Annotated in this window: 46 protein-coding genes (1 of these 46 only partly in view); 19 read left to right on the top strand and 27 right to left on the bottom strand. The window is 64.8% G+C overall.

The window, feature by feature from the left end; translation table 11 throughout:
* Positions 1-211 precede the first annotated feature (211 nt).
* The 3 genes from OOJ09_RS08980 to OOJ09_RS08970 all read left to right on the top strand — a co-directional run bounded on the left by OOJ09_RS08980 (position 212) and on the right by OOJ09_RS08970 (position 1,519).
* Positions 212-409, top strand: coding sequence for a hypothetical protein (locus OOJ09_RS08980; RefSeq protein ID WP_269904840.1), 198 nt, complete (start codon positions 212-214; stop codon positions 407-409).
* A gap of 270 nt (positions 410-679) precedes the next feature.
* The gene (locus tag OOJ09_RS08975; RefSeq protein WP_269904839.1) at positions 680-1,021 is read left to right on the top strand and encodes a hypothetical protein; all 342 of its coding nucleotides are present in this window, start codon (positions 680-682) and stop codon (positions 1,019-1,021) included.
* Positions 1,022-1,039: 18 nt separating this feature from the next.
* Entirely contained in the window at positions 1,040-1,519 is a 480-nt protein-coding gene (locus tag OOJ09_RS08970) for a hypothetical protein (protein ID WP_269904838.1), read from the top strand.
* Between the two features lie 126 nt (positions 1,520-1,645).
* Here OOJ09_RS08970 and OOJ09_RS08965 read toward each other — a convergent pair whose 3' ends face one another.
* From OOJ09_RS08965 to recQ, 3 genes are all read right to left on the bottom strand, one after another.
* On the bottom strand, positions 1,646-2,293 hold the full coding sequence (locus OOJ09_RS08965; protein ID WP_269904837.1) for a response regulator: 648 nt from the start codon (positions 2,291-2,293) through the stop codon (positions 1,646-1,648).
* A complete protein-coding gene (locus OOJ09_RS08960; RefSeq protein WP_420107499.1) occupies positions 2,290-3,681 on the bottom strand; it encodes a sensor histidine kinase in 1,392 nt (463 codons plus the stop codon). The genes OOJ09_RS08965 and OOJ09_RS08960 overlap by 4 nt, the downstream gene beginning before the upstream one ends.
* Before the next feature lie 248 nt (positions 3,682-3,929).
* Entirely contained in the window at positions 3,930-5,780 is a 1,851-nt protein-coding gene (gene recQ / locus OOJ09_RS08955; protein ID WP_269904836.1) for a DNA helicase RecQ, read from the bottom strand.
* 277 nt (positions 5,781-6,057) lie between these two features.
* Between recQ and OOJ09_RS08950 the strand changes: the two genes are divergently transcribed.
* Positions 6,058-7,479: a coniferyl aldehyde dehydrogenase gene (locus tag OOJ09_RS08950; protein ID WP_269904835.1), complete on the top strand. Its 1,422-nt coding sequence runs from the start codon at positions 6,058-6,060 to the stop codon at positions 7,477-7,479.
* Between the two features lie 171 nt (positions 7,480-7,650).
* Complete coding sequence (locus OOJ09_RS08945; protein ID WP_269904834.1) at positions 7,651-8,667, top strand: glycosyltransferase family 9 protein; 1,017 nt, start codon at positions 7,651-7,653, stop codon at positions 8,665-8,667.
* A gap of 169 nt (positions 8,668-8,836) precedes the next feature.
* Here the strand turns inward: OOJ09_RS08945 and OOJ09_RS08940 are convergent, their stop codons facing one another.
* Positions 8,837-9,175: a cupin domain-containing protein gene (locus tag OOJ09_RS08940; protein ID WP_269904833.1), complete on the bottom strand. Its 339-nt coding sequence runs from the start codon at positions 9,173-9,175 to the stop codon at positions 8,837-8,839.
* A gap of 47 nt (positions 9,176-9,222) precedes the next feature.
* Positions 9,223-10,632 (bottom strand): glucuronate isomerase, encoded by a 1,410-nt coding sequence (gene uxaC / locus OOJ09_RS08935; RefSeq protein ID WP_269904832.1) that lies wholly within the window; start codon positions 10,630-10,632, stop codon positions 9,223-9,225.
* Positions 10,633-10,808: 176 nt separating this feature from the next.
* Here uxaC and OOJ09_RS08930 point away from each other — a divergent pair, with 176 nt between their 5' ends.
* A complete protein-coding gene (locus tag OOJ09_RS08930; RefSeq protein ID WP_269904831.1) occupies positions 10,809-12,350 on the top strand; it encodes a mannitol dehydrogenase family protein in 1,542 nt (513 codons plus the stop codon).
* Positions 12,351-12,399: 49 nt separating this feature from the next.
* On the opposite strand, the gene OOJ09_RS08925 is transcribed toward OOJ09_RS08930, so the two are convergent.
* From OOJ09_RS08925 to OOJ09_RS08890, 8 genes are all read right to left on the bottom strand, one after another.
* Positions 12,400-12,807 (bottom strand): F0F1 ATP synthase subunit epsilon, encoded by a 408-nt coding sequence (locus OOJ09_RS08925; RefSeq protein WP_010912151.1) that lies wholly within the window; start codon positions 12,805-12,807, stop codon positions 12,400-12,402.
* A 111-nt stretch (positions 12,808-12,918) separates the two neighbouring features.
* On the bottom strand, positions 12,919-14,484 hold the full coding sequence (gene atpD / locus OOJ09_RS08920) for a F0F1 ATP synthase subunit beta (RefSeq protein ID WP_269904830.1): 1,566 nt from the start codon (positions 14,482-14,484) through the stop codon (positions 12,919-12,921).
* A gap of 70 nt (positions 14,485-14,554) precedes the next feature.
* On the bottom strand, positions 14,555-15,439 hold the full coding sequence (locus OOJ09_RS08915) for a F0F1 ATP synthase subunit gamma (protein ID WP_269904829.1): 885 nt from the start codon (positions 15,437-15,439) through the stop codon (positions 14,555-14,557).
* A 32-nt stretch (positions 15,440-15,471) separates the two neighbouring features.
* A complete protein-coding gene (gene atpA, locus OOJ09_RS08910) occupies positions 15,472-17,001 on the bottom strand; it encodes a F0F1 ATP synthase subunit alpha (RefSeq protein ID WP_269904828.1) in 1,530 nt (509 codons plus the stop codon).
* The gene (locus OOJ09_RS08905; protein WP_269904827.1) at positions 17,001-17,561 is read right to left on the bottom strand and encodes a F0F1 ATP synthase subunit delta; all 561 of its coding nucleotides are present in this window, start codon (positions 17,559-17,561) and stop codon (positions 17,001-17,003) included. The genes atpA and OOJ09_RS08905 overlap by 1 nt, the downstream gene beginning before the upstream one ends.
* 246 nt (positions 17,562-17,807) lie before the next feature.
* The gene (locus OOJ09_RS08900; RefSeq protein ID WP_269904826.1) at positions 17,808-18,203 is read right to left on the bottom strand and encodes a DUF4345 family protein; all 396 of its coding nucleotides are present in this window, start codon (positions 18,201-18,203) and stop codon (positions 17,808-17,810) included.
* 98 nt (positions 18,204-18,301) lie between these two features.
* A complete protein-coding gene (locus OOJ09_RS08895) occupies positions 18,302-18,997 on the bottom strand; it encodes an aspartate/glutamate racemase family protein (protein ID WP_269904825.1) in 696 nt (231 codons plus the stop codon).
* A 51-nt stretch (positions 18,998-19,048) separates the two neighbouring features.
* Positions 19,049-21,232 (bottom strand): primosomal protein N', encoded by a 2,184-nt coding sequence (locus OOJ09_RS08890; RefSeq protein WP_269904824.1) that lies wholly within the window; start codon positions 21,230-21,232, stop codon positions 19,049-19,051.
* Between the two features lie 90 nt (positions 21,233-21,322).
* On the opposite strand from OOJ09_RS08890, the gene fsa reads away from it, so the two are divergent.
* Complete coding sequence (fsa, locus tag OOJ09_RS08885; protein ID WP_091576156.1) at positions 21,323-21,979, top strand: fructose-6-phosphate aldolase; 657 nt, start codon at positions 21,323-21,325, stop codon at positions 21,977-21,979.
* 90 nt (positions 21,980-22,069) lie between these two features.
* On the opposite strand, the gene OOJ09_RS08880 is transcribed toward fsa, so the two are convergent.
* From OOJ09_RS08880 to leuS, 3 genes are all read right to left on the bottom strand, one after another.
* Positions 22,070-24,796, bottom strand: a complete 2,727-nt coding sequence (locus tag OOJ09_RS08880; protein ID WP_269904823.1) for a DNA translocase FtsK — start codon at positions 24,794-24,796, stop codon at positions 22,070-22,072.
* 266 nt (positions 24,797-25,062) lie between these two features.
* Positions 25,063-25,644: an LPS assembly lipoprotein LptE gene (locus OOJ09_RS08875; protein WP_269904822.1), complete on the bottom strand. Its 582-nt coding sequence runs from the start codon at positions 25,642-25,644 to the stop codon at positions 25,063-25,065.
* Positions 25,631-28,255: a leucine--tRNA ligase gene (gene leuS / locus OOJ09_RS08870; protein ID WP_269904821.1), complete on the bottom strand. Its 2,625-nt coding sequence runs from the start codon at positions 28,253-28,255 to the stop codon at positions 25,631-25,633. Before leuS ends, OOJ09_RS08875 begins: the two co-directional genes overlap by 14 nt.
* A 154-nt stretch (positions 28,256-28,409) precedes the next feature.
* Between leuS and OOJ09_RS08865 the strand changes: the two genes are divergently transcribed.
* Positions 28,410-29,072: a YggS family pyridoxal phosphate-dependent enzyme gene (locus tag OOJ09_RS08865; protein WP_269904820.1), complete on the top strand. Its 663-nt coding sequence runs from the start codon at positions 28,410-28,412 to the stop codon at positions 29,070-29,072.
* A 111-nt stretch (positions 29,073-29,183) separates the two neighbouring features.
* Positions 29,184-30,233 (top strand): aldo/keto reductase, encoded by a 1,050-nt coding sequence (locus OOJ09_RS08860; protein WP_269904819.1) that lies wholly within the window; start codon positions 29,184-29,186, stop codon positions 30,231-30,233.
* A 48-nt stretch (positions 30,234-30,281) separates the two neighbouring features.
* Here OOJ09_RS08860 and OOJ09_RS08855 read toward each other — a convergent pair whose 3' ends face one another.
* On the bottom strand, positions 30,282-31,190 hold the full coding sequence (locus OOJ09_RS08855; RefSeq protein WP_269904818.1) for a LysR family transcriptional regulator: 909 nt from the start codon (positions 31,188-31,190) through the stop codon (positions 30,282-30,284).
* Between the two features lie 126 nt (positions 31,191-31,316).
* On the opposite strand from OOJ09_RS08855, the gene OOJ09_RS08850 reads away from it, so the two are divergent.
* The gene (locus OOJ09_RS08850; RefSeq protein WP_269904817.1) at positions 31,317-32,498 is read left to right on the top strand and encodes an MFS transporter; all 1,182 of its coding nucleotides are present in this window, start codon (positions 31,317-31,319) and stop codon (positions 32,496-32,498) included.
* Positions 32,499-32,562: 64 nt separating this feature from the next.
* Positions 32,563-33,597, top strand: coding sequence for an aldo/keto reductase (locus OOJ09_RS08845; RefSeq protein ID WP_269904816.1), 1,035 nt, complete (start codon positions 32,563-32,565; stop codon positions 33,595-33,597).
* 152 nt (positions 33,598-33,749) lie between these two features.
* Here the strand turns inward: OOJ09_RS08845 and OOJ09_RS08840 are convergent, their stop codons facing one another.
* Complete coding sequence (locus OOJ09_RS08840) at positions 33,750-34,022, bottom strand: usg protein (RefSeq protein WP_091576148.1); 273 nt, start codon at positions 34,020-34,022, stop codon at positions 33,750-33,752.
* A 305-nt stretch (positions 34,023-34,327) separates the two neighbouring features.
* Here OOJ09_RS08840 and acs point away from each other — a divergent pair, with 305 nt between their 5' ends.
* Positions 34,328-36,283 carry an acetate--CoA ligase gene (gene acs, locus OOJ09_RS08835; protein WP_269904815.1) on the top strand — a complete coding sequence of 652 codons (1,956 nt, stop codon included), beginning with the start codon at positions 34,328-34,330 and terminating at the stop codon, positions 36,281-36,283.
* Complete coding sequence (locus OOJ09_RS08830) at positions 36,283-37,032, top strand: MOSC domain-containing protein (protein WP_269904814.1); 750 nt, start codon at positions 36,283-36,285, stop codon at positions 37,030-37,032. Before acs ends, OOJ09_RS08830 begins: the two co-directional genes overlap by 1 nt.
* 1 nt (position 37,033) lies before the next feature.
* Here OOJ09_RS08830 and OOJ09_RS08825 read toward each other — a convergent pair whose 3' ends face one another.
* The 3 genes from OOJ09_RS08825 to OOJ09_RS08815 form a co-directional block, all read right to left on the bottom strand.
* On the bottom strand, positions 37,034-38,302 hold the full coding sequence (locus tag OOJ09_RS08825; protein WP_269904813.1) for an SAM-dependent methyltransferase: 1,269 nt from the start codon (positions 38,300-38,302) through the stop codon (positions 37,034-37,036).
* A gap of 350 nt (positions 38,303-38,652) precedes the next feature.
* Entirely contained in the window at positions 38,653-40,014 is a 1,362-nt protein-coding gene (locus tag OOJ09_RS08820; RefSeq protein WP_269904812.1) for a pilus assembly protein, read from the bottom strand.
* Positions 40,015-40,333: 319 nt separating this feature from the next.
* Entirely contained in the window at positions 40,334-41,203 is an 870-nt protein-coding gene (locus OOJ09_RS08815) for a transglutaminase-like domain-containing protein (RefSeq protein WP_269904811.1), read from the bottom strand.
* 166 nt (positions 41,204-41,369) lie between these two features.
* Here OOJ09_RS08815 and OOJ09_RS08810 point away from each other — a divergent pair, with 166 nt between their 5' ends.
* Positions 41,370-42,035 (top strand): HAD-IA family hydrolase, encoded by a 666-nt coding sequence (locus OOJ09_RS08810; RefSeq protein WP_269904810.1) that lies wholly within the window; start codon positions 41,370-41,372, stop codon positions 42,033-42,035.
* A gap of 8 nt (positions 42,036-42,043) precedes the next feature.
* On the opposite strand, the gene OOJ09_RS08805 is transcribed toward OOJ09_RS08810, so the two are convergent.
* On the bottom strand, positions 42,044-42,265 hold the full coding sequence (locus OOJ09_RS08805) for a DUF1674 domain-containing protein (RefSeq protein ID WP_269904809.1): 222 nt from the start codon (positions 42,263-42,265) through the stop codon (positions 42,044-42,046).
* 105 nt (positions 42,266-42,370) lie between these two features.
* On the opposite strand from OOJ09_RS08805, the gene htpX reads away from it, so the two are divergent.
* Together htpX and OOJ09_RS08795 are read left to right on the top strand one after the other, a co-directional pair.
* The gene (gene htpX, locus OOJ09_RS08800) at positions 42,371-43,393 is read left to right on the top strand and encodes a zinc metalloprotease HtpX (protein WP_269904808.1); all 1,023 of its coding nucleotides are present in this window, start codon (positions 42,371-42,373) and stop codon (positions 43,391-43,393) included.
* On the top strand, positions 43,390-44,778 hold the full coding sequence (locus OOJ09_RS08795; RefSeq protein WP_269904807.1) for an RsmB/NOP family class I SAM-dependent RNA methyltransferase: 1,389 nt from the start codon (positions 43,390-43,392) through the stop codon (positions 44,776-44,778). The genes htpX and OOJ09_RS08795 overlap by 4 nt, the downstream gene beginning before the upstream one ends.
* A 98-nt stretch (positions 44,779-44,876) precedes the next feature.
* Here OOJ09_RS08795 and OOJ09_RS08790 read toward each other — a convergent pair whose 3' ends face one another.
* Positions 44,877-45,809 carry a phytanoyl-CoA dioxygenase family protein gene (locus tag OOJ09_RS08790; RefSeq protein ID WP_269904806.1) on the bottom strand — a complete coding sequence of 311 codons (933 nt, stop codon included), beginning with the start codon at positions 45,807-45,809 and terminating at the stop codon, positions 44,877-44,879.
* 93 nt (positions 45,810-45,902) lie between these two features.
* Between OOJ09_RS08790 and OOJ09_RS08785 the strand changes: the two genes are divergently transcribed.
* Together OOJ09_RS08785 and OOJ09_RS08780 are read left to right on the top strand one after the other, a co-directional pair.
* The gene (locus tag OOJ09_RS08785; protein ID WP_269904805.1) at positions 45,903-46,727 is read left to right on the top strand and encodes a helix-turn-helix transcriptional regulator; all 825 of its coding nucleotides are present in this window, start codon (positions 45,903-45,905) and stop codon (positions 46,725-46,727) included.
* 162 nt (positions 46,728-46,889) lie between these two features.
* Positions 46,890-48,614 carry a heparinase II/III family protein gene (locus tag OOJ09_RS08780; RefSeq protein WP_269904804.1) on the top strand — a complete coding sequence of 575 codons (1,725 nt, stop codon included), beginning with the start codon at positions 46,890-46,892 and terminating at the stop codon, positions 48,612-48,614.
* A gap of 27 nt (positions 48,615-48,641) precedes the next feature.
* Here the strand turns inward: OOJ09_RS08780 and OOJ09_RS08775 are convergent, their stop codons facing one another.
* Positions 48,642-48,950 (bottom strand): putative quinol monooxygenase, encoded by a 309-nt coding sequence (locus tag OOJ09_RS08775; protein WP_269904803.1) that lies wholly within the window; start codon positions 48,948-48,950, stop codon positions 48,642-48,644.
* 150 nt (positions 48,951-49,100) lie between these two features.
* On the opposite strand from OOJ09_RS08775, the gene purH reads away from it, so the two are divergent.
* Positions 49,101-50,717 (top strand): bifunctional phosphoribosylaminoimidazolecarboxamide formyltransferase/IMP cyclohydrolase, encoded by a 1,617-nt coding sequence (gene purH / locus OOJ09_RS08770; RefSeq protein ID WP_269904802.1) that lies wholly within the window; start codon positions 49,101-49,103, stop codon positions 50,715-50,717.
* 247 nt (positions 50,718-50,964) lie between these two features.
* Here purH and OOJ09_RS08765 read toward each other — a convergent pair whose 3' ends face one another.
* The 3 genes from OOJ09_RS08765 to OOJ09_RS08755 form a co-directional block, all read right to left on the bottom strand.
* The gene (locus OOJ09_RS08765; protein WP_269904801.1) at positions 50,965-52,341 is read right to left on the bottom strand and encodes an MFS transporter; all 1,377 of its coding nucleotides are present in this window, start codon (positions 52,339-52,341) and stop codon (positions 50,965-50,967) included.
* 49 nt (positions 52,342-52,390) lie between these two features.
* Positions 52,391-53,128 carry a class I SAM-dependent methyltransferase gene (locus OOJ09_RS08760; RefSeq protein WP_269904800.1) on the bottom strand — a complete coding sequence of 246 codons (738 nt, stop codon included), beginning with the start codon at positions 53,126-53,128 and terminating at the stop codon, positions 52,391-52,393.
* 87 nt (positions 53,129-53,215) lie between these two features.
* Positions 53,216-57,671: the 3' portion of an NAD-glutamate dehydrogenase gene (locus OOJ09_RS08755; protein ID WP_269904799.1), read on the bottom strand. The gene runs 350 nt beyond the window's last position; the window shows 4,456 of its 4,806 coding nt (coding positions 351-4,806); its start codon lies beyond the right edge, outside the window; the stop codon is at positions 53,216-53,218.

The following is a 57,671-nucleotide window of genomic DNA, read 5'->3' as shown; positions in this document are numbered from 1 at the left end:
CGACACTACGTCAGCAGGCTGGATCTTCGCCCGTAAGCATGCAGGCGTGTCGCGAGGACTGCCCTGAATTGCCGAACCGCCAGTCATTCGTCACGCGACCGCTCGTTCTTCCGCGCACCGGGCCGCTGCCATCACAGGCACTTGATCCAAAGCAAAGTCCGGCGGGCAGAGCCCGATATGCTGGCGGTGTTCAACCATCGGATTCTTCATTGTGAGTTGGCTCATTCGCATTCTCCTGGCTGGCGCCGGTGTCGTGGCCGGTTGGTTCCTGCCGCGCGATCAGATCGGCTACACCATCATGCAGTTCGTGGTTTTCCTCCTGCTGGTCCTGACGGCCTCGGTTGTAGTCCTGTATCTTCCCAGGCTCCGCGGCATCTTTACTGGACCTTCAACCAAGAAGCCCGACTGATGCCAGCTGGCCGGGTCTCATTGATACCGACCTCATGCGCAAGGACGGCCTGAGCGCTGACGCGATTGAGCGGATCAGCGCGCGGAGCCGGTTGGGGACGGCGGACTTAAGTCGGATGCCGGCGGCGAAAAAGTCCTACCAGGCGAGGCATGAGTCTTGGGCCGCTATCGCCGGGCTCCGTTCCGGTGAATGCTCCTCTTGTCAACAACGCCGGTTCGGGTTCGTTTTTCCAAGCAGAACCTCCCAAAGACCGGCATAAGGAGGATCAAGATGCGCAAACTACCTTTAACCCGGATTTGCTGGCTCGCCCTGCGGGCTTCCGCGGCGCTCGCGCTGACCATCGCGCCCTATCATCTCACCTTTGACGGCGCCGGCGTCGCAAAGGTAGCCTCCGCCAGCGCCTACGCCGAGAGCGAAGGCGGCGGTGGCGGTGGCGAGGGTGGCGGCGGCGGTGGCGGCGGCGAGGGTGGCCACTCCGGCGAAGGCCATGATGGCGGCGACGACGGCGCAGGCCATGATGGCGGCGATGACGGCGCAGGCCATGACGCTGGCGACGACAATGGTACCGATGCCAGCGACGACGACACCCCACCGCCGGTGACCACGCCCTAGCATGGCTGGACTGTAGATATGAGAGCGCCGTCGTTGACCCGAATTTGCTGGTTCGTTCTGCGGGCCACGACGGCGCTCGTACTTACCGTGGCACCCTATCAGGTGACGTTTGACGGTACCGCCAAGGTCGTTCCTGCCGATGTCCGCGCCGAGGATGATGGCGGCGAGAGTGAAGGCGGCAGCGGCGGCAGCAACAGCGGCGGGAGCGGGAGCGGCGGCAGCAACAGCGGCAGCGGGGGTAGCGGTAGCAACAACAGCGGCAGCGGCAGCGGCAGCGGCGGCAACAGCGGCGGTGGTACAGGTCCCGGCAACAGCCACGTGAATCCCGAGACAGGCGACAAGGTTAGTATTCACGGCAGCACCATCCAGGTTGTCCACCCCGATGGCCTCCGGGAAAAGATCGAAAACGGCCGCTTCGTGATGAAGGATGCGCTTGGCCGCACAATCGTCGAGCGCGCGGCGACTGGCACCGATTTGGCCCGCCTGAAAAGGTTGTGAGGGCCAAGGGTTGTGAGAGCGGGGGAGTTTAGTAAGGCAACACTCGCTTCTCACCTCACCCTCGCCTTCGGGCGGGGGTGAGTTTCTGCGTCGGTACGGATTGCCGCCAGGGCTCGGCACCCGCCCTCAGCCGGTGCGGTCCTTCGCCTCGCGCATCAGCAGCGCGGCCTCGGTGCGGTTGCGCACATTGAGCTTCGACAGGACCCGCGTCATGTGATGCTTGACGGTCTTTTCTTGCAGCGCGAGCCGCCCGGCAACCTCCTTGTTGCTCAGGCCCTCCGCCACCAACCGCAGGATCTCGGCCTCGCGGTCGGTAAGCAGGCCCAAAGGATCGGCCCTGCGGTTGGCTGGCTGTAGCAGGTCCGACAGCAGTCTCGCCGACAGCGTTGGCGAGACATAGCTTTCGCCGGCAAACACGTCATGCAGGATTTCGGCCAGCATCTTGGAGCCGACGCCTTTCAGCACATAGCCGCGCACGCCGGCATTGAGCGCCTGGGTAACGTCAGCATTGGTCTCCGATACCGTCAGCATAACGATCTTCTGGCCGGAATGCCGGGCCAGGATGCTCGCCGCCGCGGCAAGTCCGCCGCCCGGCATGCTGATGTCCAGCAGCAGTATGTCGGGATGCTTGGCCGCGACCAGTCGCTCGGCGTCCTCGGCGTCCGCGCCTTCGCCAACCACTTCGAAGCCGCCGATCTCGGCAAGGCTGCGCGCAACCCCCTCGCGAAACAGTGGATGATCATCGACAATGGCAATCTGGATGATACCGGTCACGGCTGCTCCTCGACGGACAATGTGATCATCAGGCGCGTGCCTTTCGGGCCGGACGCGGTTTCGAAACGGCCGCCGATGCTCTCTATGCGCTCCCTTAGGCCGGCGAGCCCCAGGCCCTCGCTCCTTGCCGGATCGAACCCGGGGCCACCGTCCGACACTGTAACGAAAAGCTTGCCGGCTTTCGTCCCCGCCTTGACCGCCTGGTCCTTGCCTTGTCCATGGCGCCAGGCGTTGTTCAAACCTTCCTGGACGAAACGATAGATGCTGATCTTCTCGGAAGCGCCAAGTTCCGGCAACTGCGTGGGCAGCGCCAGCGATACCGAACTCGCCGTGCGCCTTTCGTGCTCGGCCACCGCCAGCCGCAGGATGTCGGCCACCGCGGCCGTTTCGATCTGCGGCAGCACCAGCCCGTTGCAGATGCCGCGGATCTCGCGCATCGCCTCACTGAGCGTCTTGTGGATGCCGGCCACCTCGGCTTGGCGCTGTTCGGCCGAGGCGTCGGGGTCCAGCAGCAGCGGGCTGTCCATCCGGAGCGCCGCCAGCGCCACCAACTGGGCCGGCCCGTCGTGGAGGTCAGCGCCGATGCGCCTGAGATATCGCTCGTTGATGGCGGTGGCGCGGCGCGAGGCACGCTGGACGCGCTGGCGCAGCGTCGAGTTCTGCGACAGCAGCGCCTGCAATTCCGCAACCTTTGCCTCTAGCGCGGTTCGCTGCGTCTCGATGGTGCGGCTGCCGCGAAAGACGATGCCCGAAAGAAGTGCGAGTGCCGCCGCCGTGGCGCCAGCCACCACCAGCCAGCTCGACCACAAGGCGGCGTTCAGCGTCAACTGGAAATCCTCGGCCACTTCGTAGAATTCGGAGACGGCGACGACATCGCCAGACCAGGGTTCGCGCACCGGATTGTAGATTTCCAGCAGCGGCACGCCGATGCCCTTTTCCCTTCTGCTTTCGGCGTCGTCGAGTTTGTTGAACTCGGCCACGACATTACCGTTGAAAGCGTGATCGAGGTTGGCGTTCGGCTCGAAAACCTTGCCGATCAAAGTCTTGTCCTTGGCGTAGAGAACCGTGCCGTCGCGCCGCCACAGCTTGAACGAGGCCAGCCGCTTGCCGAGCGCGCCCTGATCGAGCGTTTCGTCGAGCGCCTGCTTGACGCTGTCGCTGAGCTCGCGGCTCTTGCGCATGTCCGGCAGCAGCGGCGCGATCACGCTGTCGACATAGAGTGCCGTGGTGGCGGCGGAGTTGCGGATGACGCCTTGCCGTATCTGCGAAGTCACCCACAGTCCGACCACCAGCATCACCGCCAGCAGCCCGACGCCGCCGGCGACAAGGAACTGCAAGGCCAGCGAAAGCCTGTTCCAGCGCCGTATGAAGTCCTCAACCAATCGCACGATCCATCCTGACTGCCGCGATCATAGAGACTATGCAACGCTTGCGACATCGGGCTTCGGTCTTGCCTTGGGCAGGACTTTAGCCCGGCTATGGCGGTCGAGCGGTCGGGCCGGGAATTCGAGGCTTGTCATGGTGTGGAAGTGATTATGGGCGCTCCACGGTGGGACGTGAATAGAACTGCGACCTAGGCGACGTTTCGCCACAGCCAACCATGGCTCGGTCGACGCCGCTGCTGCGCGGTCGCCTTTCAGGCCGATCCAGCGGACTGGTGCCGGTGCGCCGCGATTGCGCTCAGAAAAACCTGCCCGAACTCCTTGAGCTTGGCGGCGCCGACGCCGTTCACTTCGGCGAAGGCGTCGAGGTCGCGCGGGCAGCGTTCGGCCATGTCGATCAGCGTGCGATCGGAGAACACCACATAGGCCGGCACCTGGCGCTCCTTGGCCAGACGCAGGCGCAGCGCCTTGAGCGTGGCCAGCAGCGAAGCATCCAGGCCTTCAGTGTCGGCAGCAGAACCCTGGGCGGAACGCATCTTGCCGCGCGAGGCCCGGCTGCGCATCTCGACGCGATAGTGGAACGGGACCTCGCCACGGCCGAGCGCATGGCCGTTTTCCGCGACGGCGAGGCCGCCATGACCGGCCGGATCCGGCATCAGAAACCCACCAGCGACGAGCTGCCGGATCAGCGACAGCCAGAAATCCCTCTTGTGTGCCACACCGGCCCCGAAGCTGGCCAGCCTGTGATGGCTCCTGGCCAGCACCTTCTCGGTTTCATGGCCGAGCAGGATGTCGATGACATGGCCCGCGCCGAAGCGTTCGCCGCTCTGCGCGATCGCGGCCAGGATGATCCGCGCCTCCGCGCCGCCATCGGCGCGCGGCGCCTGGTCGAGGCAGTTGTCGCAATTGCCGCAAGGCTGCGCTTCCTCGCCGAAATAGCCAAGCAGCACCTGGCGTCGGCATTGCGCCGTCTCGCAATAGCCGATCAGCGTGTCGAGCCGGCGATGCGAGCGCCTCTTGTGCTCAACCGACGCCTCCTCGTCGTCGATGAACAGCCGCCGCATGCGGATATCGCCAAGACCGAACAGCATATGTGCCTCGGCCTCCCGCCCGTCGCGGCCGGCGCGGCCGATTTCCTGATAGTAGGCTTCCAGGCTGCCCGGCATGTCGGTGTGGAAGACAAAGGCGACGTCAGGCTTGTCGATGCCCATGCCGAAGGCGATGGTCGCCACCATGACGACGCCGGACAAGGTCATGAAGCTGTTCTGGTTGGCGTCGCGCGCGTCCTTGCTCATGCCGGCATGATAGGCGAGCGCGGTGACGCCATTCTTCTCGAGGAACGCCGCCGTCTCCTCGGTCTTCTTGCGCGACAGGCAATAGACGATGCCGCTGCGACCGGCATGGCGCTCGATGAAGCGCAGCAGCTGCCGTTTGCCGTCCTGCTTGGCCTCGATGGCAAGCTTGATGTTCGGCCGGTCGAAGCCCAGCACCAGGGTTTCGACGCGCTCGGCGAACAGCCGTGCCTCGATGTCGGTGCGCGTGCTCTCGTCCGCTGTCGCCGTCAGCGCGATGATCGGCACATCAGGAAAAATGTCGCGCAGCCGCGACAGGTCTTCATATTCGCGCCGGAACGCCGGGCCCCATTGCGAGATGCAATGCGCCTCGTCGACGGCGATCAGGCGGACGTCGAGCCTGGCGAGCGCCTCGAGCATCCGTTCGGTCATCAGCCGCTCCGGCGCGAGATAGAGCAGGCGCGTCTGGCCCGAAGCCACGCGGCGCCAGGCGGCGACGTTGGCCTCGCGGTCGATCGAGGAATTGATCGTATCGGCGGCCACGCCGGCAAGGCGCAGCGCGGCGACCTGGTCCTGCATCAGCGCCACCAGGGGCGAGACGACGATGGTGAGCCCGCCCAGAACCAGCGCCGGAACCTGGTAGCAGAGCGATTTGCCCGCACCCGTCGGCATGACGGCCAGCACATGACGCCCGGCCAGCAGCGCCTCCATGACGTCGGCCTGGCCGGGACGGAAATCGTCGAAGCCGAACACGTCCTTCAGCACGCGCAGCTTGGGATCCTCGGCCGCAACGCTCATCGCGGATGCCTGCATCAGGCGGACACCGGGCTGGAACCGATTTTCGGCGGATTGGAGAGGACAAGGAAACCGATCAAGAGACTCTCCGCGTGGCGCCTTGCAGTAGCGCAGCCGTCATCGGACCACAACAGGAACAAGCCCGCACGGGGAGCGCCAGGCCACGGGAGCGCCGACGCTGACCGGTTGACTGGCCTGCTCGGCGAGCCTCGCCTTCCCCTGCGACACCTGCACCCCGCTGGATTCCTTCACGCGTCGCGATGTAAGCTTGGCTCGACAATGCAGGGAGAAGGCGATGCTGCAGACCAGACAGGATGCTCTCGGCGAGCGGTTCCAGTTGCAGCGCGCGGCCTTCGAGGCGCAGCCCTTTCCGGACCTTGGCGTCCGGAAAGACCGCCTGAAGCGCCTGCTGGCGCTCACCGAGCGGCATGAGGCTGACATCTGCGCGGCGATCGGCGCCGATTTTGGCGGCCGGTCGGTGCACGAGACGCGCCTGGCGGAACTGTTCGTCGTCCGCGCTGGCATCCGCCACGCGCTTTCCCATCTGAAAGGCTGGATGCGGGAGCGTCGTGTTGCCACCACCATGCCATTCCTGCCGGGCAGAAATCGCCTCGTCCCGCAGCCGCTCGGTGTCGTCGGGGTCGTATCGCCCTGGAACTATCCCTTCCAGCTCGCTGTCGCGCCGGTCACCGCGGCACTCGCCGCCGGCAATCGCGTGCTCGTCAAGCCGTCCGAACTGACGCCGGCTTTTTCCGCGCTGCTGGCGCGACTGGCCGGCGAGCATTTCGCGCCGGATGAGCTCTGCGTCATCACCGGCGACGCCGAGGTGGGAAGGGCCTTCGTGTCGATGCCGTTCGATCATTTGCTGTTCACCGGTTCGACCGCGGTCGGCCGGCAGGTCGCGATGGCAGCGGCCGCCAACCTGACCCCGGTCACGCTCGAACTCGGCGGCAAGTCGCCAGCAATCCTCGATCCGTCCTGCGATCTCGATGCGGCGGCATCCAGCATTGCCTATGGCAAGCTGTTGAATGCTGGGCAGACTTGCATCGCGCCGGACTATCTGCTGGTACCGCAAGGGCAGGCAGGCACAGTCGCCGCGAAGCTCGCAACCGCGATAGCGCGGCTCTACCCGACCTTGCGCGACAACCCGGACTATACCGCCATCGTCAGCGACCGGCACCACCAGCGTCTGCGCGAGATGATTGCCGAGGCGCGTGATGCCGGCGCCGATGTCATCGAGGTCAACCCGGCCCGTGAACAGTTCGGCTCCACCAGCCGGAAGTTGCCGCCGACCCTGGTCAAAAACCCCGGCTCGAACCTGCGGCTGATGCGCGAGGAGATTTTCGGACCGGTGCTGCCGATTGTCGAATACACCACCCTCGACGACGCGATAGACCATGTGAACCGGGCGGACCGGCCGCTGGCGCTCTACTGGTTCGGGCGCGACAGCGGCAACCGCCAGCGCATCCTGCGCGAGACCGTCGCCGGCGGCGTCACCATCAACGACTGCATGCTGCATCTGGTGCAGGAAAACCAGCCCTTCGGCGGTGTTGGCGCCAGCGGCATGGGTGCCTATCACGGCGAATGGGGTTTTCGCACCTTCAGCAAGGAGAAGCCGGTTTTCCTGCAGTCGCGCTTGAGCGCCGGAGGGCTTCTGCGCCCGCCTTACGGCAAGACGTTCGAGCGGATTTTCAGCCTGCTGCGGCAAATCACCTGACCGAAGCCTGTCTGTCGGAAAAACCTGGCCCGGGCGCGGGCGCGGCAGATCGTCTTTGACTTGCCGGGAGGGCTTCAATATCAGGCTTTGACGATCGGAACAGAACGCCTTCGATCGGGGCCATCCATGTTCAGGCCTTCGTCGAGCGACCCACGGATTCCGCACCTGGCCATGGATTCGACCGCCCCTCTGCTGATCTTCTACGCCCGCAATGACGCGCTTGGTGACGGATTGCTGCGGATACCGGCGTTGCGCGCGGCGAGAACAGCCTTCCCGCAAAGCCAGATCGTTTATGGCAGCATACGCAAATCCTCGCTCACGGGCGTGTTGCGCAGGCATGCCGCTCCCCTCGTCGATGACTTCAGGACGATTGTGCCGCTTTCCGCCATTCTGGCCGAGTTCGCGACGCCTGGCAGGCCAACGACGGTCGTCGACTTCCGCGCCGGCGTGCCCAGCCTGATCGCGACCAGACTGCGGCTTGTCGGCCGCGGCGTGCGCTACGAGCCCAATTTTGCCGGCCATCTTCTGTCGTTGCGTTTGGGCACCAGATGGACGCTGCGGCCCGAACACAATGCCTGGCGCTACCACCGGCTGATCGAGCGCCTGGCGGGCCGGCACCTGCCATTCGACCACAGGCTGGACGTTCCCCAGGCCGCCCGCGCCCTGGCGCGTCAGCTTCGCGGCGCGGACGACCGTCCGCTCATCCTTCTTGGCGGCAACGCCAAGAGCAACAAGTTCATGAGCGAGGCCCAGATATCGGCCATATCAGGCAATCTGATCGATGCCGGCTATCGGGTGCTCTATCTGGTGACTCCTGGCAACGGACCGAAATGGCAGGCCCTTGCCGCCAAGGAAAGTCGATTGTCCGTGGTCGGTCCGGACCTTGGGCTCGATGTCGAGGCGTTCGGCGATCTGCTGCTGGCGCTCGGCGAGATGGCGGCCGCCTATGTCGGCATGGAAGGCGGTCTTGGGCACCTGTTCGCCGCGGTCATGACCCCAACGGTGATCGTCAACAACGGCGCCAACATGGAGCGTTGGCGGCCGCTGTCGAACAGGGTCGAAGTGGTGACGGCGCCGAGGCGCGGCGGATCGGCTAATATCGCCGACACGCCGGTCGAGGCCATTCTCGAAGCCACCCATCGCTTGCTCGCCACCAGCCGTCGCGACCATCCGGCACCGGCGCGTTAAGTTTATATTCACCATGATCCGGCAGGTTTCCAATCCTGCGGTTATGTCTCGAGTACCGCGGCGCCACGGGCGCCCAGGCAACTGCCCGCGCCTCTCTGGAGGCGCGGGTTTGTCATCGCCTGCTCGGACGATGCCGTTACCGACCCCGTGGCACCATCGGCGGCGGCCGTCAGGCAAGGAAATCGGCCCGGTGCGGTGTGAAACTGTCGACCAGCCGCCCCGCCTCCAGTGCCTTGACGCCGTGCACCAGACCGGACGGCACGATGAAGCTGCCGCCGGCTTCCAAAATCTCGGTCCGGCCGTCGATGGTCACCTCAAACCGGCCTTCGGCGACATAGCTTGCCTGGACATGCGGGTGCGAATGCAGGGCGCCGACGCCACCCTTGTCGAAGCCGAACTCGACCATCATCAGTTCATCGGTGTGCAAGAGAACGCGCCGGCGATTGCCGTCCGGCGTCGCCGACCAGGCACCGTTGCCGGCATGCGCGAAAAACCTTGCTTGCGTCATCGTCCCCTCCTCATCGCGCCAGACAGCCGACCCCGCGGCAGCACATTTCAGAGCCGATAGGCTTTCTTGGCGAGCGTATACGCCAATTCCCGCGCCAGCTCATGCGCTTCGTCTTCGCGCAGCCGGTGCTCGGCGACGAGCCGCGCCAGGAAGGCGCAGTCGACGCGGCGCGCCACGTCGTGGCGGGCCGGAATCGACGGAAAGGCACGGGTATCGTCATTGAAGCCGACTGTGTTGTAGAAGCCGGCCGTCTCGGTGGTCATCTCGCGGAACCGCCGCATGCCTTCCGGGCTGTCGTGGAACCACCATGCCGGGCCGAGCCTCAGCGCCGGGTAGACGCCGGCCAGCGGCGCCAGTTCGCGCGCATAGCTGCTCTCGTCGAGCGTGAACAGGATGATCGTCAGCTCGCGCTCCAGCCCGACGCAGTCGAGCAGCGGCTTGAGCGCCGAGACATAGTCCGTCCTGGTCGGAATATCGAAACCCTTGTCCCGGCCGAATGTCTCGAAGATGGCGCGCGAGTGATTGCGCTGGGAACCGGGATGGATCTGCAGGACCAGCCCGTCATCCCGGCTCATCTTCGCCATCTCGGTCAGCATCTGGGCGCGAAACAGCCGCTTCTCGCGCTCGTCGCCCGAACCATGGCGAACCCGATTGAACAGCTCTTCGGCCGCCGCATCCGAAAGATTGGCGGTCTCGGCCGTCGGATGACCGTGGTCGGACGAGGTCGCGCCAAAGCTCTTGAAGAAGGCGCGCCGCTGGCGATGCGCGTCGAGATAGCCGGCCCAGCGGCCCGTGTCGCAGCCGGTGATCTCGCCGAGCCGGTCGAGATTGGCTGAAAACCCTTCGAAGTCAAGATCGACGACGGCATCCGGCCGGTAGGTGGTGACGACCCTGCCCTGCCAGCCGCTGTCGCGGATCATCTGGTGCCATTTGAGATCGTCGAGCGCGCCTTCCGTCGTCGCGATCACCTCGATGTTGAAGCGCTCGAACAAAGCGCGCGGGCGGAAATTCTCCCACTGCAGCAGCGTCGCGATGGCATCGTAATGGCGGTCGGCCGTCGCGGCGTTCAACGGCTCCTCGATGTTGAACAGATGCGCCAGCACATGGTCGAACCAAAGCCTGGTCGGCGTGCCGCGGAAGAGGAAATAGTTCTCGGCAAAGCGCCGCCAGATCGCCCGGCCGTCGGTCTCCACCGGTGCGCCGTCCAGCGTCGCCATGCCGAGATCCTCGAGGCGCACGCCCTGGCTGAACAGCATGCGGAAAATGTAGTGATCCGGCACGATGAGCAGTTGCGCCGGATCGGGAAACGGCTCGTTGAGCGCATACCAGCGCGGATCGGTGTGGCCGTGCGGGCTGACGATCGGCAGGTCCTTGACGCCGGCGTAGAGGTCGCGGGCAAGCGAGCGCGAATGCGCCTCGGATGGAAACAGCAGGTCCGGATCGGTCAGCGCGACCATGGGAAAAGCGGCTCCTTCCAGATCGGTTATCGGTACGTTCGGCCAGAGGCGATGTCAACGTAGCCTCCGAAACAGGCATCCTTGCGGCAGGCGGAAACAGGTGTTACGCCGCTTGCATCCGCCGCGCCGGGATGTCTCCATGCCACGCCGTCCAAAGCCCTCAGCCCTGTGATGTGATGACAAGCAGCCATCTGTCCGAAACCACCCTGCGCTCGTTGCCCAAGGGGATCGCAATCCCCGGATACGACCGTAGCAAGGTCATCCCCGGTATCGTGCATCTCGGCGTCGGCGCCTTCCACCGCGCCCATCAGGCCGCCTATGTCGACGACTGCCTGGCGGCGGGGGACATGGACTGGGGCATCGTCGGCGTTTCGCTGCGCAGCGCCGATACGCGCGACGCGCTCTCGCCACAGGATGGACTCTACACGCTGGCGGTCAGGAGCAGCGGCGAGGAAAAACTCCGCGTCATCGGCTCGATCGGCTCGATGCTGGTGGCGCCGGAAGACCCGGGCGCGGTGCTCGCCGCGCTGATCCATCCGCGCACCCGCATCGTGACGCTGACAATCACCGAAAAGGCCTATCTGAGGGCAGCGGGCGGCGGACTGGACACGGCTCATCCCGATATCGTCCATGATCTGGCGAATCCGCAAATGCCGAAGACCGCGCATGGTTTTCTCGCCGAGGCGCTAGCCCGGCGGCGCGAAGCCGGCACGCCGCCCTTCACCGTGCTCTGCTGCGACAACCTGCCGGCCAACGGCGCCACGCTGCACCGGCTGCTGGCCGAATTCGCCGAAATGCGCGATGCCAGGCTCGACCAAATGGGCGATGCCAGGCTTGGCGCGAAGGGCGATGCCGGGCTTGCCCAATCGGGCAATGCCAGCCTCGCCAGCCACATCGCCGACCAGGTCGCCTTTCCGTCGAGCATGGTCGACCGCATCGTGCCGGCGACCACCGACGCCGACCGGGCAAGGATCGCCGTCGAACTCGGTGTCGAGGACGCCTGGCCGGTCATGACCGAACCGTTCTGCCAGTGGGTGGTCGAGGACCGGTTCCCGGCGGGACGACCGGCCTGGGAACGGTTCGGCGTCACCATGGTCGAAGACGTCAGGCCGTTCGAGGACATGAAGCTCAGGCTGCTCAACGGCGCGCATTCGGGGATCGCCTATCTCGGCCTGCTCAGCGGTCACGCCACCGTCGACCGCGCCTTCGCCGATCCGGCGATCCGCCAGTTTGTTGATGCATTGTGGGCCGAAGCCATCCCGACCCTGCCTGAGGGGGCCGGGCTCGATACATCAGCCTATACGGCCGAACTTGCCGAGCGTTTTTCCAACACCGCGCTCGCCCACCGCACGGCGCAGATCGCCAATGACGGCAGCCAGAAACTGCCGCAGCGCATCGTCGCGTCGTCCATCGAGCGCCTGCGTGCAAGCGCCGCGCCAAGGCATCTTATGCTGGTGGTGGCCGCCTGGATCGCGGCCTGCGAAGCGCGCGGCAAATCCTTGCCCGAGGCGCACTTCACCGATCCGCTAGACGTGCCGATGACAGCCATCTGTGGCAACCGTCCGTCGGCCGCCGAAACCACCGCCGCGGTGTTCGATCTGGCCGGCTTTGCCAAGGGGGAACCAGGGCGCGAAAGATTGATCGAGCTCACAGCCAACCATCTGGAACAGTTGCGCCGTGGCGGACCGGCGGCTGCCTTCGCTGCATTGGGCAGCTAAACAAAAAGCGGGGCAAGCCCCGCTTTTCCAATCCATTATCGCGATCCAATCACGCCGGCAGGATGGCGCCTTCCAGCGTGGTGAGCTGGCTGAGGAACTGTTCCGCCTTGCTGCGGGCCTGGTCGTCCTTGGCGTCGGCGGCGTCTTCCTTGGCTTCCTGGATGCGGCGCGCGAGATCGGCACGATCGACATCCTTCACCGCGACAGCCGATTCCGCCAGCAGCGTGCAGCCGGCCGGGACGATGTCGGCGAAACCGCCGAACACGACATAGCGCTCTTCGCCACCCGATGCGGTCTTCACCGTGACCACGCCCGGCTTGATGGTGGTCATGACCGGCGCGTGATGCGCCATCACGGTCATCTCGCCTTCGGCGCCCGGAATGACAACGGACTCGACCTGCTCGGAAACCAGCAGGCGCTCCGGCGAAACCAGTTCGAATTTGAAAGCTTCAGCCATGTCGATCTAGTGAGTAGGGAATAGTGGGTAGGAAGTAGGGAGAAAGGGCAATTGCCCCGGTCACCCGCCTGCCATTCACTACTGACTACTGACTACTCCCTATTCCCTTGATTAAGCTGCTTCGGCCGCCAGGCGCTGTGCCTTCTCGACCGCTTCCTCGATGCCGCCGACCATGTAGAAGGCAGCTTCCGGAAGGTGGTCGTAGTCGCCGTTGCAGAGGCCCTTGAAGCCCTTGATGGTGTCGGCGAGGTCGACCAGCTTGCCCGGCGCGCCGGTGAACACTTCGGCGACGAAGAAGGGCTGCGACAGGAAGCGCTCGATCTTGCGTGCGCGGGCCACCGTCTGCTTGTCCTCTTCCGACAGCTCGTCCATGCCCAGGATCGCGATGATGTCCTGCAGCGACTTGTAGCGCTGGAGGATCGACTGCACCTGGCGCGCGACGCCATAGTGCTCGTCGCCAACGACCAGCGGGTCGAGCATGCGCGAGGTCGAATCCAGCGGATCGACAGCGGGGTAGATGCCCTTCTCGGCGATGGCGCGGTTGAGCGTCGTCGTTGCGTCAAGGTGGGCGAACGAGGTCGCCGGCGCCGGATCGGTCAAGTCGTCGGCCGGCACGTAGATGGCCTGCACCGAGGTGATCGAGCCCTTGGTGGTGGTGGTGATGCGTTCCTGCAGCGCGCCCATGTCGGTGGCGAGCGTCGGCTGATAGCCCACGGCCGACGGGATGCGGCCGAGCAGAGCCGACACTTCCGAACCCGCCTGCGTGAAGCGGAAGATGTTGTCGACGAAGAACAGCACGTCCTGGCCCTGGTCGCGGAAATATTCCGCGACCGTCAGGCCGGTCAGGCCGACGCGGGCGCGCGCGCCCGGCGGCTCGTTCATCTGGCCATAGACGAGTGCCGCCTTGGAGCCTTCGCCGCCGCCCTTCTTGTTGACGCCGGATTCGATGAACTCGTGATAGAGATCGTTGCCTTCGCGGGTACGCTCGCCGACGCCGGCGAACACCGAGTAGCCGCCATGCGCCTTGGCGATGTTGTTGATCAGTTCCTGGATCAGCACGGTCTTGCCGACGCCGGCGCCGCCGAACAGGCCGATCTTGCCGCCCTTGGCGTAAGGCGCCAGGAGGTCGAGCACCTTGATGCCGGTGATCAGGATCTGGGCTTCCGTCGACTGCTCGACATAGCTCGGAGCCGGCTGATGGATGGAGCGCATTTCGATCGCGTCGACCGGGCCTTCTTCGTCGACCGGCTCGCCGATGACGTTGATGATGCGGCCGAGCATGCCCGGGCCGACCGGAACGGTGATCGGTGCGCCGGTGTCGCGCACTTCCTGGCCACGCACCAGACCTTCGGTCGAGTCCATGGCGATGCAGCGCACGGTGTTTTCACCCAGATGCTGGGCAACTTCGAGCACCAGGCGGTTGCCGACATTGGTCGTCTCGAGCGCGTTCAGGATCGCCGGCAGGTGATCGCCGAACTGCACGTCGACGACGGCGCCGATGACCTGGCGGACCTTGCCGACGACGCCAGTCGCCTTGATGGCAACAGCCGAGGTCTTGGCCGCGGCGGCCTTTGCGGGGGCTGCCGCCGTCTTGGCCGGAGCCGCCTTCGCTGCTGCTGCCGGAGCCTTTGCCGCCTTCGCGGGGGCCGCCGTCTTGGGGGTCGCTGCTTTCGCCATCGTCTTTACCCTTTTTCGTCCTTTGTTTCTCACGCGGTCCGGTCGCGGATCGATGACCCGCGAACCGCGCCTAGAGCGCCTCGGCGCCCGAAATGATTTCGATCAGTTCCTTGGTGATCTGCGCCTGCCGCTGGCGGTTGTAGGTGATCGACAGCTTGTTGATCATCTCGCCGGCGTTGCGCGTCGCATTGTCCATGGCGCTCATCTTGGCGCCCATCTCGCCGGCTGCGTTTTCGAGCAGTGCCCGGAAAACCTGCACCGAGATGTTGCGCGGGATGAGGTCGGAGAGGATTTCGCCCGGCTCCGGTTCGTATTCGTAGACGGCGTTGCCGCCATCCGTCACCGCAGCCGGAGCCGAAGCGATGCCGGCCGGGATGATCTGCTGCGCGGTCGGGATCTGGCTGATCACCGACTTGAACTGCGAATAGAACAGCGTGCAGATGTCGAAGCCGCCCTCGTTGAAGAGGTTGATGACCTTCTTGGCGATGGCATCGGCATTGACGAAGCCGAGCGTCTTGACCTCGCGCAGGTCGACGCGGTCGAGGATCATCGATGCATAGTCGCGGCGCAGGATGTCGAAACCCTTCTTGCCGACGCAGATGATCTTGACCTGCTTGCCGTCGGCCAGAAGCTTGCGGATGTGGTCGCGGGCAAGGCGGGCGATCTGCGAATTGAAGCCGCCGCACAGGCCGCGCTCGGCGGTGCAGACGACGAGCAGGTGCACGTCGTCCTTGCCGGTGCCGGTCATCAGCGCCGGGGCATCGCCGCCGCCGCCGATAGCCTGGGTGATGTTGGCCAGCACGGAACCCATGCGCTCCGAATAGGGGCGCGCCGCTTCCGCGGCCTCTTGCGCACGGCGCAGCTTCGCCGCGGCGACCATCTGCATCGCCTTGGTGATCTTCTGCGTCGCCTTGACCGAGGCGATACGGTTACGAAGGTCTTTTAGTGAAGGCATGCTTCAAACCTGATCCCGTCGTCCGGCTTCGTTCAAGCAAAGGTCTTGGCGAAGGCGTCGATTTCCGCCTTCAGCTTGGCGCGCAGATCGTCCGACAGCGCCTTTTCCTTGCGAATGGCCTCGAGAACATCCTTGCCGGCCGCACGCATATGGCTGAGCAGGCCATGCTCGAACTTGCCGACCTGGTTAACCGGCAGCTTGTCGAGATAGCCGTTGACGCCGGCGAAGATCACCGCGACCTGCTCTTCCGTCTTCAGCGGCGAGAACTGCGGCTGCTTCAGAAGTTCCGTCAGGCGCGATCCGCGGTTGAGCAGTCGCTGCGTGGCGGCGTCGAGATCCGAGCCGAACTGCGCGAAGGCCGCCATTTCGCGGTATTGCGCGAGCTCGCCCTTGATCGAGCCGGCAACCTGCTTCATCGCCTTGATCTGCGCGGCCGAACCGACGCGGCTGACCGACAGGCCGACGTTCACCGCAGGGCGGATACCCTGGAAGAACAGGTTGGTTTCGAGGAAGATCTGGCCGTCGGTGATCGAGATCACGTTGGTCGGGATATAGGCCGACACGTCGTTGGCCTGCGTCTCGATGATCGGCAGGGCGGTCAGCGAACCGGCGCCCATGTCGTCATTGAGCTTGGCGGCGCGCTCGAGCAGGCGCGAATGCAGGTAGAAGACGTCGCCCGGATAGGCTTCGCGGCCCGGCGGGCGGCGCAGCAAGAGCGACATCTGGCGGTAGGCGACGGCCTGCTTCGACAGATCGTCGTAGCTGATCAGCGCATGCATGCCGTTGTCGCGGAAATACTCGCCCATGGTGCAGCCGGCGAACGGCGCCAGGAACTGCATCGGCGCCGGGTCGGAAGCGGTGGCGGCGATGATGATCGAATATTCGAGCGCGCCGCGCTCTTCCAGCACCTTGACGAACTGCGCGACGGTCGAGCGCTTCTGGCCCACGGCAACGTAGACGCAGTAGAGCTTTTCCTTCTCGGGGCCGTTGTCGTGCACCGACTTCTGGTTGAGCATAGTGTCGAGGATGATGGCGGTCTTGCCAGTCTGACGGTCGCCGATGACCAGCTCGCGCTGGCCGCGACCGACCGGGATCAGCGCATCGATGGCCTTGAGGCCGGTCGACATCGGCTCGTGCACCGACTTGCGCGGGATGATGCCGGGGGCCTTGACGTCGACGCGCTTGCGCTCGACTGCCTTGATCGGGCCTTTGCCGTCGATCGGGTTGCCGAGCGCGTCGACGACGCGGCCGAGCAGGCCGGGGCCGACGGGAACGTCGACGATGGCGCCGGTGCGCTTGACGATGTCGCCTTCCTTGATGTCGCGGTCGGCGCCGAAGATAACGACGCCGACATTGTCGGCTTCGAGGTTGAGCGCCATGCCGCGAATGCCGCCCGGGAATTCGACCATCTCGCCGGCCTGGACGTTGTCGAGGCCATAGACGCGGGCGATACCGTCACCGACGGACAGCACCTGTCCGACTTCGGAGACCTCGGCCTCCTTGCCGAAATTCTTGATCTGGTCTTTCAGAATTGCGGAAATTTCCGCGGCGCGGATGTCCATCAGCCGACCTCTTTCAGTGCAAGCTTGAGCGAATTGAGTTTGGTTTTGAGCGACGTATCGATCTGGCGCGAGCCCATCTTGACCACCAGCCCGCCGAGCAACGACGGATCGACGGTGACGGAGATGGCCACGTCCTTGCCGGCAACGCTCTTCAGCGCCGCCTTGAGTTCGGTCTGCTGGGCGGCGGTCAGCTCATGAGCCGACGTCACTTCGGCAGCGGTCTCGCCACGATGTTCGGCTGCGATCTGGCGGAATGCCTTGATCATGCCGGGAATGGCGAACAGCCGGCGGTTCCTGGCGACGACGCGCAGGAAATTGCCGGTGAGGCCGGTGATCTTGGCCTTGTCGGCGATCGCCGCGATAGCCTTGGCCTGGTCCTCGCTGGAAAACACCGGGCTGTTGATCAGCCGGGTAAGATCGGCGCTGCCCGCGAGCATCGCTTCGAAACTGTTGAGGTCGGCCTCGACCTTGGCGACGGAATTTGCCTGCAGCGCGAGTTCGAACAGCGAACCCGCATAGCGTTCTGCGACACCTGAGATTGGCGATGACGATTGGGCCACGGACCGTCTTTTCTCTTGTCTGACAGGCCGCAGATTGTTGGCGCGAGCAAAAACTCTGGCTAAATCTTTGACCTTACTGCATTTTTTCGAGCACGGAGGCGCGGCTTCCGCTATCCCCGGCCGAAAGTCGATTGCCGTCTAGCACAGGCATTTTAAGACCGCAATGCGTCGTTCCGCATGGTTTTCAGGCACTATTGTCGCATCTGGCGAAAGTCACCCGTCTCGCGCCCCGGAATAGCTAAGGATTCAAGGCACAAAGCCGAAGGCGAAGGCGAGCGGCAACGCCGCCAGCGCCAATTCCACCACAATGGAGGCCCAGTTGAAAGGCGTGTTGGCGCTGTCCGACATCATCGACAGCAGCCGGCCGAAGGCGGTGAACAGCCAGGAGAAGCCAAGCGTCATGTAGATCAGCGGCTGCGCAAGCAGGATGCAGCACAGGCCGACGCCGAGATAGAAGCCCGACATTCTGCCGCGCCCTTCGGCGATCGCCGCCGCCTTCTCGGGCTTGACCTGCAAACGCAGGACACGAAAGGCCAGGGCAGGCGCCAGAAAGAACAGAAGGCCGAGCAGCGTGGTGACGACCGCGCTCGACCAGGCCAGCCATTCGCCCTGGCTCGTCGGCCATGGAAACGCAAAATCCATCTTGTCCCCTCGAAATGCCTGCTTTGAAATTCCGGGCATTCTAGCCAAGGCGCAGACATGCGCCAGATAGGCGTCGGCGATTTTCGAGCGAAAGCCGGTCAGCCAAGCGCGAACTCGACCGCCGCTTCGACATGGATGCGCGTCGTGTCGAAGACCGGGATGTCGAAGTCCTGCTGGCCGATGAGCATGGTGATCTCGGTGCAGCCCATGATGACGCTGTCGGCGGCCTCCTCGCGCCGCAGGCGTTCGGTCTCGGCGATATAGGCCGCCTTGGAGGCTTCGGCGACGACGCCCTGGCACAGTTCCTCGTAGATGACGCGATGCACCATGTCGCGCCCGGCCGCATCGGGCACGACGGGCCGCAGGCCATGTTTGTCGGCGAGCCGGCCCTTGTAGAAATCCTGCTCCATGGTGAAGCACGTCGCCAGCAGCGCCGGGCGCTGCATGCCGGCGCGCTTGACCGCCACCGCGGTGGCATCGGCGATGTGGATCAGCGGGATCGATACGGACGCCTGCACCTGATCGGCCAGCCTGTGCATGGTGTTGGTGCACAGAAGCAGGCCTTCCGCGCCGCCCGCCTCGAGCTTGCGCGCCGCTTCGACGAGCAGCACGCCGGCGCCGTCCCAGTCGCCGTGATGTTGGCGCTCGGCGATCTCGGCGAAGTCGAACGACCACAGCAGCAGTTTCGCCGAATGCAATCCGCCCAGGCGCTCGCGCACCATCTCGTTGAACAGGCGGTAATAGATGGCCGTCGATTCCCAACTCATGCCGCCCAGAAGGCCAAGGGTTTTCATGTGATCTTCCATCTCTCGCCGGCTTGCGGCCTATCGCCGATATCGCGATCCCTACAAAAAGCTCTGCGGGTCGATGTCGACCTGCACCCGGACCGAACCGCGCGGCTTCGGCCCGTTGGCCAGCATGGCACGGATGAAGCCTTGCATGTCGGCGCGCTTTTCGCCCTGGATCAGCAGCCGGAAGCGGTGACGGCCGCCGAGCAGGGACAGCGGCGCTTCCGCCGGCCCGAGCACGAACAGATCCGACGCCTCGGGCGCGGCGCGGCGCAGGCCGCGTGCATGGCCCTCGGCTTCCGCTCGCGTCACCGCACTGACGATGACGCCGGCGAGCCGGCCGAAGGGCGGCAAGGCCGCCCGCTCGCGCTCGGCGATCTCGCGTTCGTAAAATGCCTCGGCATCGCCGGAGACGATCGCCCGCATCACCGGATGGTCGGGCTGGAAGGTCTGCAGCAGGCCGAGGCTCTTCTTGCCGGTGCGGCCGGCGCGGCCGGTCACCTGGCTGAGCAGCTGGAACGTGCGCTCGGCGGCGCGCGGATCGCCATTGGCCAGGCCGAGATCGGCGTCAACGACGCCGACCAGGGTCATGTTGGGGAAGTTGTGGCCCTTGGCGACGAGTTGCGTGCCGATGACGATGTCGGCCTCGCCATTGGCGATCGCTTCCAGCTCCAGCCGCAGCCGCCGCACGCCGCCCATCAGATCGGACGACAAAACGATGGTGCGCGCGTCGGGGAAATGCGCGACGACCTCCTCGGCGATGCGCTCGACGCCCGGCCCGCAGGCGACCAGGTGATCGAGCGTGCCGCATTCCGGGCAGGCCTCGGGACGGCGCTCATTGTGCCCGCAATGGTGGCAGACCAGCTGGCCGCGGAAGCGATGCTCGACCAGCCAGGCCGAGCAGACCGGGCAGCCGAAGCGATGGCCGCAGACCCGGCACAGCGTCAGCGGCGCATAGCCGCGCCGGTTGAGGAACAGCAGCGACTGCTCCTTCCTCTCCAGTGTCTGGCGCATGTGGTCGAGCAGCACCGGAGACAGGAAGCCGCCACGCGCGGGCGGCGCGCGCCGCATGTCGATCGCCTTGAGGTGCGGCAGCGCCGCCTCGGCGAAGCGGGCGGCGAGCACGGCCCTGCTGTATCGGCCCTGCTGGGCATTGACGCGGCTTTCCACCGATGGCGTCGCCGACGCCAGCACGACCGGAAAGCTGCCGATATGGCCGCGCACCACCGCCATGTCGCGCGCATTGTAGAAGACGCGGTCTTCCTGCTTGTAGGCAGGGTCGTGCTCCTCGTCGACGATGATCAGGCCAAGCTCCTTGAACGGCAGGAACAGCGCCGAACGCGCGCCGGCGACGACGCGCACGCCGCCTTCCGCCACTTGCCGCCAGACCCGTTCGCGCATCCTCGGCGGCAGGTCGGAATGCCATTCGCCCGGCTTGGCGCCGAAGCGTTGCTGAAAGCGTTCGAGAAAGGCATGCGTCAGCGCGATCTCCGGCAGCAGGATCAGCACCTGCTTGCCCTGGTCGAGCGCCGCCGCCACCGCCTCGAAATAGACCTCGGTCTTGCCCGAGCCGGTGACGCCGTCGAGCAGCGCGACATTGAACACGCCGGCTGCGACATTGGCGCGCAGCATCAGCGCCGCGTCACTCTGGTCCGGCATCAATTCCGGCACGGCATAGCCGGGATCGGGCGCGGCCACCACCGGTCGCGGCGGGATCATCACCGTCTCGAACACGCCTTGCGCCTTCAGGCCGTCGATCACCGTCGACGATACGCCGGCCGCATGGGCGAGACCCGACCGCGTCCAGGCGAGACCGCCTTCGGCTGTCTCCAGCACGCGCTCTCTCGCCCCCGTCATCCGGTCGGGTGCGATGAGGGTACGTTGCAGCCCCTCGATCCACGGTTCGGGATCGAAGGCCTCCGGCGCCCTGAGCAGCATGCGCGCCACCATGCCCGGCGGCGACAGCGTGTACTGCGCCACCCAGTCGACGAAACGGCGCATCGCGCGGTTGATCGGCGGGCAATCGAAGACCTGCTCGATGGGACGTAGCTTTCTTGCGTCGACCTTCTCGACGGCGCCATCCCAGACGATGCCGGCGACCTGGCGCGGGCCGAGCGGCACGCGCACGATCGAGCCCGGCACCACATGCATGCCTGCCGGCACGGCGTAGGTGTAGGGGCGTTCGGCGGGCATCGGCACCAGCACCGGTGCCGCCGCGACAAAGGGCGAATCTTCGATCATCAGGCGTGACCTTGCCCCGACTTTGGTCTAGATCAAAGCGCAACGCTGAACGTGCCCTTGCCGGCACGACGAAATCGTCAGGAGACCGCCATGAAATTTTTTGTCGACACCGCCGACATCAAGGATATCCGTGAGCTGAACGATCTGGGACTGCTCGACGGCGTCACCACCAACCCGTCGCTGATCCTCAAATCGGGCGGCAAGATCGCCGACGTCACCAAGCAGATCTGCGATATCGTCGAAGGTCCGGTCTCGGCGGAGGTCGTGGCGACCGAATACAAGGACATGATGGCGGAGGCCGAGGTGCTGGCCAAAATCGCGCCCAATGTCTGCATCAAGGTGCCGCTGACGCTCGACGGCCTGAAGGCCTGCAAGACGATCCGCACCCAGATGAACCGCATGGTCAACGTCACGCTCTGCTTCTCGGCCAACCAGGCGCTGCTCGCCGCCAAGGCCGGCGCCTCCTTCATCTCGCCCTTCGTCGGCCGCGTTGACGACACCGGCTCGGATGGCATGGAGCTGATCCAGGAGATCCGGCAGATCTACGACAATTACGACTTCCAGACCGAGATCCTCGTTGCTTCGGTTCGCACCGTGAACCATGTCAAGCAGGCGGCACTGATCGGCGCCGATGTCGTCACGGCCCCGCCGGCGACGCTGAAGGCGCTGGTCAAGCATCCGCTGACCGACAAGGGCCTCGAGCAGTTCCTGGCCGACTGGGCGAAGACCGGCCAGAAGATCGGCTGAAGCCAGGCGCCGCTTTGACAAAAAGGCCGGGCAACCGGCCTTTTTTCATATGCGCTTCCGAAGAGCCCGCATCGCCAAAGGCGCTGCGGCTCAATCGGCGCCGTCATCGTCAGGCGCGCTCGCCTGCTGGCGCCGGCCCATGATGATCTCGCGTTTGCCGACATGGTTGGGTGCGCCGACCAACCCTTCCTTTTCCATGCGCTCGACCAGGGACGCGGCGCGGTTGTAACCGATGCCGAGGCGGCGCTGGATGTAGGACGTCGAACACTTCTTGTCGCGCACCACCACCTTGACCGCCTCATCGTAGATGGCATCACTGTCTTCGGCTGCAACGGATCCCTTGTCGAAGACCGCGCTCTGGTCGTCCCCGGTTTCTTCCTCATCCTCGTCGGCTGTCACGGTTTCCAGATATTCAGGGCGACCCTGCGCCTTCAGATGCGCCACGACATGCTCGACCTCCGCGTCGGAAACAAAGGGACCATGCACGCGGGAAATGCGCCCCCCACCCATCATGTGCAACATGTCGCCCTGGCCGAGCAGCTGTTCGGCGCCCTGCTCGCCCAGGATGGTGCGGCTGTCGATCTTGGATGTCACCTGGAAGGAAATCCGGGTTGGGAAGTTCGCCTTGATCGTGCCCGTGATGACATCGACCGAGGGGCGTTGCGTTGCCATGATCAGGTGGATGCCGGCAGCGCGCGCCATCTGCGCCAGACGCTGGATGGCGCCTTCGATCTCCTTGCCGGCAACCATCATCAGATCGGCCATCTCGTCGACGATGACGACGATGTACGGCATCGGCGCAAGGTCGATTTCCTGCTGCTCGAAAAGCGGTTCGCCAGTGCCCTTTTCGAAGCCGGCCTGCACGGTCATGACAACCGTCTCGCCCTTGTCGCGGGCGGCGGCCGCGCGCTCGTTGTAGCCGTCGATGTTGCGCACACCGAGCCGCGCCATCTTGCGATACCGATCCTCCATCTCGCGCACCGCCCATTTAAGCGCGGTGACGGCTTTCTTGGGATCCGTGACGACGGGGGTCAGAAGATGCGGGATGCCGTCGTAGACGGAGAGTTCGAGCATCTTTGGATCGACCATGATCAGCCGGCACTCTTCCGGCTTCAGCCGGTAAAGCAAGGACAGGATCATGGTGTTGATGGCAACCGACTTGCCGGAGCCGGTGGTGCCGGCGACAAGTAAATGGGGCATCTTCGCCAGCTCGGCGATGACCGGCTCGCCACCGATCGTCTTGCCGAGACAAAGCGCCAGCTTGCAGCTGGTCTTGCGGAAGCCCTCCGATTCGATCAGCTCCCGGAAATAGACGGTTTCGCGCGTCTCGTTCGGAAGCTCGATGCCGATGACGTTGCGGCCAGGCACGACGGCGACGCGCGCCGAAATCGCAGACATGGAGCGGGCGATATCGTCGGCAAGCCCGATGACACGGGAGGATTTGACACCCGGTGCCGGTTCGAACTCGTAGAGCGTGACGACCGGGCCCGGGCGAACATGAATGATCTCGCCGCGCACGCCGAAATCCTCGAGCACGCTTTCCAGGAGATCGGCGTTCTGCTCAAGCCGCTCCTGCGACATGTAGAAGCCTTGTCCTTCCGGCGGCTGCTGCAACAGCTCTTCCGAAGGGAGCTCATAGGCATCGCCGGTCGTTGATGGCACAATTTTCCCGGCCTGGGGCATGCGTGAAGAACGGCGCGCGCCCGCACCCCTGACAGTGACGTCTGCACTTGCCGCGGCCGGCACGGGAACGGCATCGCTCGCCGCAGCGGGCATTGCGGCGGCCTGGGCCCGCAGCGGTGCGTTGCTCGCCGGTGCTTCGGGCCGGGCGAGAGCCTCGTTCGAGTTGGCCGGCCTGACGACCGGCAGGGCGTTCGAGGCCTGGCCTGGAAGGCAGTCGATGACACGAAACAGCGAGGTGGCATCGGTCGCTGTCGGCGGGCGGATGTCGACCCGCATAGCGGCGACGGGCGCCACAGCGACCGGTGCGGGCGAGACTGGGCTGGCCTGCCGGACCTCGGACGAGACGTCGACCAGATAGGGCGCCATGGCCTCGAAGAAGGCGTGATCCGAAAGATAGGGCCAGCGCATCTTTTCGGGGATGGCTGTTTCGACCGAAGCGCCATGCGCCGGAACGGCGGTCGTGCGCGCGGATGCCCGTCCCGTCGCGGCCATCGTCGGCGCCGCCGACGGAGCACCTCGCGCCTTGTCGTTGCCACGCCCCGGCGGAGCGGACGCCGCTGGCGGCGGCGACCTTCGCATGGCGGCTCCACTGCCGGCCTGGGACTGGGCTGGCTCCAGATGGGGGTTGCGGCTTTTCACCGGCGCCGGCGATGCCGAGGGCGAAGGCGCGAACGATGCCCCGGCCGCAATGGGTTGCGCGATTGCTTGCCGCGTTGGGAGGGTCTCTGGATTGCCTTGCTCGACAACGTGGTCGCGATGCGGGCGGCGCTTCTTGGTCTCATAGTCTGGCGTGCGTGTAAAACGCACGTTGGGCGCGAGGAAGAAATATTCCTGCCAGGCAGGGCTTTCGATGTCGCCGTTTTCCGAAAAGGCGCTGTTCGGCGCAGAGCTGCCCTTCGGTTCCATATAGGGTCGCCTGTTGCCGCCGAGTGCGACAATCCGCGCGGAATAGCCGGCGCGGTCCGCGCCAGGCTGCCGGCCACCCTGGTGAGGCAAGCGATCAAGGTCGCCTGCCGCGGCTGAAGGAGTTCGCTGATTGTCCCTGTCGCCTGTGTCGTCGAAACGCTCTGCCTCGGGATCATCGGGCGAAACTGGCTTCCATGAATTGACCCGAGGAAAACGCTTGGATTCCATTCTCAAGACTCACTCTGAAACGTCCGCCGAGCAATAGGGAGCGAGTGGTTAACAGTTGCTTCCCGGCGGCTAGTGCCGGCCGCAATATGCAGGACGTCAGGATCGTTGTCTCACGGCATTCACGCCGGCAGCGCGATCTGCTCGCTGGAACCATAAGGGATGTGCGGCAGCGCATTCGCGGCAATGCAGGACGATCTGGCTTCGGGCGCCCGATCGTCATTTCACGCCTGGGGCGCTAGCTCGTTTCCATGAAACGACGGACCGCGCTAGCCAGCCTTGCCTGCCCTGACCAGGTCCTGGGCGATGGACAGCTGCAGCGCTTCGGCCAGTTCGCGCGCGGCGCGATTCTCGGCGTCGATCTGCGCCCGGTACGAGGCGAATTCCTGGCGCGGCCTGTCGAAGGACGAAGTGATCGACCGCTTGCCGGATGCGATCGCCGCCCCGGTCTTCGCATCGTGCAGCAAGTAGCTGCCGGTCAGTGTCACGGAACCGGCGGTCGGCTCGTCCTGATCGGTTCCAACCTGTACAAGTGCCGAGGATTCGACGGCTTCGGTCACACTGAGATCAAGCGAATAGGCGGGCGAGGCTGGTTCGCCGGCGCCGCGTCCAAATCCGAAGATCAAATTGTTGCGCACCTGCTGGGCGTACCGCGTCTTGACCGGCTCGATGCCGATCGACGCCAACTCGGCATTGGCGCTGGTGTTCGAGCCGGCGGACAGCGGCGCGTTCGAATAGAGCGGCCGCACCGTGCAGGCCGAGACCAGCGCAAGCGAGCCGATCAGGCCGGCAAGCGCGATGTGGCGCAGCACACGGCTCACGTCTGTCTTCTCCGGATCAGGCAACGACATTGACGATCCTCTGCGGCACGATGATCACCTTGCGCGGTGCCTTACCTTCGAGCGCTTTCTGCACGAAGTCGAGAGCCAAGACCGCTTTTTCGACCGCACCTTGGTCCGCGTCGCGGGCAATTGTCAAATCCCCCCGCTTCTTGCCGTTGACCTGGACCGGATAGGTGACTTCGTTGTCGATGACCAGCGCCGGATCGAAGACAGGCCATGGCCGTTCAGCGACCAGATCGGTGCCACCAAGCGTTTCCCAGCACTCCTCGGCCAGGTGCGGCATGACCGGCGCGATGAGGTGCACGAGGATCTCGACGGCCTCGCGGCAGGCGCCCTGCAGCGCCGGATCGGCCTTGCCTTCCGCCACCTCGTTGAGCGGCGCGGTCAGCGCGTTGGCCAGTTCGTAGATGCGGGCGATGGCGCGGTTGAAGGCGAGCTTCTCGATATCCTCGCCGACCGCCTTCAGGATCTTGTGCGCCGCCTTCGAGACCACTCCGGCTTCGCCGGCGCCAGCGGCCCCGGGCTTGATGCCTGCCAGCGTTTCGGCCGCCGTCGACACCAGGCGCCAGATGCGCTGGATGAAGCGATGCGCGCCGGCGGCGCCATCGTCGGTCCACTCGACGTCGCGCTCGGGCGGCGAATCCGACAGCATGAACCAGCGCGCGGTGTCGGCGCCGTAGCCGTCGGTGATGTCTTCCGGGCTCACCGTGTTCTTCTTCGATTTCGACATCTTCTCGAGCGGGCCGATGGTGACGGCCTCGCCGGTGGCGATGTCGAAGGCGCGGCGTTCGCCGTCGACGCCTTCCAGGCGCACCTCGGTTGGCGCCAGCCAGCGGCCATTCGATGCCGATCCGACGCGGTAGGTTTCGTGCACCACCATGCCTTGCGTGAACAGGCCCTTGAACGGCTCGGCCAGATCGACATGGCCTGTCTCGCGCATGGCGCGGGTAAAGAAGCGCGAATAGAGCAGGTGCAGGATCGCATGCTCGATGCCGCCAATATACTGGTCGACCGGCAGCCACTCGTTCGCCGCCTTGGGATCGGTCGGCTCATGCGCCCAGGGTGCCGTGAAGCGGGCGAAGTACCATGACGAATCGACGAACGTGTCCATCGTGTCGGTTTCGCGCCGCGCATCCTTGCCGCATTGCGGGCATTTGACGTGCCGCCAGGTCGGATGGCGGTCGAGCGGATTGCCGGGCCGGTCGAACTCGACATCGTCGGGCAGCCTGACCGGCAGGTCGGCCTTCGGCACCGGCACCACGCCGCAATCCTCGCAATGGATCATCGGGATCGGGCAGCCCCAGTAGCGCTGGCGCGAAATGCCCCAGTCTCGCAGGCGGAAATTCACCTTGCGCTCGGCCATCGGCCGGTTGCCGATGGTCTGCTGTTCCAGGAGCTTCGCCACCTCGTCAAAGGCGCGGTCCGGCTTCATGCCGTCGAGGAAGCGCGAATTGATCATCGCGCCGTCGCCGACATAGGCCTCTTCGGTGATCTGGAACGTCTTCACGTCGGCGCCTTCAGGCATCACCACCGGGATCACCGGCAGGCCGTATTTGTTGGCGAAGTCAAGGTCGCGCTGGTCGCCCGACGGGCAGCCGAAGATGGCGCCTGTGCCGTATTCCATCAGCACGAAATTGGCGACATAGACGGGCAGCGTCCAGCTGTCGTCGAACGGATGGACGACGCGGATGCCGGTGTCGAAACCCTTCTTCTCGGCAGTCTCCAGGGCTGCCACCGAAGTGCCCATGTGGCGGACTTCCTCGATGAATTTCGCCAGCGCCGGATTGGTCTCGGCGGCCTTCCTGGCCAAGGGATGATCGGCGGCGACAGCCATGAAGGAGGCGCCGAAGATGGTGTCGGGCCGCGTCGTGTAGACTTCCAGCTCATGCTCACCGGCGATCGGGGCGGCCAGCGGCCAGCGGATCAGCAGGCCTTCCGAACGGCCGATCCAGTTCTGCTGCATCAGCTTCACTTTTTCGGGCCATTCGTCGAGGCCGTCGAGCGAATCCAGCAGGTCCTGCGCATAGTCGGTGATCTTGAAGAACCACTGCGTCAGTTCGCGCTGTTCGACCAGCGCGCCCGAGCGCCAGCCACGCCCGTCGATGACCTGCTCGTTGGCGAGCACGGTCATGTCCTCCGGGTCCCAGTTGACCTTGGAGGATTTGCGCGTCACCAGCCCCTTCTCGACGAAATCGAGGAACAGCATCTGCTGGCGGTGGTAATAGTCGACGTCGCATGTGGCGAATTCGCGCGCCCAATCCAGCGACAGGCCCATGACCTTGAGCTGCTCGCGCATGGTGGCGATGTTCTGGTAGGTCCATTCCTTGGGATGGACCTTGTTCTGCATCGCCGCGTTCTCGGCCGGCATGCCGAAGGCGTCCCAGCCCATCGGGTGCAGCACGTTGAAACCCTTGGCCCGCTTGTAGCGCGCCACCACGTCGCCCATCGTATAGTTGCGCGTATGGCCGATATGGATGCGCCCCGACGGATAGGGGAACATCTCCAGCACGTAGTATTTTGGACGTGGATCGTCGTTGTTCGCTTCGAACAGCTTTTTGGCGTCCCAGGCCTTCTGCCATTTGGGCTCTGACGCGCGCGGATTGTATCGTTCGGTTGCCATGGGACGTTTTTCACTTAAAAGCATGCGGACTGCGGGCGACGGCTCGGCAGTTCATTGGATATGGTCCGGGTGTTCACCATGGTTTGGCAAACCCGTCAACCATATGGCTATCGCGTCGGTTAAAAACGCCGGCCAAAAACAGCAGGATTTGCATATGGGCGACGCCGTTCAGCAGTTTTTCGCGGTCAAGGCGAAGATCGCCGCCGCCGAGCGCGAGGCTGGTCGCGAAGCCGGCGCGGTGACACTGGTCGCGGTCTCCAAGACCTTCGATGCAGCCGACATAAGCCCGGTCATCGAGGCCGGCCAGCGCGTCTTCGGCGAAAACCGCGTGCAGGAGGCGCAGGGCAAATGGCCTGATCTGAAGCAGGCATTCCCGGATATCGAGTTGCACCTGATTGGCCCGCTGCAATCGAACAAGGCGAAAGAGGCGGTGGCGCTGTTCGACGTCATCGAGACGGTCGATCGCGAGAAGATCGCCGCCGAACTCGCCAAGGAGATCGCCCGGCAAGGCCGCGCGCCAGAACTGTATGTCCAGGTCAACACCGGCTCCGAACCGCAAAAGGCCGGCATCGAGCCACGCGACGCCGTGGCCTTCGTCGCCCGCTGCCGCGATATCCATGGCCTCGCCATCGAAGGCCTGATGTGCATCCCGCCGGCTGATGAAAACCCCGGCCCCCACTTCGCCTTGCTGGAGAAGCTCGGCAAGGAAGCCGGCGTCGCGAAACTGTCGATGGGCATGTCGGGCGACTACGAGACGGCGATCGCCTTTGGCGCCACCAGTGTCAGGGTCGGTTCGGCGATTTTCGGCAGCCGCTGATACGCCACCGGCTTTGGACCAGTCCGGCAAGTCCGTTGCGCCAAATGTTGAAACGAAACGTAGCGTTCCTATTTGCTTTGTGCCATCCACAAGTCTCCTGGAGCCTTCACCATGCGTTACAACCAGCTTGGAAATACGGGGATGTTCGTCTCCGAACTCTGCCTCGGCACCATGACTTTCGGCGCCGCCGGCGAAAATGCCCAATGGGGCCTGATCGCCAGCCTCGACCAGAAGGGCGTCAACGAGATCGTTGCCCGCTCGCTCGCCGCCGGTGTCAATTTCTTCGATACCGCCGATGTCTACTCCTTTGGCGAGTCCGAGCGGCTGCTCGGCCAGTCGCTCAGGGATCTCGGCATCGACAGACGGAACGTGGTCATCGCCACCAAGGTCCATGGCGCCATGGGCGACGGCCCGAACCAGCGCGGCTCCTCGCGCGGCCACATCATGGATTCGGTCGACGCCAGCCTTGAACGGCTGCAGCTCGACCATATCGATCTCTATCAACTGCACGGCACCGACATCGTGACGCCGATCGACGAGACGCTGCGGGCGCTGGACGACTTGGTCGCCAGCGGCAAGGTCCGCTATGTCGGCGTCTCCAACTGGGCGGCATGGCGCATCGCCAAGGCGCTCGGGATCGCCGAACGCAAGGGGTTCGCCCGCTTCGAGACCGTCCAGTCCTACTATTCGATCGCCGGGCGTGACCTCGAACGCGAGATCGTGCCGCTGCTCAACGAGGAAAAGCTCGGCCTGATGGTGTGGTCGCCGATGGCCGGCGGCCTGCTGTCGGGCAAATACGGCCCCGGCGCGCCGGGCAATGGCGAGGGCCGCCGCGCCAGCTTCAACTTCCCGCCGGTCAACGAGGACCGTGCCTGGGCGGCCGTCGCCGTCATGCGCGAGATCGCCAGAAAGCATGATGTGAGCGTTGCCACGGTGGCGCTCGGCTATGTGCTGGCCAAACCTTTCGTGATGAGCGTCATCATCGGCGCCCGCCGCATGGAGCAGCTCGAACAGAACCTTGCCGCCACTGAAGTGAAGCTCGACGCGGACGATCTCGCCAAACTCGACGAGGTCAGTGCACTGCCGTCCGAATATCCCGGCTGGATGCTGGAACGCCAGGCAGCGGGGCGGCGCCCGGCGCCGTTCACGCCGAAGGCATAGCGCCCTGCCAATGACGACCATACCGGGAGCCCGTCGGCTCCCGGTATCTCAGGTCAGCCGCACGCTCTCGCCAAGAAAATCGAGAAAGGCACGTACCCGCGCCGGCAGGTGAGGGCCCTGGCCGACATAGACGGCGTGGGTAACCTCCTCGTCGCCCGGATTGAACGCCTCCAGCAGCGGGACCAGCCGGCCGGCCGCGATATCGGCCGCCACATGCCAGCGCGCCAGCCGGGCGATGCCCACGCCGGCCAACGTCATCAGCCGCATCGCTTCGCCGTCGCTGACAAGCGCATTGCCCGTGATCGGAACCATGATGGCAATGCCGGCCGCGTCGAGAAACGGCCAGCCATCGAGATGCCGTACGAAACCGAAGCCCATGCGGTTATGCTTGTCGAGATCCGCCGGTGTCCGTGGCGTGCCATGCGCCTCGAGGTATGAGGGCGCGGCAACGACCACCACCGGGCTTTGCCCGAGCTTGCGCGCCACCAGTCGTGATTCGCCAAGCGGCCCGGCACGAATGGCGACATCGGCGCGCTCGGCCATCAGGTCGATGACACTGTCGGTCAGCACCAGATCGACCGAGATTTCCCTGTAGCGTTCGAGGAAGCGCGGCAGAAGCGGGATCAGCCGGTGCACGCCGAATGGCACGTAGGTGTTGACGCGCAGCCGCCCGCGCGGCGCCGCGCCCGCCGCCGCCTCGCGCTCGGCCGCGGCCATGTCGGCAAGGATGCGCAGGCCGCTTTCATAGAACGCGGTGCCTTCCGGCGTCAGCTGCAGGCGACGTGTCGAGCGGCTGACCAGCCGTGCGCCAAGCCTGGCCTCCAGCCGCGCGATCAGCTTGCTGACCGCCGATGGCGTCATGCGCAGCGCGCGCGCCGCGGCGGAAAAGCTGCCCGCCTCGACGACGCGCACGAACACTTCGATCTCGCCGGAGCGGTTGATGTCGGGCCTCGCCATCTGTGAATCTATTTCACGGAAAATGTGCCCATTGCAAGTCTGGTTCACAGTGCACGGCGGCACGATCTTCCGGGTCGGGGCGCGGGTTTGCACAAGGCGCTCTTCGTCGTCGAAGTGGAAACCGCCATGCCTCTAGCTCTCTACGCCCTCGCCGCCGGTGCCTTCGGCATCGGCGTCACCGAATTCGTCATCATGGGTCTGCTGCTTGATGTCAGCAAGGATCTCGGCGTCTCGATCTCGGCCGCCGGCCAGCTCATTTCGGGCTATGCGCTCGGCGTCGTCATCGGCGCGCCCTTGTTGACCATCGCCACCGGCAACTGGCCACGCAAGACCGTGCTTCTGGCGCTGATGGCGATCTTCACGCTTGGCAATCTCGCCTGTGCGCTGGCCCCCGACTACTGGACGCTGATGGGCGCCCGCGTCATCACCGCCTTTGCCCATGGCACCTTCTTCGGCGTCGGCTCTGTCGTCGCCACTGGACTGGTGGCGCCCAACAAGAAGGCCTCGGCGATCGCCCTGATGTTCACCGGCCTGACCATCGCCAACATCCTCGGCGTGCCCTTCGGCACCTGGCTCGGCCAGGCCTTCGGCTGGCGGGCGACCTTCTGGGCGGTCACCGTGGTCGGCCTGGCGGCCTTCGCCGTCATCTTGGCTCTGGTGCCGCGCAGCCGGACGGCACCTGAAAAGAGCGACCTGCGCGCCGATTTCGCCGTGCTGCGCCGCACGCCCGTCCTGCTCGGCCTCGCCACCACCGTGCTCGGTTATGCCGGCGTGTTCGCCGTCTTCACCTACATCGCCCCGTTGCTGACCGAGATCAGCGGCTTTGGGGAAGCGGCCGTGTCGCCGATCCTGCTCGTCTTCGGTGGCGGCCTCATCGCCGGCAATCTCGCCGGCGGCAAGGTCGCGGATCGCTGGCTGGTGCCGGCCGTGCTGGGCAGTCTCGTCGTGCTGGCGCTGGTGCTGGCAACCATGAGCTTCGCCATCCACAGCCAGGTCATGGCCGTCATCTATGTCGGCCTGCTGGGCGCCGCCGCCTTCGCCACCGTGGCGCCACTGCAGATGTGGGTGCTGGAAAAGGCGCAAGGTGCCGGCCAGAGCCTCGCCTCGTCCTTCAACATCGCCGCCTTCAATCTCGGCAACGCCGCCGGCGCCTGGCTTGGTGGCACGGTCATTGCCCGTGGACTCGGCCTTGGCGCGCTCCCCTGGGTCGCCGCGCTGCTGCCGCTTGCCGCACTCGCCGTGGCGGGACTGGCGCTGCGCCTCGATCGCCCTGCCACGCTCGGCACGCCTGCTTCCGTCCGGTCGTGACATCAGCCGGCAAAGCCAGACCGCTTTTCGACATCCCTTCCTTCCACATCAGCAGGAGCAGAAAATGGACTATCGACGTCTCGGCGCATCGGGCCTGAAAGTGCCGGCGCTGTCTTTCGGCGCGGGAACTTTTGGCGGCTCGGGGCCGCTGTTCGGCGCCTGGGGCAACAGCGACGCCAGGGAGGCGCGACGGCTGATCGACATCTGCCTAGAGGCCGGCGTCAACCTGTTCGACACCGCCGACGTTTATTCGAACGGCGCTTCGGAACAAGTGCTTGGCGAAGCCATCAAGGGCCGCCGCGATGCCGTGCTGATCTCGACCAAGACCTCTCTGCCGATGGGCGACGGGCCGGCCGACTACGGCTCGTCGCGATCGCGGCTGATCAGATCGGTGGAAGACGCCCTGAAGCGTCTCGGCACCGACTACATCGACCTGCTGCAGCTGCATGCCTTCGACGCCGGCACGCCGATCGAGGAGGTGCTGTCGACGCTGGACGAGCTCGTGCGCGCCGGTAAGCTGCGCTATGTCGGCGTCTCCAACTTTTCCGGCTGGCAAGTGATGAAGTCGGTTGGGCTGGCCGACAGGCACGGCTATCCGCGCTATGTCGCGCATCAGGTCTACTATTCGCTGGTCGGTCGCGACTATGAGTGGGAGCTGATGCCGCTTGGCCTCGACCAGGGCGTCGGCGCACTGGTGTGGAGCCCGCTCGGCTGGGGCCGCCTGACTGGCAAGATACGCCGCGGTCAGCCTTTGCCGGAAAGGAGCCGGCTGCATGACACGGCGAGCTTCGGCCCGCCGATCGGCGACGAGCATCTCCACCAGGTCATGGATGCCCTTGACGCGATGGCCGGGGAAACCGGCAAGACCGTGCCCCAGATCGCCATCAACTGGCTCCTGCAGCGCCCGACCGTCTCCTCGGTCATCATCGGTGCCCGCAACGAGGAGCAGCTGCGCCAGAACCTCGGCGCCGTCGGCTGGACGTTGACGCCGGAACAGATCGGTAAACTCGACGCTGCGAGCGAAGTCACCGCGCCCTACCCGTATTTCCCCTATCGCCGCCAGGAAGGTTTCGCCCGGCTCAACCCGCCGGCGGTATGATCGACGCGATAGGGTGTGTTGAGATTCAGGTCAGGCTGAGCCGAGAATGGTGGCTTCCGAGAACCGGAGCGGAGCGTACTTGAAGTACGTGAGCACCGGAAGCGCAGAAAGCCGCTATTCGCAGGCCGGCCTCACCTGAATATCGGCACGCCCTAATGAAGCACGAACTCGCCGTCGACCTTGCGCCATTCGTTTGGCGCGATCAGCTTCTGGTGCGTGTAGCTGACTGAATGCAGTGGCCCGTCGAGCCTGGCCTTCCAGAACTCGATGAACCGGATCAGCACCGGAAACTTCGGCGCCAGGTCGTAATCCTGCCAGATGAAGCTCTGCAGCAGATGCGGATGGTCGGGGAAATGATAAAGAATCTTGGCCGTGGTCAAGCCGTAGCCTTTGAGCATCAGGTCCATTTCGGAATGGTCGCGCATGGCGGTCCCCAGGTTGATTCTCCTTTCCTCCCAACGCTGGATTGTGCGCGCCGTTGCTTAACTGTCTATTGATTTTTCCTGATCAGGAGCGGGTTTTCCGCGCAAAAACATGCAGTTAGCAGCGAGCTTCGTCGAGTGCTGACAGCGCCGGAGAACGCACCTGCGGCATCCCGCCACGCGAATCCAACGTCTAATGTTGCCGTTACGGCGGAACTGGTAATAATGCCGCCGAATTCGCGGCCGCGTCGCCGTGATCCCCGCCGGCGTTTCAAGCCGGCGGTTTGGTTCGGGAGGAAAGCAAAGAAATGTCCGATGTGCATGTCCATCGCGTCCAGCCGGCGTGGAAGAAGAACGCGCTGATCGATAATGACACCTACCTGAAATGGTACGCCGACAGCGTCAAGAACCCGGACAAGTTCTGGGGCAAGCACGGCAAGCGCATCGACTGGTTCAAGCCCTACAGCAAGGTCAAGAACACCTCCTTCGACGGCAAGATCTCTATCAAATGGTTCGAGGACGGGCTGACCAACGTCTCCTATAACTGCATCGACCGGCACCTGAAGAAGCGCGGCAACCAGACCGCCATCATCTGGGAAGGCGACAACCCCTACGACGACAAGAAGATCACTTACAACGAGCTCTACGAGCATGTGTGCCGGCTCGCCAATGTGATGAAGAAGCACGGCGTCAAGAAGGGCGACCGCGTTACCATCTACATGCCGATGATCCCGGAAGCCGCCTATGCGATGCTCGCCTGCACGCGTATCGGCGCCATCCACTCGATCGTCTTCGGCGGCTTTTCGCCGGACGCATTGGCCGGCCGCATCGTCGACTGCGAATCGACCTTCGTCATCACCGCCGATGAAGGCCTGCGCGGCGGCAAGGCCATTCCGCTGAAGGAGAACACCGACAAGGCGATCGACATCGCCGCGAAGAACTTCGTCATGGTGAAGAACGTCCTCGTCGTGCGTCGCACCGGCGGCAAGGTCGGCTGGGCGCCAGGGCGCGACGTCTGGTACCACGACGAAGTCGCGACGGTGAAGGCGGAGTGCAGGCCGGAGAAGATGAAGGCGGAAGACCCGCTGTTCATCCTTTACACCTCCGGTTCGACCGGCAAGCCGAAGGGCGTGCTGCACACCACCGCCGGCTACCTCGTCTACGCGTCGATGACGCACCAATATGTCTTCGACTACCATGACGGCGACATCTACTGGTGCACCGCCGATGTCGGCTGGGTCACCGGCCACAGCTACATCGTCTACGGTCCGCTCGCCAACGGCGCCACCACGCTGATGTTCGAAGGCGTGCCGAACTACCCGTCGCAGGCCCGCTTCTGGGAAGTCATCGACAAGCACAAGGTCAACATCTTCTACACCGCGCCGACGGCGCTGCGCGCGCTGATGGGCGCAGGCGACAGCCATGTCACCAAGACCTCGCGCAAGTCGCTGCGCTTGCTGGGTTCAGTCGGCGAGCCGATCAATCCGGAAGCCTGGGAGTGGTATTTCAATGTCGTCGGCAACGGCAAGGTGCCGATCGTCGACACCTGGTGGCAGACCGAGACCGGCGGCATCCTGATCACGCCGCTGCCGGGTGCGACCGACCTCAAGGCAGGCTCGGCGACACGGCCCTTTTTCGGCGTGCAGCCGCAACTGGTCGACGGCGAAGGCAAGGTGCTGGAAGGCGCGGCCGACGGCAATCTGTGCATCACCGATTCCTGGCCTGGCCAGATGCGCACCGTCTATGGCGATCACGACCGCTTCGAGCAGACCTATTTTTCCACCTACAAGGGCAAGTACTTCACCGGTGACGGCTGCCGCCGTGACGCCGACGGCTACTACTGGATCACCGGCCGCGTCGACGACGTCATCAACGTCTCCGGCCACCGCATGGGCACGGCGGAAGTCGAATCCGCACTCGTCAGCCACGACAAGGTTTCCGAAGCCGCCGTCGTCGGTTATCCCCACGACATCAAGGGCCAGGGCATCTATTGCTACGTCACGCTGATGGCCGGAGCGCCGCACAGCGAGGAGCTGCGCAAGGAGCTTGTCGCCCATGTCCGCAAGGAGATCGGCGCCATCGCTTCACCCGACAAGATCCAGTTCGCGCCCGGCCTGCCCAAGACGCGTTCCGGCAAGATCATGCGCCGCATCCTGCGCAAGATCGCCGAGGACGATTTTGCCGCGCTTGGCGACACCTCGACGCTGGCCGATCCAGCCGTCGTCGACGACCTGATCGCCAACCGGCAGAACAAGAAGGACTGATGCGGGACGAGGTTTTGCTGGGCGCTGTCAGCGAGCTCTGGCGCTATCCGGCGAGTTCGCTTGCCGGCGAGCGCCTGGAGGCGATCTCGATCGGGGTCGAAGGCATCGCGGGCGACCGCATGTTCGGCCTGGTCGATGCCACCGACAATGAGATCGCACGGCCGGATCGCGATGCGAAATGGCATGAAGTGCCGCGCATCCGCACCCGGCTGACGCGCAACCGCGAACTCGAAGTCGCCGTTCCGGGCGGCGACTGGCTGCCAGCCCCCGGCGCCGAAAGCGATCGGTCGGTATCGGCCTATCTCGGCTTCGAAGCCTCGATCCGGCCGTTTCGCCGGGAGAACGCTGCCGCCGGCTATTCCGGCCCGCTGACGGCGGAACGCTATCGCAAGGCCCCGATCCACCTTCTGACCACGGCGTCGCTGGCGCGGCTGAAGGCGCTGCATCCGGAGGGGACCGCCGACCCGCGTCGCTTCCGACCGAACATCGTCGTCGACATGGCTCCGGTGGAGGGCTCGTTTCCGGAGACGGAATGGATCGGCCGCAAGCTCGCAATCGGCGAATTGCTGTTGACCATCTCAGAACCCTGCCGCCGCTGCGGCTTCACCATCATCGCCCAGGACGGCTTCGACCACGACCCGGCGATCCTGCGCAATCTGGTTCGCCACAACGCGCACAATCTCGGCGCCTACTGCACGGTCGATCGGCCGGCCAACGTCGCGATCGGCAACGCGATGCGCTTCCTCTAGGCTACCGATAGAGGTCGGCCCGCGTCGGCGGCAGGCCGCTCGGGCCACGCGCGCGCCTGGTGGCGACAGTCTGGAAAATCTGCGCCGATGCGCGTTCGAAGGTGATCGAACAGCCGGTCAGGTAGAGCAGCCACAGACGCGCCTTGGCCTCGCCGACCTCGGCAATCGCCTCGTCGAATTGTGCATGAAGGCGCTCGGCCCACAGCCTGCAGGTGCGCGCATAATGCTCGCGCAGATTCTCGACATCGTGGACGAGGAAGCCGTGCGCTTCGAGATTGCCGAGCGTCATGCCGATCGTGTCGAGTTCACCGCCGGGGAAGATGTATTTGATCAGCGCCTTGTATTCCGGCCCCTTGCGCAGGGTCTTCTTCATGTCGCCCTTGCTGCGCCTGGTGATGGCGTGATGCAGATAGATGCCGCCTGGCTTCAGCAGCCGGTGGACGGCGGAAAAGTAGGCGGCATGGTTGGCGAGCCCCAGATGCTCGAACATGCCGATCGACGATATCTTGTCGAACGTGCCAGTGAGCTCGGCATAGGATTTTATCTCGATGGTGATCTTGTCCTCCAGCCCCTCGGCGCGAATGCGCTCACGGGCAAGTTTCGTCTGGGCTTCAGACAGCGAGACGCCGTGGCCGGTGACGCCATAATTTTTCGCGGCATGGATCAGCATCGCTCCCCAGCCGCAGCCTATGTCGAGCAATCTTTCACCGGGCCTCAGCCGCAGCTTGCGGCAGATGTGGTCGAGCTTGTCGGCCTGCGCCTCATCGATGCCGTTGGCGAAATCCTTGAAGTAACCGCAGCTGTAGACCATGCGTTCGTCGAGGAAGAGCCGGTAGAAGGCGTTCGAGATGTCATAGTGGTGCTGGATCGCCTCCTTGCTCGATCCGCTGACGAAAGGGTTTCGTCCGGCAAGATCGACCCGCGTTGTCATCTGCTTTCTCGAAAACAGAACGGCGGGCAAGTCGCGCAGGATCGCCAGTTTCGGCAATGCCTTGAGTTTCGACCTGAGCTTGCCTTGCGAAGGCAGGGCGTAGAAATCAAACAGTGATCCGTCTTCGATATCGACCGCCTTGGAGATCCACATCTCGATCAGCGTCGAGAAGGAGGGGCGGCGAATGATCTGCCAGGCAATATCCTGGTCGTTGATGGTGAGCACCGGGCCGGTGGCGGGGCCAATCCGCTCGCCGGTCCACAGCTTGACCGCAAAGCCCGGCTTCAGCGTCTCAACGACCGTTCGGACGATCCGCGCGGCCTTGTCGGTGGCGTCCATGCTTCCTCCCGAAGCGAGTGCAACAATGTTGTCTCTTTGCCCCTGAACTGCAAGCCGGCCCGTCTGGAAAGACACACCACCCGGCTTTTTGAAGGTGACGCCTTGTCATTTTCCAAATGAGACCCCATCATCTGTGCGTGTTCAACAAATCGAAAGGAGGTGATCCGATGTCGAGTGATTTCGTTTTCCAGAACGTGGCCTCAGCGGATTGCACTTTCGGGAAGCAGTCTTCCCGTTAAGGCGCGAGATGCGCGGCGGGTGACCTCCTAGGTCGCCGCCAGGGCCGCGCCACGGACGGAAACACGGAAGGCCGCCGGCTTCGAAAGAAGCGGCGGCCTTTTCCGTTTGGACTACTTGGTCAGCGCCAGGGTTTCGATGTTACGGGCAATCGTCTGAAACGCGCTGTCCAGTTCGGCACCGTTGGCAGCCTGATAGAAATGCTTGATCGAGACGCTGTCCGCGCTGGCGCAATCCTGCAGCGTCGCCTCGGCATTTGCCTCTTCGAGATTGAAGCCGATGGTGAAGATTTCGATGCCTTTGTCACGCATGGCAGCGCAGAGCTTCTTTGCCGCCGCGCGGGTCGGTTCCTTGCCGGCGTCGTTGTAGACCTCGCCGACAGTGTTGGCGTCGAAATAGGACAGGTTGAATTCGCCATCCGTCATCAGGATCGCATATTTGGCGACTTTCTTCGGATCCATCCTGGCGGGCCGTTCCGAGGCTTTCATCACGCTGCCCCAGCTTTCCGACAGCATGTACCAGGTCCATTGCACGCCGATATGGCCGGCTGTCCCGCCCGACGCGACAAAATCCTTGATGACGTTCTTGAGTGCGCTGGCGTCGGCCGTCAACGGGACGAGTGCGGCGGCCGGGCAGGCGGCGGTCCGGGTGTTTGCGGCAAAGCTCGACAGCAGGTAGTCGCGATTGACCATGCTCGAGCCAGGACCCGCGTCCGAATACTGGTCGGCGCCCTTGCGTTCGGTGGCGCAATTGTCAGGGCGCGGCGAGGCCGAAGCAGGCTGTGCACTCGTGTTGCCGGGCGCCTGTTTGCGCTGGCTCGCTTTGGTTTCGACATAGACTGTGCTGTCGGCGAGAGCATCCGCATTGACCGAATTGGCGTAAGGCACGATGGAAACCCGCACCCTGGGCCTGGTCGGATCCTGGTTGCCCAGGAAACTGTCCACCGCATTGCTCGCCGCCGCCTTCAGATCCTTGATCTTCTGACCCGCCATCGAGCCGGTCACGTCGAGCATCATCGCCACTTCGATGGTCTTGTCCGAATAGAGCGCCGTCGTCGAGGCGGCGACGCGTTTCATGTCGCCCATGCCAAGAATCGGGAAGAACAAGGCGACATCGACATGGACGTCCGCCTGGACCGTCTTGGCGTTCTTGTCGAGCGTCAGCTTGTCCAGCACGATCTGGCCGGCCTGCAGGATGCCTGCCTGGCTGTTGGCATCGAGAAAGGCCTGCACCGATTTGTTGGCATCGGCTTCCTTGATGACGCCGGTCGTCAGATCACGCGCCGTCGAGGTCACGGCGGCGTCGACCACGCCCTGCAGGCTCGATCTGGCATTGTAGAGCTGTGATACGTTGACGGAAAAGCCAACACCCAGCGACAAGACCGACGCGGCAAGGCCGAACAGGACCGCGAAATTTCCACCGCGATGTCTGGCGAAACCGCCAACCGCGTGAACAAGACCCCCGTAATTCCGCATCCAACAGCCTCCGCATGCCTCGGCCTTATCGCCGCGGGCAGGGCAATGCAGGATTCCAGCCGGTTGACGCCGCTACGCCCCACCAGGCGAGAGGGCTCACAAGCAACGCATTGTTTTTGCTTGGTTTCGGACTGCAAGAAGGTGAACAACAGGTAAACGGAAAGCCACGGGCGCGGCGGCGTTTACGAACCGCTTACCATGATCAGACCCAGGGATCGCGGAATGCCCGATGGCGTCCCGTTGCGGCACGGGGTCTGTGTGCCGAAGCGGACCAGCTGTCCTGAAGCCGCAGGACTAAGAATATGGCGTGCGCCGGAGGCTAGGCCAGCATCCGCGCGCTGACGGTCCTGTCGACGCCGTGATAGGGCGGATTGAACAGATTGCCGTCCTGTTCGTAGGTCCACACCTTGAAGAGGTTGAGCCGGTGTTGGCCAAAGCTGTGCAGCAGCGGCACGTCGGTGGCATCGCGGCCGCGCGCGATGACGACGCGGCCGATCCTCGGCGTGTTGTGGCGGGCATCGAACGTGTACCACTTGCCGTCGAGGAACACTTCCAGCCAGGCCGAGAAATCCATCGGCGCCGGATCGACCGGCACGCCGATGTCGCCGAGATAGCCGTTCACATAGCGAGCCGGAATGTTCATGCAGCGGCACAGCGTGATCGCCAGATGAGCGAAGTCACGGCAGACCCCGACCCGCTCCTCATGCGCCTGTGCGGCCGTGCGGGTCGAGCGGGCATAGCCATAGCCGAAGGACAGGCGGTTGTGGACATAGTCGACGATCGCCTGCACCCGTGCCCAGCCGGGCGGCAGATGGCCGAACAGTTGCCAGGCGAGATTGCTGAGATGATCGGTCTCGCAATAGCGGCTGCCCAGGAGATAACCGAGCACCTCGTCGGGCAGTTCCGCCACCGGCACTTCCCTGGCCAGCGTATTGACCTCGTCCGTCTCGCCGCTGTCCTCGATTACCGCATCGTAGAGGATGCGAAAGCCGCCGGCGGGCGCCGTGAAGCGGCGGCAGCCATTGCCGTGCAGGTCATGGTAGAGCCTGGTCGGCACCGAAGGCGATGTCAGCACGCGCGTCTGCCGCTTGATGTCGGCCTGCCTGTCCTTGTGGATCTCGAGCAGGGAAATCACCGGGGTAGCCTCGGCGCATTCGATGGCGATTTCGTAGCCGAGCCGGATCAGCATCGCGGGGTCCCCTTCGATCGTCGTGGAAAACAGTTTTGCTCAAACGCGGGAGGGATGCCGTGGTTCCCCGGGTCGATTGAAAAGTCCAGTCCGCGCCTTCCCATGCCGGCGCCTTGACGTTACGGTTGGGCCTTCCCTCGACACGCCCCCCGATTCAAGGAAAACCATGTTCGCAGGCAGAAAATTCGCCGCCTTCCTCTTCGACATGGACGGCACGCTCATCAATTCCATCGCATCGGCGGAACGGGTGTGGAGCGATTGGGCGCGGCGGCAGGGCCTGGACGTTGCCGCCTTCCTGCCGACGATCCATGGCGTGCGGGCGATCGAGACGATTGCCGGCCTGGCCCTCCCGGGAGTCGATCCGGCATATGAAGCCGATCTGCTGCTGAAGGCCGAAGCCGCCGATCTGGATGGCATTGTGCAGATCGCCGGCGCCGCGGCGTTTCTCAATTCGCTGCCGCCTGAGCGCTGGGCGATCGTGACTTCAGCGCCACGCGAGCTGGCGCTGTTGCGCATGGTGGCTGCCGGCATTCCCGTCCCTTCCGTCCTCGTCGCGGCGGAAGATGTTTCCCGTGGCAAGCCGGCGCCCGATTGCTTCCGGCTCGGCGCGAACCGGCTCGGCTTCGATGCACGTGATTGCCTCGTATTCGAGGATGCTCCAGCCGGCATAGCGGCTGCAGAGGCGGCGGAGGCCGCGGTTATGGTGATCAACGCCACGCACCAGCATCCGCAGTCCACGCAACATGCAGCGATCGCTGGTTACGACATGATCGGCATCACCATCGACGAGCGTGGCTGGATCGCGCTGGAGCCGCAGCGCAGCGCCGCCTAGACCAGGCGCTAGAAATCGCTGGTCAATCCCTTGACCTCCCAGTCGCCGTAGCGGCCGGGTTCCTTGCCGCCACGGCCGCCGATTTCCTTCGGCATCGCGGCTTCCTTCTGGCGATAGTCTTGCCGCCGTGCCTCGGCCTCGGCCAGCGCGCGGCGCGCGGCCGGCGTCAGCATTTTTTGCGGCGCGTCGCCACCTTGGCCGGCAGGCGTTTTACTGGTTTCGTCGTTCATGCGATATTTCCGGCGGATTGAAACGGGACCTGGCGTTTCCCATCATATAGCGATGAACCCGCACCGATCGACCCCTTTTTGCCGCCCTCTGGATAGGAGCAGACGATGAACACACTTCGCACCGCCATGCTTCTTGCCGCGATGACCGCGCTGTTCATGGGTGTCGGTTTCCTGATCGGCGGATCGGGCGGCATGATGATCGCCCTGGTGATCGCCGCCGGCACCAATCTGTTCAGCTACTGGAACGCCGACAAGATGGTGCTGTCGATGAACCGCGCTGTCGAGGTCGACGAAAGAAACGCGCCCGAATACCACGCGATCGTCCAGGGCCTCGCCGAGCGTGCCGGTCTGCCGATGCCGAAGACCTATCTGATCGACAATGCGCAGCCGAACGCTTTCGCCACCGGACGCAACCCACAGAATGCGGCGGTCGCGGCCTCCACCGGCCTTTTGCAGGCACTGACGCATGAGGAAGTCGCCGCGGTGATGGCGCATGAACTCGCACACGTCCAGCACCGAGACACGCTGACCATGACGATCGTGGCGACCTTTGCCGGTGCCATCTCGATGCTCGGCAATTTCGCCTTCTTCCTCGGCGGCAATCGCGACAACAACAACCCGTTCGGCTTTGTCGGCGTGTTGGCGGCGATGATCGTGGCGCCCTTTGCCGCCATGGTCGTGCAGATGGCGGTCAGCCGTACCCGCGAATACGAAGCCGACCGGCGCGGCGCCGAAATCTGTGGACACCCGCTCTGGCTGGCGTCCGCGCTTGACAAGATCGCCCGTGGCGCTGAACGCATTCCCAACCCCGATGCCGAGCGCAACCCGGCAATGGCCCACCTCTTCATCATCAATCCTCTCTCCGGCGAGCGCATGGACAGTCTGTTCTCCACCCACCCGAGCACCGAGAACCGCATCGCCGCCCTTCAGGCGATGGCGCGGCAGATGGCCGGCGGCGACGCCCAGGCCGCCCCGCGCCAGGCCCCGACGCCACGGCAGGCGGACGAACAGCGGCCTTCAGGCCCGTGGGACCAGGCCGCGCGGCCGGAACAGCCGGCGGACCCGGCCAAGCCGAAACCCAACCCGTGGGGCCGGAACCCGACCGGGCCCAAGGGCCGGTGGTCGTGAACGTGGCGGACAGGGCACCTCGGCGCACGGTTTCAGGCGATCAGGAACACAATGGAGGTGGCGAATTCGTCGCCGGCCTCGCCGCCCGCAAGGCGGCGGCGCGCCTGCTTGCCGCCGTCATCGATGCCAGGACGCCGCTTGACGGGCTGACCGATCACGAAAACGGCCATCCGCAATACAAGGCGCTCGACATGCGCGACCGTGGCCTGGTCCGCGCCATCCTGGTCACCGCGCTGCGCTATCGCATGACCATCACGGGGCTGCTGGCGCGGCGCCTGGAAAAGCCGCTGCCGCCCAACGCCACCGCCCTGTCGCACATATTGCATGTCGCGGCGGCGCAGATCCTGTTCCTCGACATTCCCGACAGCGCCGCCGTCGACCTGGCCGTGACCCACGCCAAGTCCGATCCGCGCACCGTGCGCTTCTCCGGCCTGGTCAACGGCGTGCTGCGCACGCTGGCCCGCGCCAAGGAAACCGAGCTGCCGGCCGCGCTTGCCGCCACCGACGAAGCCCCGAAATGGTTTTCCGACCGGCTGAAGGCCGCCTACGGCATGGAGAAGGCGAGGCAGATTCTCGCCGCGCACCGGCACGAGGCGCCTGTCGACTTCTCGGTCAAGGCCGATCCCCAACTCTGGGCCGAACAGCTCGGCGGCATCGTCCTGCCGACCGGTACGGTGCGAGTGGAGAAGCTTGCTGGTCCCGTCACCGAATTGCCGGGCTTTGCCGAAGGTGCCTGGTGGGTTCAGGATGCGGCGGCCAGCCTTCCGGCAAGGCTGTTCGGCGATGTCAGGGGCCTGCGCGTCGCCGATCTCTGCGCCGCCCCCGGCGGCAAGACCGCGCAATTGATTCTCGCGGGCGCCAAGGTCACCGCGGTCGACACTTCGAAGAACCGGCTGGCCCGGTTGGCGCAGAATCTCGACCGCCTCGGCCTGTCCGCCGACATCGTCCAGGCCGATCTGCTCAAATACCAGCCGGAAGAGCTGTTCGACGCCGTTCTCCTCGACGCTCCCTGCTCGTCGACCGGCACGGTGCGGCGGCATCCCGACGTGCCATGGACCAAGACGGCGGCCGATGTCGAAAAGCTCGCGGACCTGCAACGCAGGCTGCTCGCCCGCGCCGTCACCCTCGTCAGGCCCGGCGGCAGGATCGTCTTTTCCAACTGTTCGCTCGACCCGCTCGAGGGCGAAGACCTGCATCGCGCCTTCCTCAAGGCGACGGCGGCGGTCGTCGACGATCCGCTGCGGCAAGGCGAGATTGCCGGGATCGACCCGTTCCTGACGCCGCAAGGCACGCTGCGCACGACGCCCGCCGATCTCGACCTCGGCGCGCCGGAACGCTCGGGGCTAGATGGCTTCTTCGCCGCCCGCATGCGTCGAACATCCTAGAGCAATTCCAGGAAAAGTGTGAAACGGTTTTCCGTCCGGAATTGCGTCAAAACAAAGAGTTAGAGCGGTTTGCCGTTTCCGTGAAACGGTGAACTGATCTAGAGCATGTCGTCCAGACTCCAGTGGTTCGCCCACCGCGCGTCGATTTCATCATCGACGTTTTGAAAACGGATGTCCGTGGACAGCCGGATTCGCCCGTCTGGGCTCTGGTTGGTCGTCGAGGCATGGATCATGTAGGGCGAGTGAAGCACGACGTCGCCCGCCTCGAAATCCGCGATCAGCCAGCGCGTATCAAACCGCTCGGCCATTTCGGGCAGATCTTTCGACACCCAGCCGCCCTCGGTCATGTTGCGGTTGTAGGCGCTGATCCGTTCCTGAGCATCCAGGCCGGCATTGTTCTCGTTGAACCGGGCTTCCATGCCGACGCCGATCGCATGCGACCCCTCGAGATAGACCAGGCCGCCCATATCAACTGAAATGTCGCCCAGGGGTATCCAGGCCGTAACGACACGGCTGGTGCCGCCGCGCAGATAGACAAGATCATAATGCGCCGGCGTCGCGACAGGCGATCCCGGCTGGGTGAAACGCATGATCTTTCGCTTGTGCAGGTAGGACAGCCCGCCCAGGAATTCGTCCATGAAACGGGTCAAGAGCGGTTGCGCGCAAAAGCCTTCATAAGCGGCTGACCGGACCAGCGACATGATGCGGCGATCGGCCAATTTCCGGTCGAATGCGCCGGCCGCCGCCATGCCGAGCGCAGGATCGAGCCCAGGCCTGACCAAACCCGTATCCGCCAGATGCGAAAATACCCAGCCGCGAAAATCGATCACCTTGCTGCGTGGCAACAGGCCTTTGAGCCAGACATAGCCTTGCATCCCGTAGAGGTGGCGAATGGTCTCGATGCCGGCGGACGGATCGGTCGGGGTGAGATACCCCAACCGGTTCGTCGCCGTCGACAGCACTTTGCCGTTGGCCGCAAGGGCGACTGGAGGAACGTCCTGCAATGTTGATTTTGCCCGCGATATCGACATTTCAATCACCCATGGCTTCCAGCCTAGGCTGACAATGCCCTATTGTGGTGGCCAGTGCCCATGAACAGAAGATTCAACCTGGACTTTTCGCTCATGCCTGACCGCCAATTGGCATTGTACCGATCGCCCTCGGCCGCGATGGGCGGCCTGTCGGTGACGGGTGTCGGCCGCCATCGTGTCGAGCAAGCCATTGTCGGGCGAAGGCTGCCGGATTTTGCCGTGGTGCTGGTGGAGCAAGGCAAGGGCTGGCTGGAAACCGGGGCCGCGGGCAAGCAGGCAATCGCGGCGCCCAGCCTGTTCTGGCTGTTCCCCGGCAAGGCGCATTCCTATGGGCCGGACGAGTCGGGATGGACCGAGCGCTGGGCGCTCTTCGAAGGTGCCTTGACGCGCGATTTCACGCGCATGCGTCTGATCGTTGAACAGGCGCCGGTCGTTCGTCTGTCCGATCTCGGCGACATGCAGCGGCTGTTCGATCGGCTGTATGCCGAGCTGTCCCTGGATACCGCGCTAAGTCAGGCGGAGGCCGCCGCCACCGTGCATCGATTGGTCGTGCGGGCCGCCCGGCAAGCGATTGGCTGGGGCAACAGCGAAAGCCGTCCCGATTTCCAGCGCGCCGTCGAGGACCTGCGCAATCGCGCGGTCGAACCGCTTGACCTCAAGGCGTTCGCCGCGAAATTCGAAATGTCGCCGGCGACCCTGCGCCGCAAGTTCGCACTGCACACCGGGCTATCGCCCAAGGCATTCCAATTGCGTATCCGGCTCGACCTCGCCAAGCAATTGCTGGTGACCACCGATTCACCCGTCGAGGCGGTGGCCATGGCGGTTGGCATACACGATGCCTTCTATTTTTCCCGGCTCTTTCGGGATCGTGAGACGTGCTCGCCCAGCGAGTTTCGACACCGCCACACGAGGAAATGAACAGCGACGCGACCATCGATATGATCCCGGAAAGGCTTGACTTTCTTGGGGTCGATGATGCCGCCTCGGAGTGAACCCCCTCGCTTTGGTGGAATCCGCCTTCGCATAAGTTCTTGAATCATATAAGCTTGAGCTTGGGGTAGAGGACGATCAGGAGGGGTTTTGGCACTGGCTGCCAGCAGCACGGCGCGTCTTTGGACGCTTGTCGCGAAGGAGTTCTGGCGCAAAACGCGCCGGCGCCTGCGTGCCGGGCCGGTCTATCGCTGGCGCTATTCCGGCCGCACGCCGGAACGTGTGCTGATCGCGCCGCCGGACCTGCGCCTCGCCGACCCGCAGATCGCGCTTGAGATTTACTACGGCCGCTACCCCTTGTCGGGGCACCTGGTCGAGACCGGCGGCAAGTCGCCTTTCCAGATCAACGTACCCAATCGCGGCTGGCAAAAGACGCTGCACGGCTTTCGCTGGCTGCGCCACATGCGTGCCGCCAGCACCGACCTTGCCGCCGCCAACGCCCGCGCGCTGGTCGCGGACTGGATCGCCATGCATGGCAGCCATATTTCCGGCATTGCCTGGGAGCCCGGCACGACAGCCAAGCGCATCATCGCCTGGCTGCAGCATTCCTCTGTCGTGTTGCAGGGCGCCGAGTTCCCCTTCTACCGCGCCTTCCTGAAATCGCTCGCCATGCAGATCCGCTACCTCAAGTCGATGGCGCGCGAGATGCCCGACGGCAAGGACCGGCTGCGCGCCCGCATCGCGCTGGCCTTCGCCGCCCTTTCCTTGCCGGCACCCGCATCGGCGCTGCGCGGCGCGACCCGCAACCTCGCCGAGGAACTCGACCGCCAGATCCTCGCCGACGGCGGACACATCTCGCGCAATCCGATGGCGGTGCTGGAAATCCTCGCCGACCTTTTGCCCCTTCGCCAGACCTATGCCAACCAGGCGGAAACGCCGCCGCAGGCGCTGATCGGCGCCATCGACCGCATGCTGCCGGCGCTGCGCTTCTTCCGCCACCAGGACGGCAGCCTCGCCCGCTTCAACGGCATGGGCGCCACCATCCATGACCGCATCGCCACCATCCTGCGCCACGACGACACCGCCGGCGCACCGCTCCTGCATGCGCCGCATTCGGGCTATGAGCGCCTGTCGATGGGAGGCGTCACCGTCATCGCCGACACCGGCCTGCCACCGCCGGTCGACGTTTCCAACGCCGCGCACGCCGGATGCCTCGCCTTCGAACTGTCGTCCGGCCGCCAGCACTACATCGTCAATGCCGGCATCGACACCTATGGCGCCGCCGAGTTCCGGCCGCTGGCCCGCGCCACGGCCGCCCACTCGACCGCCACCATCAACGACACGTCGTCGGCACGCTTCAGCCATTCGCTGCGCGTCAACGACCTGCTCGGCTCGCCGTTGATCGGCGGCCCGCAGCACGTCCCGTGCAAGCGCACCGACCAGAAGGGCGTTCAGGGTTTCATCGCCCGCCACGATGGCTATGTCGCCCGCTTCGGCTTCCTGCATGAGCGCGAGCTGAAACTGTCGACGAATGGCAACGTGCTGGCCGGCAGGGACCGGTTCCTGAGGCCGGGCAATGCCGCGATCCGCAACAACGGCCGCGATTTCATCACCGTCCGCTTCCACGTCCACCCCGACATCGACCTGCTGCAGGACGAGCACGATCGCCTGGTCCTGGCCGCAGATCAGGCCGACACCTGGGTGTTCACCTCCACCGAAGTGGTGCCGGAGGTCGAGGAATCGATCTATTTCGCCGGTCTTGGCGGCCCGCGCCGCAGCCGGCAGATCGTGCTCGCCTTCAAGGCATCGGACGTTGCCGAGGTCCATTGGCAGCTGACGCGCACCAGCGTCGCCGGCTACCCGGAAAACAACTGAGCTGACGCGCCAGCACAGTCGGCGCGCTCAAGCCTGTTGCGAAATACCGAAGGCGTCATAGGTGCTGAGCGATGGCGGGCCGGCGAAGGCGAAGCGGATCTTGTCGACCATCGCCGCCGCCTGGCCGCTGCGGTCATAACGCTCCGCGTCCTCGACGGTGCTCCAGACGGTGATTGCCATGAATATGTCGCGCTGCTGATGCTGTTGCAGCAGCACGGCGCTGATGTTGCCGTTCGCGGCGCGGATGGCGGGGATCGCCTCGCCCTCGTAGATCGCCCGCAATTGCTCCGTCGTATCCGGCAAAGCCTTGAATTGGCCAATACGGACAAATGCCATCGGTTCTCCTCCATTAAGAGGAGATGAGCCTATATCCGGGACCACCAAATTGCATGTGAAACCGTCGAATGATGCGCGGCGCTTGATTTCCGGGCCTCATGTGCTACGGCGCGGGCATCCACCACACAAGCCGTGAAAGGCCGCCAGCCCATGGCCGTCGCCGCCAAGAACATTCCCGCCCCTGATCTCGTTCCCGTCCGTCGCGCGCTGCTCTCCGTTTTCGACAAGACCGGCCTCATCGATCTCGCCAGGGCGCTGGCGGCCGCCGGCGTCGAGCTGGTCTCCACCGGCGGCACGGCCAAGGCGATCGCCGAAGCCGGCATGGCCGTGCGCGACGTCTCCGAGCTCACCGGTTTTCCCGAGATCATGGATGGCCGCGTCAAGACGCTGCATCCTTCGGTGCATGGCGCGCTGCTTGGCGTGCGTGACGACCCCGAGCATGCCAAGGCGATGCGCGACCACAAGATCGAGCCGATCGATCTGGTCGTCTCCAATCTCTACCCTTTCGAGGAAGTCCGCCGCTCCGGCGCCGACTATGCCGCGATCGTCGAGAACATCGACATTGGCGGCCCGGCGATGATCCGCGCCTCGGCCAAGAACCACGCCTATGTCGCCATCGTCACCGACCCCGGCGATTACGCCTCGGTGCTCAATGCGCTGGAGATGAATTTCGGCTCGCTGTCGCTGGATTTCCGCAAGAAGCTGGCGGCCAAGGCCTTTGCCCGCACCGCCAGCTATGACGCGGCGATCTCCGGCTGGTTCGCCGAGGCGCTCGAGATCGAGCATCCGACCTGGCGCGCCTTTGGCGGCAGGCTGGTCGAGGTGATGCGCTATGGCGAGAACCCGCACCAGAGCGCCGGCTTCTACGTCAACGGCGACAAGCGGCCGGGCGTCGCCACTGCGCGCCAGCTTCAGGGCAAGCAGCTCTCCTACAACAACATCAACGACACCGACGCCGCTTTCGAACTGGCCGGCGAATTCGATCCGAACCGCTCCGCCGCCGTTGCCATCATCAAGCATGCCAACCCATGCGGCGTCGCTGAAGGCACGTCGCTGAAGGCAGCCTACGCCAGGGCGCTCGCCTGCGATCCCGTCTCGGCCTTCGGCGGTATCGTTGCCATGAACCGTGTCCTCGACGCCGAGGCCGCCGAAGAGATCGTGAAGACCTTCACCGAGGTGATCATTGCACCCGATGCGACCGACGAGGCAGCGGCAATCGTCGCGGCGAAGAAGAACCTGCGCCTGCTGGTCACCGGCGGACTGCCCGATCCGCGCACCCCTGGCACGACGGTCAAATCCGTCGCCGGCGGCCTGCTCGTCCAGGGCAGGGACAATGCCGTGGTCGACGACCTCGAGCTGAAGGTGGTGACGAAGCGCGAGCCGACAGCGGCCGAAATGGCCGACCTGAAGTTCGCCTTCCGCGTCGCCAAGCACGTCAAGTCGAACGCCATCGTCTACGTCAAGGACGGCGCAACCGTCGGCATCGGCGCCGGCCAGATGAGCCGGGTCGATTCCTCACGCATCGCCGCCCGCAAGGCGCTCGACGCCGCCGAGGCAGCAGGCCTTGCCCAACCGCTGACCAGGGGCTCCGTCGTCGCTTCCGACGCCTTCTTCCCCTTCGCCGACGGCTTGCTGTCCGCGATCGAGGCCGGCGCCACCGCCGTCATCCAGCCGGGCGGCTCGATGCGTGACGACGACGTCATCGCCGCCGCCGACAAGCACGGCATCGCGATGGTGTTTACGGGCGTGAGGCATTTCCGGCATTGAGGCGCCTTACCCTTCCCCTTGTGGGGGTGAGAAGCGGTCCGCGCGCCGGACGAAAAGCCAATTGCTTGGCTTTTCGAGCTTCGAACGCCCTGAGCTTGCGAAGGGCCAGATAGCTGATTCCAACCGCCCGGCCGGGTCCCCGCTGCTTCGCAGCGTCCCGGCGTTCGCCGGCCTTTCATCGTGCCACTGGCACGATGAATTCGCTCACGCGAACCGGCTGCTCACCCCCACAAGGGGGAGGGTAAAGTCACTCCGCCGGCCGATCCGCCGGATAGGGCGTCCTGATCAGGATCGCCATGCCGATGGCCAGGAACAGGATGATCACCGCCATGCCAAGCCGGGCCGAGCCGCTGACGGCGGTGATCGTCGCCACCAGGAACGGCGCCAGGAAGCTGGTTGCCCGTCCAGCCAGCGCATAGATGCCGAAATAGCGGCCGGATTCCGCCGCCGTCACGCTGCGCGCCATGTAGGAACGCGACGACGCCTGCACCGGCCCGAAGGCCAGGCCGATCAACAGCCCGTACATGATGTAGGCCTTTTCGGCCGCCGTGCCGAACAGCCCGCCCGAATCGACCGTCGACAGCTGTATCAGGCCGAGCAGCGTGAAGCCCGGACCCGTCGAGACGACGCCGATGGTGGCGACCGAGAGCATCACCAGCGCAATCATCACCACCACCTTGGAGCCAAGTGCGGTATCGAGGCGCGCGGCGATCCAGCAGCCGAAGATGGCGACGACGTTGAGGATGATGCCGAACATGCCGATCTCGGTGATCGACCAGTGGAACATCGCCGCCGCGAAGGTGCCGCCCAGCGCCAACAGCGCATTGACGCCGTCCTGGTAGATCATGCGGGCGACGAGGAAGCGGAAGATGCCGCCGCGCCGGCGCACCTCGGCCAGCGTCGATTTCAGTTCCGACAGGCCTTCGCGCACCGCCGGCCCGATCGCAATGCCCTTGATGGCGTCCGGCGTGAAGAAGAACATCGGCAGGATGAACAGGAAATACCAGCCCGCCGACAGCGGTCCGGTGGCCCTGGCATCCTCGCCCAGCTTCGGGTCGAGCCCGAACAGTGGGTCGATGCCGATGATCGTCTTGCCGGTTTCCGGTGAGCCAGCCATGCAGGTGACGACGAAGATCAGCGCGATCATGCCACCGAGATAGCCGAGGCCCCAGGCAATGTTGGAGATCCGGCCGATCTCGCGTTTCGGCACCAGGCGCGGCATCATCGAATCGTTGAACACGGTCGAGAATTCCGCCGCCACGGAGGCCAGCGAAAACAGCGCCACGACCAGGAACAGGTTGGAGCCGGGCGCGGCGAACCAGAGCAGGGTCAGGCTGGTGATCTTGATCGCGGCGAAGAACGCTATCCATGGCTTGCGCGGTCCGGTCTGGTCGGCGATCGAGCCGAGGATCGGCGACAGCACGGCGATGACCAGCCCTGCCGCGGCGATCCCGTAACCCCAGACGGCCTGGCCGGTGTTGGGGTCGCCCGCCATGCGCGAAACGAAATAAGGACCGAAGATGAAGGTGGTGACGACCGTGAAGAACGGCTGCGCCGCCCAGTCAAAGAACATCCATCCCCAGATGCCGCGCCCGGATGCACGCTGCACTGTTTCTACCGCCATGCTGATTCCCCCGGCCGCGCCCGCGTCGGGCGCCATGTCTGCATGTTTTTCATGGCCGCGCAAATGCGGCCGGCTTCCTACCCGCAACCGCAGTAGCGCAGCCGAAGAAGAAGCGTTTGAACTCGACGTCCAGCCCCTCGGCCCTCAGCATTTCGGCAAAAGCGGAGGCGTCGCCGAAATTGGTCGAGTAGGTGCCGATCCTCGCGAAATCCTGCGCGCCCCTGAGCAGCACCCTCTCGATGAGCGGTAACATGACCTTCAGGTGGAAGAGATAGAGCGGCCTCAGCCACCATCCCTTCGGGTCGGAAGCCTCGATCATGCAGAAGACGCCGCCGGGCTTGAGGCAGCGCGCGGTCAGCTTTGCGAGCTTCGCATGCTGCTTGCCATTGAAAGTCTTCAGTCCGAACGTGGAAATGATGAAATCGGCGCTTTCTTTCGGCAGGTCGCTGGCCAGAACGTCGTCCTCGACGAAGGCGATCTTGTGGGCGCGATGCGCGTGCAGGCGCTCCATGGCGCGGTGATGCATGCCCGATGAGATATCGACGGCTGTTATCGCCCCTATGTCGGGAAAGCGTTTGAGCAGATGCGGCCAGACCTCGCCGGTACCGGCCATCAGATCGTAGCCCTCTGGATCCGGCCCCGTCGGCGCCGGCATCGATTTGACGCATTGCCGGCGCCAGCGCTCGGTAAAGCCGAATGAACATATCCAGCTGAACGTGATGTACTGACTGGAGCAGCGATCGAAGACACCTTTGACGAATTGTGGGTCGTAAATGTCTTCGCTCATGGCCGGGTGGTCACCTCAAGACCGAGCGGCCGCAAGGAATGCCCAACAGACCGCTCGCCCCAAAGCTTGCCCAATAACATCCCGTCACTACATCCCCGACAGATCGCTCATCAGGCCGGATGCGACCGACAGCCGCGACACGGTGATGTCGCCGCCCTCGGTCAGCGCCTGCAGCCGCTCGCGGATGCGCGCCACCCGCTCGCCGCCGGCCTCCAGCCACGCCGCCACCGGATCCGCCGCCTTGGCATGGCCGGTGAGCGCCGCCACCGCGATGCCACGCCGCGCCGAGCCGATCGTATCGGTGGCGCGCGATAGCGCCAGCTGGTCGTAGTAGTCGGAAGGCGTGATCGAACGCGCCGCGTCCTCGACGCGCGGGATGCGGAAGGCATCGCTGACCGCGAAGAACGCCTTCGCCGCGGCAACGATGTCGGCATTGGCCGTCCGCGCCGTCAGCGCGATGTCGGGGATCAGTTCGGCCACGTCGGTCAGCGCCAGCTGTTCGGCCAGCCTTTCCGGCGCGCCGCTCTTGAACAGACCATGCCGCTTGTCCTCGATCCGCTCGCGCGAGAAGGCCGGCAGCAGCGAGGCGAGCTTCGGTTCCAGCGCCTTGCGTGCTTCCTGCAGTTCGGCGATGCGCTGGGCCAGCCCAGCCGTGCCGGCATCGTTCTTCAGATACCAGCCGCTGGTCACGTAGATCAGCCGGCTGACCGCCTGGTAGAGATCGAGCTGCACCTGTCCGTCGATGCGGTTGTCGAGCGCGTCGATCTCGCTATAGAGCGCCGGCAAGGCAAATCCGTCGCGGACGACCGCGAAGGTGCGGACAACGTCGGCGACGCTGCGACCGGTCGCCTCCTGCAGCCGGTTGACGAAGGACGGCCCACCCCGGTTGACCAGGTCGTTGGCGACGACGCGGGCGATGATTTCGCGGCGCAGGCGATGGCCGTGGATCTCGGACGCGAATTTCTTCGCCATGCGCTCCGGGAAATAGTCCATCAGGTCGCGGTCGAAATGCGGCTCGTCCGGCACGTCGCTGGCGACGATGTCGGAAAACAGCACGATCTTGGCGTAGGCGAGCAGCACGCCGAGCTCGGCCCTGGTCAGCGGTTCGCCGCGTGCTTCGCGCTCGGCAAGCGCCGCCGGCGACGGCAGCGTCTCCACGGTGCGATTGAGCAGGCCACGCGCTTCCAGCGCCGCCATGAAGCGGCTCTGGTGAGCAATGTCGGCGAGCCCGCGCTTGCGGGCGATGGAAAGCGCCAGCGTCTGCTCGTAATTGTTGGAGAGCACCAGTGCGCCGACCTCCCCGGTCATCTCGGCGAGCAACTTGTTGCGCGCCGGGCGTGTCAGCGATCCCTTGCGCATGGCCGACGCCAGCGCGATCTTGATATTGACCTCGACGTCGGAGCAGTTGACGCCGCCCGAATTGTCGATGGCGTCGGAATTGCAGCGACCGCCGTTCAGGCCGAACTCGATACGCGCCCGTTGCGTCACGCCGAGATTGGCGCCCTCGCCGATCACCTTGGCGCGCACGTCGAGCGCCGTGATGCGGATGGCGTCGTTAGCGCGGTCGCCGACATCGGCATTGGTCTCGGTGGATGCCCGCAGATACGTGCCGATACCGCCGAACCACAGAAGGTCGACCGGCGCCTTGAGGATGGCGTTCATGATCTCGACCGGCGACGCCGTGGTCTTGCCAAGGCCGATGGCCGCAGCGGCCGCAGCCGGCAAGGTGATCGACTTCTGGTTGCGCGAGACGATGACGCCGCCTTCCGACAGCTTCGTCTTGTCGTAATCCTGCCAGCTCGAACGCGGCAACGCGAACATGCGCTGGCGCTCGGCCAGCGACGCCGCCATGTCCGGATCCGGGTCGATGAAGATGTCGCGATGGTCGAAGGCGGCGATCAGCCGGGTCTTCTCGGACAGCAGCATGCCGTTGCCGAACACGTCGCCCGACATGTCGCCGACGCCGACGACGGTGAAGGGAGAGGTCTGGATGTCGCGGTTCATCTCGCGGAAATGCCGCTTGACCGCTTCCCAGGCGCCCTTGGCGGTGATGCCCATCTTCTTGTGGTCGTAGCCGGCCGAACCGCCGCTGGCGAAGGCGTCGTCGAGCCAGAAGCCATGGCTCTCGCTGATCGCGTTGGCGGTATCGGAGAAGGTCGCCGTGCCCTTGTCGGCGGCGACGACGAAGTACGGATCGTCCTGGTCGCGGCGCACCACGCCGACCGGCGGAATGACCCCGTCGAGGCCGATATTGTCGGTGATCGACAAAAGGCTCGAGACATAGTTCTTGTATGCCGACGTGCCGGCTTCGAAAATGGCGTCGCGGCCGCCGCCCGCCGGCAGGCGCTTGGGGAAGAAGCCGCCCTTGGCGCCGACCGGCACGATGACGGCGTTCTTGACCTGCTGCGCCTTGACCAGGCCGAGCACCTCGGTGCGATAATCCTGGGCGCGGTCCGACCAACGCAGGCCGCCGCGCGCCACGGGACCGAAGCGCAGATGCACGCCTTCGACCTCGGAGCCGTAGACGAAGATCTCCCGCCACGGCCGCGGCTCGGGCAACCCGTCGACCGAGCGCGAATCGAGCTTGATCGCCAGCGACTGGCCCTTGTCTTTCGTATCGGCAACGAAATGATTGGTGCGCAGCGAGGCTTCGATCAGGTTGAGATAGCGACGGATGATGGTGTCGTCGTCGATGTTGGGAACGTCTTCCAGCGCGTCCTTGATCTTGGCCTTGAGATGCTTGGCCGCAACGACGCCTTCCGTCTCGGCGGCCGGCCCGAGCCGGGCGAGGAACAGGGCATGCAGGCCGCGCGCGATTTCGGGATAGCGATTGAGCGCCGCGGCGATGAAATCCTGGCTCTGCGGAATGCCCACCTGCTGCAGATAGCGGCCATAGGCGCGCAGGATGGTGATCTCCCCCGACCAGAGGCCGGCGGTCTGAGCAAGGCCGTTATAGCCATCATTGTCGACGTCGCCGCGCCAGACGGCGAGGAATGCGTCCTCGAACAGCGCGCCATGATCGCCAAGGTCGATCGGCTTGCCGTAGCTGTTCTCAAGCTCCATGTCGTGGATGAAGACCATGCCGGGCTGATCACTCTTGATCATGCCGGTCGCGTCGTCGCCAACCTCGAAGGTGCGCTCGCTGATGACGCGGAAGCCGATGTTTTCCAGCACCGGCACCCGCCGCGACAGCGCCACCGGGCTGCCGTGGTGATAGATCTTCAGCGCCGCCTGGTGTGGCTTCTGATGGGCGCCGCGGTAGTAGTCGATGGCGATCGGATTGGCGGCACTGATCCTGGCGATGCGCCCGGCATCGACCAGCGCCACGGCCGGCGAGAAACTGTCGCGATAGCTTTCGGAAAACCGCGAGGCGATTGCCGACAGCGCCGGATCGGCGCCGGATTCTGCCGCTGTTTCGCGCAGCGCGTCCTCCCAGGTCCGCACGATGTCGCGGATCGCCGCCTCGATCGCTGCCTGTTCGATTTTCGGCGTCTTGCCGCCGGAGCGGCCGATGATGAAGTGAACGCGCGCCAGCCCGCCTTCCGGGAAGGCCGGGTAGTATGCCGACAGCCGCCCTTCGAACACCGTCTTGAGATAGGCGCCGATCTTCTCGCGCACGACACTGTCGTAGCGGTCGCGCGGCACGAAGACGAGGATCGAGACGAAGCGGTCGAACTGGTCGGCGCGCACCAGCGCCCTGACGCGAGGCCGCTCCACCAGCCCCAGAATGGCCTCGGCGTGCTTGCGCAGGATCGGCACCGGAACCTGGAACAGTTCGTCGCGCGGATAGCTCTCCAGCACATTGATCAGCGCCTTGCCGGAATGATCCTCCGGATTGAAGCCGGATTTGGCGATGATGGTTTCGGCCTTCGACCTGAGATACGGGATTTTCATCACCGAGCGCGTGTAGGCGGTCGACGTGAACAGGCCGACGATGCGCAGTTCGCCCGAAAGCACCCCCTTGTCGGTGTAGGTCTTGACGCCGATGTAGTCGAGATAGATGCGGCGATGCACCGCCGACTTGGCATTGGCCTTGGTGACGATCAGCGGCTCCGGCCCGTGCAGGAAAGCACGGATCTCCGGTGTCGTCGTCACCGCTTCGGTGCCGCGCCTGAGTACTAGCACGTCGGGATCGGCCAGGATGCCGAGGCCGGGCTTGTCGGCGCGCTCCAGCATGCCGCTCTTCTCGCTGCCGGTGTACTTGAACTCGCGCATGCCGAGAAAGGTGAAATTGTCGTCGCGCAGCCATTCGAGGAAGGCGATCGCCTCGGTGACGTTGGCCTTGTCGAGCGGCACCGGCGCGTAGCGGAATTCGGAGATCGCCTGGTCGAGGCGGGCCAGCATCGGCTTCCAGTCGGTGACCGCGGCGCGCACCTGACCCAAAAGCTTCTTCAACCGTCCGGCCAAAGCCTCGGCATGTTCGACGGAAAGGCGGCCGATATGGACATGAATGACACTCAGCCGGTCGTGGGCGGTGTCGCTCTTCACGGAGCCGCCGTCGCCGAGAATTTCCTCGACTCCGCCCTTGCCATGTTTGACGACG

Origin of the sequence: Mesorhizobium qingshengii, assembly GCF_027563465.1 — a bacterium.
Taxonomy (GTDB): domain Bacteria; phylum Pseudomonadota; class Alphaproteobacteria; order Rhizobiales; family Rhizobiaceae; genus Mesorhizobium; species Mesorhizobium qingshengii_A.
This window is presented reverse-complemented; position numbering and strand designations above follow the sequence as displayed.

Coding starts and splice junctions, on each gene's coding strand:
- OOJ09_RS08975 (WP_269904839.1), top strand. CDS start 680: ATGCGCAAACTACCTTTAACCCGGATTTGCTGGCTCGCCCTGCGGGCT.
- OOJ09_RS08970 (WP_269904838.1), top strand. CDS start 1,040: ATGAGAGCGCCGTCGTTGACCCGAATTTGCTGGTTCGTTCTGCGGGCC.
- recQ (WP_269904836.1), bottom strand. CDS start 5,780: ATGCAGGCATCCGCGATGAGCGTTGCGGCCGAGGATCCCAAGCTGCGC.
- OOJ09_RS08950 (WP_269904835.1), top strand. CDS start 6,058: ATGCTGCAGACCAGACAGGATGCTCTCGGCGAGCGGTTCCAGTTGCAG.
- OOJ09_RS08945 (WP_269904834.1), top strand. CDS start 7,651: ATGGATTCGACCGCCCCTCTGCTGATCTTCTACGCCCGCAATGACGCG.
- OOJ09_RS08940 (WP_269904833.1), bottom strand. CDS start 9,175: ATGACGCAAGCAAGGTTTTTCGCGCATGCCGGCAACGGTGCCTGGTCG.
- uxaC (WP_269904832.1), bottom strand. CDS start 10,632: ATGGTCGCGCTGACCGATCCGGACCTGCTGTTTCCATCCGAGGCGCAT.
- OOJ09_RS08930 (WP_269904831.1), top strand. CDS start 10,809: ATGACAAGCAGCCATCTGTCCGAAACCACCCTGCGCTCGTTGCCCAAG.
- OOJ09_RS08925 (WP_010912151.1), bottom strand. CDS start 12,807: ATGGCTGAAGCTTTCAAATTCGAACTGGTTTCGCCGGAGCGCCTGCTG.
- atpD (WP_269904830.1), bottom strand. CDS start 14,484: ATGGCGAAAGCAGCGACCCCCAAGACGGCGGCCCCCGCGAAGGCGGCA.
- OOJ09_RS08915 (WP_269904829.1), bottom strand. CDS start 15,439: ATGCCTTCACTAAAAGACCTTCGTAACCGTATCGCCTCGGTCAAGGCG.
- atpA (WP_269904828.1), bottom strand. CDS start 17,001: ATGGACATCCGCGCCGCGGAAATTTCCGCAATTCTGAAAGACCAGATC.
- OOJ09_RS08900 (WP_269904826.1), bottom strand. CDS start 18,203: ATGGATTTTGCGTTTCCATGGCCGACGAGCCAGGGCGAATGGCTGGCC.
- OOJ09_RS08895 (WP_269904825.1), bottom strand. CDS start 18,997: ATGAAAACCCTTGGCCTTCTGGGCGGCATGAGTTGGGAATCGACGGCC.
- OOJ09_RS08890 (WP_269904824.1), bottom strand. CDS start 21,232: ATGATCGAAGATTCGCCCTTTGTCGCGGCGGCACCGGTGCTGGTGCCG.
- fsa (WP_091576156.1), top strand. CDS start 21,323: ATGAAATTTTTTGTCGACACCGCCGACATCAAGGATATCCGTGAGCTG.
- OOJ09_RS08880 (WP_269904823.1), bottom strand. CDS start 24,796: ATGGAATCCAAGCGTTTTCCTCGGGTCAATTCATGGAAGCCAGTTTCG.
- OOJ09_RS08875 (WP_269904822.1), bottom strand. CDS start 25,644: ATGTCGTTGCCTGATCCGGAGAAGACAGACGTGAGCCGTGTGCTGCGC.
- leuS (WP_269904821.1), bottom strand. CDS start 28,255: ATGGCAACCGAACGATACAATCCGCGCGCGTCAGAGCCCAAATGGCAG.
- OOJ09_RS08865 (WP_269904820.1), top strand. CDS start 28,410: ATGGGCGACGCCGTTCAGCAGTTTTTCGCGGTCAAGGCGAAGATCGCC.
- OOJ09_RS08860 (WP_269904819.1), top strand. CDS start 29,184: ATGCGTTACAACCAGCTTGGAAATACGGGGATGTTCGTCTCCGAACTC.
- OOJ09_RS08855 (WP_269904818.1), bottom strand. CDS start 31,190: ATGGCGAGGCCCGACATCAACCGCTCCGGCGAGATCGAAGTGTTCGTG.
- OOJ09_RS08850 (WP_269904817.1), top strand. CDS start 31,317: ATGCCTCTAGCTCTCTACGCCCTCGCCGCCGGTGCCTTCGGCATCGGC.
- OOJ09_RS08845 (WP_269904816.1), top strand. CDS start 32,563: ATGGACTATCGACGTCTCGGCGCATCGGGCCTGAAAGTGCCGGCGCTG.
- OOJ09_RS08840 (WP_091576148.1), bottom strand. CDS start 34,022: ATGCGCGACCATTCCGAAATGGACCTGATGCTCAAAGGCTACGGCTTG.
- acs (WP_269904815.1), top strand. CDS start 34,328: ATGTCCGATGTGCATGTCCATCGCGTCCAGCCGGCGTGGAAGAAGAAC.
- OOJ09_RS08830 (WP_269904814.1), top strand. CDS start 36,283: ATGCGGGACGAGGTTTTGCTGGGCGCTGTCAGCGAGCTCTGGCGCTAT.
- OOJ09_RS08825 (WP_269904813.1), bottom strand. CDS start 38,302: ATGGACGCCACCGACAAGGCCGCGCGGATCGTCCGAACGGTCGTTGAG.
- OOJ09_RS08820 (WP_269904812.1), bottom strand. CDS start 40,014: ATGCGGAATTACGGGGGTCTTGTTCACGCGGTTGGCGGTTTCGCCAGA.
- OOJ09_RS08815 (WP_269904811.1), bottom strand. CDS start 41,203: ATGCTGATCCGGCTCGGCTACGAAATCGCCATCGAATGCGCCGAGGCT.
- OOJ09_RS08810 (WP_269904810.1), top strand. CDS start 41,370: ATGTTCGCAGGCAGAAAATTCGCCGCCTTCCTCTTCGACATGGACGGC.
- OOJ09_RS08805 (WP_269904809.1), bottom strand. CDS start 42,265: ATGAACGACGAAACCAGTAAAACGCCTGCCGGCCAAGGTGGCGACGCG.
- htpX (WP_269904808.1), top strand. CDS start 42,371: ATGAACACACTTCGCACCGCCATGCTTCTTGCCGCGATGACCGCGCTG.
- OOJ09_RS08790 (WP_269904806.1), bottom strand. CDS start 45,809: ATGTCGATATCGCGGGCAAAATCAACATTGCAGGACGTTCCTCCAGTC.
- OOJ09_RS08785 (WP_269904805.1), top strand. CDS start 45,903: ATGCCTGACCGCCAATTGGCATTGTACCGATCGCCCTCGGCCGCGATG.
- OOJ09_RS08775 (WP_269904803.1), bottom strand. CDS start 48,950: ATGGCATTTGTCCGTATTGGCCAATTCAAGGCTTTGCCGGATACGACG.
- purH (WP_269904802.1), top strand. CDS start 49,101: ATGGCCGTCGCCGCCAAGAACATTCCCGCCCCTGATCTCGTTCCCGTC.
- OOJ09_RS08765 (WP_269904801.1), bottom strand. CDS start 52,341: ATGGCGGTAGAAACAGTGCAGCGTGCATCCGGGCGCGGCATCTGGGGA.
- OOJ09_RS08760 (WP_269904800.1), bottom strand. CDS start 53,128: ATGAGCGAAGACATTTACGACCCACAATTCGTCAAAGGTGTCTTCGAT.